General features: G+C 27.4%; 48 protein-coding genes. 39 read left to right on the forward strand and 9 right to left on the reverse strand.

The window, feature by feature from the left end:
* The 6 genes from ACRCYC_RS06020 to ACRCYC_RS06045 all read left to right on the forward strand — a co-directional run.
* The coding region (locus tag ACRCYC_RS06020) for a hypothetical protein (protein WP_438618200.1) at nucleotides 1–219 on the forward strand (219 nt) is incomplete at its 5' end.
* Between the two features lie 118 nt (nucleotides 220–337).
* Nucleotides 338–2044, forward strand: a complete 1707-nt coding sequence (locus ACRCYC_RS06025) for a [Fe-Fe] hydrogenase large subunit C-terminal domain-containing protein (protein ID WP_438618201.1) — start codon at nucleotides 338–340, stop codon at nucleotides 2042–2044.
* A complete protein-coding gene (locus ACRCYC_RS06030; protein WP_438618202.1) occupies nucleotides 2044–3204 on the forward strand; it encodes a SpoIIE family protein phosphatase in 1161 nt (386 codons plus the stop codon). Before ACRCYC_RS06025 ends, ACRCYC_RS06030 begins: the two co-directional genes overlap by 1 nt.
* A 36-nt stretch (nucleotides 3205–3240) precedes the next feature.
* The gene (locus tag ACRCYC_RS06035; RefSeq protein WP_438618203.1) at nucleotides 3241–3879 is read left to right on the forward strand and encodes a nitroreductase family protein; all 639 of its coding nucleotides are present in this window, start codon (nucleotides 3241–3243) and stop codon (nucleotides 3877–3879) included.
* Nucleotides 3880–3911: 32 nt separating this feature from the next.
* Nucleotides 3912–4829 (forward strand): hypothetical protein, encoded by a 918-nt coding sequence (locus tag ACRCYC_RS06040; protein WP_438618204.1) that lies wholly within the window; start codon nucleotides 3912–3914, stop codon nucleotides 4827–4829.
* Nucleotides 4830–4950: 121 nt separating this feature from the next.
* A complete protein-coding gene (locus ACRCYC_RS06045) occupies nucleotides 4951–6228 on the forward strand; it encodes an aminotransferase class I/II-fold pyridoxal phosphate-dependent enzyme (protein ID WP_438618205.1) in 1278 nt (425 codons plus the stop codon).
* Between the two features lie 35 nt (nucleotides 6229–6263).
* Here the strand turns inward: ACRCYC_RS06045 and ACRCYC_RS06050 are convergent, their stop codons facing one another.
* The gene (locus ACRCYC_RS06050) at nucleotides 6264–7406 is read right to left on the reverse strand and encodes a DEAD/DEAH box helicase (protein WP_438618206.1); all 1143 of its coding nucleotides are present in this window, start codon (nucleotides 7404–7406) and stop codon (nucleotides 6264–6266) included.
* A 160-nt stretch (nucleotides 7407–7566) separates the two neighbouring features.
* Here ACRCYC_RS06050 and ACRCYC_RS06055 point away from each other — a divergent pair, with 160 nt between their 5' ends.
* The gene (locus tag ACRCYC_RS06055) at nucleotides 7567–7965 is read left to right on the forward strand and encodes a hypothetical protein (protein WP_438618207.1); all 399 of its coding nucleotides are present in this window, start codon (nucleotides 7567–7569) and stop codon (nucleotides 7963–7965) included.
* Between the two features lie 54 nt (nucleotides 7966–8019).
* Nucleotides 8020–8421, forward strand: a complete 402-nt coding sequence (locus ACRCYC_RS06060; protein WP_438618208.1) for a hypothetical protein — start codon at nucleotides 8020–8022, stop codon at nucleotides 8419–8421.
* A 31-nt stretch (nucleotides 8422–8452) separates the two neighbouring features.
* On the opposite strand, the gene ACRCYC_RS06065 is transcribed toward ACRCYC_RS06060, so the two are convergent.
* Complete coding sequence (locus tag ACRCYC_RS06065) at nucleotides 8453–9160, reverse strand: N-acetylmuramoyl-L-alanine amidase (protein ID WP_438618210.1); 708 nt, start codon at nucleotides 9158–9160, stop codon at nucleotides 8453–8455.
* 204 nt (nucleotides 9161–9364) lie between these two features.
* Between ACRCYC_RS06065 and ACRCYC_RS06070 the strand changes: the two genes are divergently transcribed.
* Together ACRCYC_RS06070 and ACRCYC_RS06075 are read left to right on the forward strand one after the other, a co-directional pair.
* A complete protein-coding gene (locus tag ACRCYC_RS06070; RefSeq protein WP_438618211.1) occupies nucleotides 9365–9553 on the forward strand; it encodes a ferredoxin in 189 nt (62 codons plus the stop codon).
* Between the two features lie 198 nt (nucleotides 9554–9751).
* Nucleotides 9752–12985 carry a ligand-binding sensor domain-containing protein gene (locus tag ACRCYC_RS06075; protein WP_438618212.1) on the forward strand — a complete coding sequence of 1078 codons (3234 nt, stop codon included), beginning with the start codon at nucleotides 9752–9754 and terminating at the stop codon, nucleotides 12983–12985.
* Nucleotides 12986–13011: 26 nt separating this feature from the next.
* On the opposite strand, the gene ACRCYC_RS06080 is transcribed toward ACRCYC_RS06075, so the two are convergent.
* Nucleotides 13012–13455 carry a MarR family winged helix-turn-helix transcriptional regulator gene (locus tag ACRCYC_RS06080; RefSeq protein ID WP_438618213.1) on the reverse strand — a complete coding sequence of 148 codons (444 nt, stop codon included), beginning with the start codon at nucleotides 13453–13455 and terminating at the stop codon, nucleotides 13012–13014.
* A 152-nt stretch (nucleotides 13456–13607) separates the two neighbouring features.
* On the opposite strand from ACRCYC_RS06080, the gene ACRCYC_RS06085 reads away from it, so the two are divergent.
* From ACRCYC_RS06085 to ACRCYC_RS06140, 12 genes are all read left to right on the forward strand, one after another.
* Nucleotides 13608–15812 (forward strand): ABC transporter ATP-binding protein, encoded by a 2205-nt coding sequence (locus tag ACRCYC_RS06085; protein ID WP_438618214.1) that lies wholly within the window; start codon nucleotides 13608–13610, stop codon nucleotides 15810–15812.
* Nucleotides 15805–17670: an ABC transporter ATP-binding protein gene (locus ACRCYC_RS06090; protein WP_438618215.1), complete on the forward strand. Its 1866-nt coding sequence runs from the start codon at nucleotides 15805–15807 to the stop codon at nucleotides 17668–17670. Before ACRCYC_RS06085 ends, ACRCYC_RS06090 begins: the two co-directional genes overlap by 8 nt.
* 106 nt (nucleotides 17671–17776) lie before the next feature.
* Nucleotides 17777–17980 (forward strand): cold-shock protein CspD, encoded by a 204-nt coding sequence (gene cspD / locus ACRCYC_RS06095; protein WP_332479754.1) that lies wholly within the window; start codon nucleotides 17777–17779, stop codon nucleotides 17978–17980.
* Nucleotides 17981–18177: 197 nt separating this feature from the next.
* A complete protein-coding gene (gene asnB, locus ACRCYC_RS06100; RefSeq protein WP_438618216.1) occupies nucleotides 18178–20016 on the forward strand; it encodes an asparagine synthase (glutamine-hydrolyzing) in 1839 nt (612 codons plus the stop codon).
* Nucleotides 20017–20035: 19 nt separating this feature from the next.
* Complete coding sequence (locus ACRCYC_RS06105) at nucleotides 20036–20731, forward strand: response regulator transcription factor (protein WP_438618217.1); 696 nt, start codon at nucleotides 20036–20038, stop codon at nucleotides 20729–20731.
* Nucleotides 20728–22182, forward strand: a complete 1455-nt coding sequence (locus ACRCYC_RS06110; RefSeq protein WP_438618219.1) for a HAMP domain-containing sensor histidine kinase — start codon at nucleotides 20728–20730, stop codon at nucleotides 22180–22182. Before ACRCYC_RS06105 ends, ACRCYC_RS06110 begins: the two co-directional genes overlap by 4 nt.
* 13 nt (nucleotides 22183–22195) lie before the next feature.
* Nucleotides 22196–23317 (forward strand): hypothetical protein, encoded by a 1122-nt coding sequence (locus tag ACRCYC_RS06115; protein ID WP_438618220.1) that lies wholly within the window; start codon nucleotides 22196–22198, stop codon nucleotides 23315–23317.
* A 200-nt stretch (nucleotides 23318–23517) separates the two neighbouring features.
* Nucleotides 23518–24093, forward strand: coding sequence for a TVP38/TMEM64 family protein (locus tag ACRCYC_RS06120; protein ID WP_438618221.1), 576 nt, complete (start codon nucleotides 23518–23520; stop codon nucleotides 24091–24093).
* Between the two features lie 94 nt (nucleotides 24094–24187).
* Nucleotides 24188–25042, forward strand: coding sequence for a DUF4438 domain-containing protein (locus tag ACRCYC_RS06125; protein ID WP_438618222.1), 855 nt, complete (start codon nucleotides 24188–24190; stop codon nucleotides 25040–25042).
* A 145-nt stretch (nucleotides 25043–25187) separates the two neighbouring features.
* Nucleotides 25188–25673, forward strand: a complete 486-nt coding sequence (gene tpx / locus ACRCYC_RS06130) for a thiol peroxidase (RefSeq protein WP_438618223.1) — start codon at nucleotides 25188–25190, stop codon at nucleotides 25671–25673.
* 189 nt (nucleotides 25674–25862) lie between these two features.
* Complete coding sequence (locus tag ACRCYC_RS06135) at nucleotides 25863–26741, forward strand: kinase (RefSeq protein WP_438618224.1); 879 nt, start codon at nucleotides 25863–25865, stop codon at nucleotides 26739–26741.
* A 120-nt stretch (nucleotides 26742–26861) separates the two neighbouring features.
* Nucleotides 26862–27836: a DUF2804 domain-containing protein gene (locus tag ACRCYC_RS06140; RefSeq protein WP_438618225.1), complete on the forward strand. Its 975-nt coding sequence runs from the start codon at nucleotides 26862–26864 to the stop codon at nucleotides 27834–27836.
* 67 nt (nucleotides 27837–27903) lie between these two features.
* Here the strand turns inward: ACRCYC_RS06140 and ACRCYC_RS06145 are convergent, their stop codons facing one another.
* Both ACRCYC_RS06145 and ACRCYC_RS06150 read right to left on the reverse strand, forming a co-directional pair.
* Nucleotides 27904–28968, reverse strand: a complete 1065-nt coding sequence (locus ACRCYC_RS06145) for a 4Fe-4S dicluster domain-containing protein (protein ID WP_438618227.1) — start codon at nucleotides 28966–28968, stop codon at nucleotides 27904–27906.
* Between the two features lie 222 nt (nucleotides 28969–29190).
* Nucleotides 29191–30237 (reverse strand): ABC transporter substrate-binding protein, encoded by a 1047-nt coding sequence (locus ACRCYC_RS06150; protein WP_438618228.1) that lies wholly within the window; start codon nucleotides 30235–30237, stop codon nucleotides 29191–29193.
* 181 nt (nucleotides 30238–30418) lie between these two features.
* On the opposite strand from ACRCYC_RS06150, the gene ACRCYC_RS06155 reads away from it, so the two are divergent.
* The 4 genes from ACRCYC_RS06155 to ACRCYC_RS06170 all read left to right on the forward strand — a co-directional run bounded on the left by ACRCYC_RS06155 (nucleotide 30419) and on the right by ACRCYC_RS06170 (nucleotide 34793).
* Entirely contained in the window at nucleotides 30419–31231 is an 813-nt protein-coding gene (locus tag ACRCYC_RS06155) for a nitroreductase family protein (RefSeq protein ID WP_438618230.1), read from the forward strand.
* A gap of 307 nt (nucleotides 31232–31538) precedes the next feature.
* The gene (locus tag ACRCYC_RS06160; protein ID WP_438618252.1) at nucleotides 31539–32453 is read left to right on the forward strand and encodes an ABC transporter substrate-binding protein; all 915 of its coding nucleotides are present in this window, start codon (nucleotides 31539–31541) and stop codon (nucleotides 32451–32453) included.
* A 76-nt stretch (nucleotides 32454–32529) separates the two neighbouring features.
* A complete protein-coding gene (locus tag ACRCYC_RS06165; protein ID WP_438618232.1) occupies nucleotides 32530–33645 on the forward strand; it encodes an amidohydrolase family protein in 1116 nt (371 codons plus the stop codon).
* On the forward strand, nucleotides 33645–34793 hold the full coding sequence (locus tag ACRCYC_RS06170; RefSeq protein WP_438618233.1) for an amidohydrolase family protein: 1149 nt from the start codon (nucleotides 33645–33647) through the stop codon (nucleotides 34791–34793). The genes ACRCYC_RS06165 and ACRCYC_RS06170 overlap by 1 nt, the downstream gene beginning before the upstream one ends.
* A gap of 258 nt (nucleotides 34794–35051) precedes the next feature.
* Here the strand turns inward: ACRCYC_RS06170 and ACRCYC_RS06175 are convergent, their stop codons facing one another.
* From ACRCYC_RS06175 to ACRCYC_RS06185, 3 genes are all read right to left on the reverse strand, one after another.
* Nucleotides 35052–35855, reverse strand: a complete 804-nt coding sequence (locus ACRCYC_RS06175; protein WP_438618235.1) for an ABC transporter permease — start codon at nucleotides 35853–35855, stop codon at nucleotides 35052–35054.
* Nucleotides 35842–36594, reverse strand: a complete 753-nt coding sequence (locus ACRCYC_RS06180; RefSeq protein WP_438618237.1) for an ABC transporter ATP-binding protein — start codon at nucleotides 36592–36594, stop codon at nucleotides 35842–35844. Before ACRCYC_RS06180 ends, ACRCYC_RS06175 begins: the two co-directional genes overlap by 14 nt.
* 197 nt (nucleotides 36595–36791) lie before the next feature.
* Nucleotides 36792–36923, reverse strand: a complete 132-nt coding sequence (locus ACRCYC_RS06185; RefSeq protein WP_438618254.1) for an ISAzo13-like element transposase-related protein — start codon at nucleotides 36921–36923, stop codon at nucleotides 36792–36794.
* A 323-nt stretch (nucleotides 36924–37246) separates the two neighbouring features.
* Between ACRCYC_RS06185 and ACRCYC_RS06190 the strand changes: the two genes are divergently transcribed.
* The 5 genes from ACRCYC_RS06190 to grdF all read left to right on the forward strand — a co-directional run bounded on the left by ACRCYC_RS06190 (nucleotide 37247) and on the right by grdF (nucleotide 43901).
* Nucleotides 37247–38626: a sigma-54 interaction domain-containing protein gene (locus ACRCYC_RS06190; protein ID WP_438618238.1), complete on the forward strand. Its 1380-nt coding sequence runs from the start codon at nucleotides 37247–37249 to the stop codon at nucleotides 38624–38626.
* A gap of 302 nt (nucleotides 38627–38928) precedes the next feature.
* On the forward strand, nucleotides 38929–39666 hold the full coding sequence (locus ACRCYC_RS06195; RefSeq protein ID WP_438618239.1) for an isochorismatase family protein: 738 nt from the start codon (nucleotides 38929–38931) through the stop codon (nucleotides 39664–39666).
* A 160-nt stretch (nucleotides 39667–39826) separates the two neighbouring features.
* Complete coding sequence (gene hydA, locus ACRCYC_RS06200; protein WP_438618240.1) at nucleotides 39827–41236, forward strand: dihydropyrimidinase; 1410 nt, start codon at nucleotides 39827–39829, stop codon at nucleotides 41234–41236.
* 40 nt (nucleotides 41237–41276) lie between these two features.
* Complete coding sequence (gene grdG / locus ACRCYC_RS06205) at nucleotides 41277–42563, forward strand: sarcosine reductase complex component B subunit alpha (RefSeq protein ID WP_438618241.1); 1287 nt, start codon at nucleotides 41277–41279, stop codon at nucleotides 42561–42563.
* Nucleotides 42564–42587: 24 nt separating this feature from the next.
* Nucleotides 42588–43901 carry a sarcosine reductase complex component B subunit beta gene (grdF, locus tag ACRCYC_RS06210; RefSeq protein WP_438618242.1) on the forward strand — a complete coding sequence of 438 codons (1314 nt, stop codon included), beginning with the start codon at nucleotides 42588–42590 and terminating at the stop codon, nucleotides 43899–43901.
* Between the two features lie 410 nt (nucleotides 43902–44311).
* On the opposite strand, the gene ACRCYC_RS06215 is transcribed toward grdF, so the two are convergent.
* Nucleotides 44312–45910 carry a peptide chain release factor 3 gene (locus ACRCYC_RS06215; protein ID WP_438618243.1) on the reverse strand — a complete coding sequence of 533 codons (1599 nt, stop codon included), beginning with the start codon at nucleotides 45908–45910 and terminating at the stop codon, nucleotides 44312–44314.
* Nucleotides 45911–46221: 311 nt separating this feature from the next.
* Here ACRCYC_RS06215 and ACRCYC_RS06220 point away from each other — a divergent pair, with 311 nt between their 5' ends.
* The 8 genes from ACRCYC_RS06220 to ACRCYC_RS06255 all read left to right on the forward strand — a co-directional run bounded on the left by ACRCYC_RS06220 (nucleotide 46222) and on the right by ACRCYC_RS06255 (nucleotide 54928).
* Nucleotides 46222–47160 carry a hypothetical protein gene (locus ACRCYC_RS06220; RefSeq protein WP_438618244.1) on the forward strand — a complete coding sequence of 313 codons (939 nt, stop codon included), beginning with the start codon at nucleotides 46222–46224 and terminating at the stop codon, nucleotides 47158–47160.
* A gap of 236 nt (nucleotides 47161–47396) precedes the next feature.
* Nucleotides 47397–47816 carry a MarR family winged helix-turn-helix transcriptional regulator gene (locus ACRCYC_RS06225; RefSeq protein WP_438618245.1) on the forward strand — a complete coding sequence of 140 codons (420 nt, stop codon included), beginning with the start codon at nucleotides 47397–47399 and terminating at the stop codon, nucleotides 47814–47816.
* Nucleotides 47817–47899: 83 nt separating this feature from the next.
* Entirely contained in the window at nucleotides 47900–48295 is a 396-nt protein-coding gene (locus ACRCYC_RS06230; protein WP_438618246.1) for an HsmA family protein, read from the forward strand.
* A gap of 139 nt (nucleotides 48296–48434) precedes the next feature.
* On the forward strand, nucleotides 48435–51434 hold the full coding sequence (locus tag ACRCYC_RS06235) for a helicase C-terminal domain-containing protein (protein ID WP_438618247.1): 3000 nt from the start codon (nucleotides 48435–48437) through the stop codon (nucleotides 51432–51434).
* Nucleotides 51435–51593: 159 nt separating this feature from the next.
* Nucleotides 51594–51959, forward strand: coding sequence for an ArsR/SmtB family transcription factor (locus ACRCYC_RS06240; RefSeq protein WP_438618248.1), 366 nt, complete (start codon nucleotides 51594–51596; stop codon nucleotides 51957–51959).
* 2 nt (nucleotides 51960–51961) lie between these two features.
* Nucleotides 51962–52333: a NifB/NifX family molybdenum-iron cluster-binding protein gene (locus tag ACRCYC_RS06245; protein ID WP_438618249.1), complete on the forward strand. Its 372-nt coding sequence runs from the start codon at nucleotides 51962–51964 to the stop codon at nucleotides 52331–52333.
* Nucleotides 52334–52443: 110 nt separating this feature from the next.
* On the forward strand, nucleotides 52444–54153 hold the full coding sequence (locus tag ACRCYC_RS06250) for an ABC transporter ATP-binding protein (protein WP_438618250.1): 1710 nt from the start codon (nucleotides 52444–52446) through the stop codon (nucleotides 54151–54153).
* Nucleotides 54154–54310: 157 nt separating this feature from the next.
* A complete protein-coding gene (locus ACRCYC_RS06255) occupies nucleotides 54311–54928 on the forward strand; it encodes a DUF975 family protein (protein WP_438618251.1) in 618 nt (205 codons plus the stop codon).
* The last annotated feature ends 162 nt before the right edge of the window (nucleotides 54929–55090 follow it).

Here is a 55090-nt window from a genome sequence, read left to right on the forward strand (position 1 = left end):
ATAATTAGTTATGATATAAAACAAACAATAAAACGTAATTTAAATATAGAACTAGCTTTAATTAACAAGAAAATAGATACAAACATAATTAATGTAGCTTGTAGGGTAAATAGTATACTAATGCCAAAATATAAATATATATATGATTTTGATGTAATGATTGCAAACTATATATTAAAGAAAAATTTAAAAAAATGTATTGAATATAGTGAAAGATAAAAAAATAACAAATAGGTTGAAGTTTTAATAACACAACAACTATAATTTAAGTGAAGGGAATGATTACTTCTAAAGAAAAAATATAATACATATAAAAGGGGAAGATTATATGTGGTTTATGAGCTTTTCTAAAGCAAGCTGTAAAAATTGCTATGCTTGTGCTAGAGTTTGTCCAGTTAATGCTATAAAGATAAAAAATGAACATGCACAAGTTATAAAAGAACGATGTATTGTATGTGGCAGTTGTTTTAAAGTTTGCCCTCAATATGCAAAAATAATAAAGTCAGATGTAAGAAAAGTTAAAGAATATATTTTATCCGGGGATAAGGTGGTAGTTTCTATAGCTCCTAGTTTTTCAGCAGTATTTGGAGACAACAGTGATAAATTACAATCTGGATTAAAAAAATTAGGTTTTTACTGTATGGAAGAGGCTATTTATGGAGTAGATTTAATAGAAAAATTATATGAAAATTATGCTAACAAAGAAGATGATTTATGTTATATAACTAGTTTTTGCCCTTCGGTTACAAGTGTTATTCAAAAGCATTATCCAGAACTTATAAAAAATTTAATTCCAGTTGTATCCCCTGTGGTATGTCATGCTAAGATGATTAAAAAGAAATATGGGATAGATACAAAAGTTGTATTTATAGGACCGTGTTTATCAAAGAAGATAGAAGGTAGTGAGTCTGAATCTATAGACACGGTATTGACTTTTATAGAATTAATAGAATGGCTTAATGATGAAAATATAAATCTTAGTAGTTTAGAAAAAATTGATTTTGACTATATTAATGTAAATAAAAGATTATTTCCTATAGTAGGAGAGCCAACTAAAAACATAGAAAGCAATAACCCCAAAAAAACAATTATTCAAGTAGAAGGAAATAAAGATTGCATAAAAATATTAGAAGCTGTCAAAAAAGGAAAGTTTAAAAATAGTTTATTAGAATTAAGTTATTGTAGGCATAGTTGCTTAGGGGGATCGGGTATGCCTAAAGATAATGTAAATTGTTATGAGCGAAGAATAAGAGTAAAAAATTATGCGAAAAGATTAGATGGAGATAAGAAAGTAAAGATAGATGAATTTTATAGTGATATGAAAAATTTTGAAGATATATGCTTAGATAGAAATTATGTATCTCTAAAAAGAGAACTAAAACAGCCAAATGATGTAGAATTAAGAGAAATATTAAAAAGTATGGGTAAATACATAAAAAAAGATGAACTCAATTGTGGTAGTTGTGGGTATTCTACTTGTAGAGAGAAAGCTATAGCGGTATACAATAATATGGCAGAAATAGAAATGTGTTTGCCGTATATGAGAGATAAGGCAGAAACTTTAGCAAATATCATATTTGATGTTACTCCAAATATGATTATAATAGTTGATAAAAATCTAGAAATTGTAAAAATGAATAAATCAAGTGAAAAATTTTTTGATGCAACAATTTCAAGAGATAAAGGACTACCCATAGTAATGTACTTAGAAGAAGAAAAATTTAAATATGTAAGAGACAATAAAAAAAATATAATAAGGCAAAAGGTAATATTAAAAGAAAACTCAAAAACTGTTATTGAAAGTATAATATGGATAGAGCATAATAAGGTCATGCTTTGGATAGCTGATGATATAACAGAAAATGAGGAATTAGAAAAAAGACTTAGAATAAAGCAAATAGAGGCTATGAATATGACCCAAGCAGTAATTGACAAGCAAATGGTTGTAGCTCAAGAAATAGCTAGTCTTTTAGGTGAAACTACTGCAGAAACCAAAGTTACATTAAATAAATTACAACAGCTTATACAAGAAGAGGTGAAATAATGGAGTATTTCATAGATTTTTCAAGTAGAAGTATGAACAAATATAATGAAGAACTTTGTGGAGATAAGGTAGAATTTTTTTATGATGAAAAAAACTTTATAGTTATTTTATCTGATGGACTTGGAAGTGGAGTAAAAGCAAATATATTAGCTACTTTAACATCGAAAATAGCAATAACTATGTTAAAAGAAGGATCAGATATATATGAAGTTGTAGATACAATAGCAAAAACATTGCCAGTATGTTCTCAAAGGAAGTTAGCATACTCCACGTTTACTATAATTAATATTGATAATAAGGGTATGGTTTATATGGCTGAATTTGATAATCCAAGTGTATTTTATTTAAGTGGTGGAACAATATCAGAAATAAATTGGAAAACTGTAAAGATAAATAATAGGTTAATTAAAGAAAGTCGGTTTGAAATTAAGGAAAATGATATAATGGTTATTGCAAGTGATGGAGTTATATATGCTGGAACTGGTAAAATTTTAAATTTAAATTGGAAGTGGAGCGATGTTTCAGATTATATAAAAAAATTCATAAATTGGAAAATGACTTCTAAAGAAATTACGGATACATTAATTGGAGTATGTGACCAATTATATATGCAAAAACCTGGTGATGACACTACAGTAGCTACAATAAAGGTTGTAAAACCTAAATACACAACATTAATTTCAGGACCACCTAAAGATAAGAATAAAGATAAAGAAATTGTTAATATGTTCATTAACAGCAAAGGCAATAAAATTGTATGTGGAGGCACAACTGCTCAAATTGTGGCTAGAGAGTTAGGAGAAAAGATAAATACTAACTTTGATATAATCGATGACAATGTACCACCAATTGCATATATAAAAGGTATTAATCTTGTAACGGAAGGGATATTAACATTAACTGAAACAATAAAAAAAATAGAACGTGTAAAAATAGAAAATAATTTGAATTTTTTAGATAAAGAAGATGGAGCATCTAAACTTGCTAAAATCATTTTTGAAAAATCTACTCATATAAAGATAATCGTAGGTGGCGCGACAAATATAGCAAATAAAAATATATGTTTAAATAAAGACATTAATAAAAGAATAGAACTGTTAGAACAATTAAAAGATATACTTCTAAGTTTAGGAAAAATAGTAGAAATTTGTTATTGTTAAGGAAACTAATTTCAATAAACAAAGGGAGATGTTATAATGAGTAAGTTAGACTTTATATATAATAGAACTAGTATTAGAAAATATACAAAAGATATGATACCGAAGGAACATATAATAGAGATTTTAAAAGCTGGTACATATGCGCCATCAGGTAAAAATATTCAAAATTGGCACTTTGTAGTATTAACGAATGAAAATAAAATAAATTCTATAGACAAGTGTATTTTAGATAAAGGAAATGAACTAAGCAATAAAGTGGTTGATAATGATGATAGACATTCATTTTTAAGCATGTTACCTTATTATACAGCGTTTAAAACTGCTCCAGTTTTAATATTAGTTTATGCTAGCAAATATCCGAATACAGAATATAATATATTAAAATTAGCAGGACAACCTGAAGAATTACTAGATAAAGCTTTATTTTCTAATCCTGGAATACAAAATATAGGTGCAGCAATGGAAAATATATTACTAGCAGCAAGTGCGATGGGATATGGAACTTGTTGGATGACGGGACCTAATTTTGCCAGAAAAGAAATAGTAAAATACACAGAATTTGAAAAAGATGGTTTTGAATTAGTATGTATGACACCTTTAGGTATACCTAGTGATGTAAAAAATATAAGACCAAAGAGAAAACCTATAGAAGAAGTAATTACTTTTATAGATTAATATAATGATAGACATAAGATAGGAGAATGACGATGAGTAAAAATTTAGAAATATCATATTCATTTGGATATGTATACGATAAAAGTAAATTGATAGTAATGTGTCCTGTAGGAGTGAATACTGTTAATGAAGCTGAATATGAAATGGAAGTGGAAGTAGCATTTTTAGAAGATGGAATAGAAAGAGTATTTGAAGAAACAGATATAAATGAAGCAAATGAAACTATAAAGCCTCTTGAAACTTTTTTAATGAAATCAAATAAGGTAATTCCATTTGTAACGAGTATAAAAAACAGCGAAACAAACGAAGAACTAAGTAATTTATTAAGTGATTTTGATAAAGAGTATGAGGTTAAATTAAACTATATAAAAAGAGGGTATGAAATATGTGATATATATGATGTATTTCAGAATGTAGTAAAATATATACCTAAAGAAAATATAGAAAACCTTAATATATTAAAAATAGAAGCTGATAAGTTTGATTTAAAATCATTTATAGAAACAACTAGGAAAAACTTAGATGATGTAATTGACGGTAGTTGGATTCCTTTAATTATGAGAAAAAGTGGACTTACAGATAGACTATTTGTAAAAGAGGAAAACCAGAGTTTAAATACTATTGAATTAAAAGAAGAAGATATTTTAAAAGAACTGGATAAAAATAGTTTATATATTGTATTTGGAGTAGATACGAGTTCGTACTCTGAAGGAATTTTATGCGCAAATAAAGAAGAAGTTAAAGATATTAATGTAGATATGGGAGATTTAGAAATTTCTCAAAATAGAGACTTTGGATACATCATAGAATTAAATAACGAATTACTATGTTTTAAAATAGCTAATTTTAATAACGAAGCAGCTAACAATCAACAAATAGCTCAAGTAGTTGATTATAGTGGGATATTTAAGATAATGATGATAAGTTTTATAAATCAATTTATAAAGTAAAAATAAGGTCTACTTCAGTAGACCTTATTTAATTGCATTAAAATAGGCTAAACTTGCGAGAAGATAACATATATGATAAAATTCAAATGTTAAATTAATATTATAAGAAATAGGTGATAAAATGTTAAATGAAACAAAAGAATTATTAAAAAACTTCTATGATTTAGATGATGAAGTATTTAACTTATCCAATGAAGTGATGGATGATATAAATGGAAGATTTGAAGAAATAAAAGAAGTAAGAGAATATAATCAATATAAAGTTTTAAAAGCTATGCAAGAATCTAAATTAAGTGATAATCATTTTAACTGGACTACAGGATATGGATACAATGATATAGGTCGTGAAAAAATAGAGGAAATATATTCAAAGGTATTTAATACAGAAGATGCTATAGTGAGACCGATAATAGTTAATGGAACTCATGCACTAACACTGTGTTTACAAGGTATAGTAAGACCGGGAGATGAAATATTATCAGTTACAGGGAAGCCATATGATACATTAGAAGGTGTTATAGGTATAAGAGAAGAAAAAGGATGTTTAAAAGAATTTGGAGTTACATATAACCAAGTTGATTTTTTAGAAAATGGAGAAGTTGATTTAGAAGGTATAAAAAGTAAAATAAATGATAAAACAAAGTTAGTTATGATACAAAGATCTAAGGGATATTCTTGGAGAAAATCTTTAACTATAGCAGATATAAAGGAAGTTATAGATACTGTGAAAAGTATAAAACCTGAAGTTATAGTAATGGTAGACAACTGCTATGGAGAATTTATAGAAACTAAAGAGCCAACAGATGTAGGTGCTGACATAATGGCAGGGTCATTAATAAAAAATCCAGGAGGAGGGCTTGCTTTAACAGGGGGATATATAGTTGGTAAAAAAGATTTAGTAGAGCTTATATCATATAGACTTACATCTCCTGGTATAGGAAAAGAATGTGGACTTACATTTGGAACAAGTAGAACTGTTTTACAAGGGTTTTTCTTAGCTCCATATGTGGTTTCTCAAGCTTTAATGGGAGCTATATTCTGTTCTAGAATGTTTGAAAAATTAGGGTATGATGTACTTCCAAAACATGATGATTTAAGAAGTGATATAATCCAATGTGTAAGGTTAAATAGTGCTGAAGAAGTTATAGCATTCTGTCAAGGTGTACAGGCTGCAGCACCAGTAGATTCGTATGTAAAACCAGAGCCATGGGAAATGCCAGGATATGACAGTGAAGTTATAATGGCAGCAGGTGCATTTATACAAGGTTCTTCTATAGAGCTAAGTGCTGATGCTCCAATTAAGCCTCCATACAATGTGTATTTCCAAGGTGGATTAACATTTGACCATTCTAAAATGGGAACTTTAAAAGCATATCAATATATGAAAAAAAATAAATAATAAAAAACCCTCTGAAAATGAGGGTTTTTTATTATTTATTTAAAATCTATTAAGTTACCTTCACATAAATCTTTATGTTGTATATTTATATTAAATTCTTTTGATAAAATTCTTATAGAACCTAGTTCTTGATTAGTAACTATAGATATAGTATCTCCTTTTTTATCTCCTCTAGCAGTTCTGCCTGCTCTATGAACATATTCATTACTATTAACTGGGAAATCTAAGTTGAAAACATGCGTTATATCATCTATATCAAGGCCTCTAGCAGATAAATCAGATGAAACTAAAATTTTCGCTTTACCCGTTTTAAACTTAGATAAAGCATTTTTTCTGTCCTCTTTGGTCATTCTGCCATATATACAAACAGAATTTGTTTTATGGAAGTTTAATTTATCATTTATGGTTTCTATACTTTCTTCATCATTCACAAATACAATAGCTTTTTTAGGATTTAAAGTAGCTAAAGACTTTCTAAGAAGTTTAAATTTATCTCGTTTATCGCCTAATAAATACATATGACTTATGTTTTTATTAATACTTACTTTAGGTGTAGTTTTTAGAACTATAGGTTCTTTCATTAAGCCTGTTAATATATCAACACATTTATCATTAGCACTAGCAGAAAATGCTAATAGTTGTCTATCTCTTAAAGTACACTTTATAATATCTTTTACAGTGTTTAGATTTTTACCACTAATTAAATTATCAGCTTCATCTAAAACAATAGTTTTTATATTGTGAACCTTTAATTTTCTTTGTTTAATTAAATCTAGTATTCTACCAGTAGTGCCGACTACTATATGTGGTTTTGTATCTTTTATATTTTTAATTTGTTTTTGGATATTAACTTCACCCATTAAAGGCAGGGTAGTAACATTCATACCTGAGTTTTCAGAAAGTAACTTTATTTGAGACACAATTTGCATTACAAGTTCATGAGTTGGAGCTAAAACCATAACTTGACTTTCTCTTTTGTTAGTATCTATCTTTTCAAATAAAGGAAGCAAGTAAGCTAGTGTTTTACCACTTCCTGTCTGTGCTTGTACTATTAAATCTTTATTTTCTTTTATATCGTCAAAAACAAGAGATTGAACTTTATTTAAGTTATTAATACCTTGTTTATTTAAGGCTTTAATTAAGTTTGAATCTAAGATGATGTCTTTAGGTTTGTTCATTTTTTACTCCTTTTTTTATATATTATTTCTAAATTAGATTTATAGTATAACACTAATTTAAATATAATTCAAAAGTATTAAGATAGGTAAATAAATTTGAAATATATTATAGAGTTATACTATAATATATTTTATGAAATTCAAAAAGGAGTACAAGCGTATGGGCAATAAAGCTAATGAAATTTTATTGAGATTTATTTTATGGAGAGAGGTTTTATATATACCTACATATACAATATTATATGATTATTTTGGACAGATATTTTGGATAGTTGTTATAATAGATAGATTTATAAATTTATTAATAATAGCTAATAATATAGATGTAGATGCATTATTTGATAAACTTTTAAAACCATTTAAAGATAAAGATGAAAAATCTGAAAGGTTAGCGAAGTTGGGATTATTCACTATAATAACTACGCCAATACTTTATATGCTAACATTATTTAATAATCAAAAATTATTTTTAATACTAATAATTTTAGAAATTGCAGATTTTATTGTATTAAAATTAATAGATAAGAACTTCAAATTATATAAAAAAAATAATAAATAAAAAATAATAAAAATACATACAATAAAGATGAAAAATATCTTTAGGGGTGAAATTATGTTTAAGTTTATTAAGATTTGTTTAATATCTTTAATTATATTCTTTATATCTAGCGTAAATATAAACTCATTTAATTATTATGATTTATATTTTGAAAAAACTAGTGATACTATAGTAAAAGGTGAATTAGAATCTTTACAAAATGGGATTACTTATAAAACTATATACAATTTGAATTTATCAAAAGATGAAATTGATGCTATCAATCATTGTGTAAAAATTAATTTTAGAGAATACAAAAAAATAAATGAAGAAAAAATAAATGAAAATGTTAGAATAAGGCCTGTATATAGAAAGATAGAAGGAAACATAGTAAAAGATTATAAAAGTTGGAATCAAAAAAAGAAAATAATTATAAAAGTTCCTATAGACATAGATTATATAATTAAAAATCATTAAAGGGTATCTATATAGATACCCTTATTTATATTTATTTTTTGTTAAATATATCTATAAATACATCTTTATAACCTTTGTTTTTTAATTCTTCGATCATTTCTTCTGCATAAACTCTATTATTGTAAGAACCACAAATTACTCTATAAAAAGTATTTGAATCTTCAACTGGAGTAGAAGGCGTAACATCTGGTTTAGAAACAGAAGATTTATAGTCAATACCTAAATATATACATATACCATGTGCAATTGCGTCGGCAAATTGATCTTGATTTTCCTTTAGAAGTATAACATCAGACTGATTATCTATAAAAGCAAGTTCTACTAAGCAAGATCTCATTTTACTTTTTCTTAGCACATGAAAATTAGCAGTTTTAACACCTCTATTAGAACTATAGATTTTAGATTTAAGTATTTCATTATGGATACAAGCTGCTAAGTCAGCAGTATTATCAGAAAAACTAAAAGTCTCTAATCCTTTAGCAGATGTATTAAAAGAATTACAATGAATTGAAATGTAGCAATCTGCACTCCAATTATTGGCGTTATTAGTTCTAGAATCAAGAGAAACTGTAGAGTCATCTAATCTACTTAATTTAACATCAATACCCTGTTTCTTTAGTATTTCTGCAACTTTTTTGGAAACAGACAAGTTGATATCCTTTTCTAACAAATTGTTTACTCCAACTGCTCCACTATCTATACCACCATGACCAGGGTCTAAGAAAACTTTTTTAGACATATTAACCTCCTTAAAAACATATTTGTACATTTTGTACTTCTGTATAATATGTTTTTAATATTAAACTTGTTCACCAAAGTAATAGGTATTATTATTTTTAGATAAATATTTGAATATTAAAAAAATATTGTTTTAACTTAAATAATATAGGGTAAATAGTAAATGATAGCAAAATAATATTTACTTAATATGGAGGCAATTAAAATGAAAGCATTTGTAGATAAAGATATATGTATAGGATGTGGAGCGTGTACAAGTATATGCCCAGAAATATTTGATATGGACAATGACGGCTTAGCTATTGCTATAGTAGAAGAAGTTCCTAGTGAATTAAAAGAGAGTGCAATAGAAGCTCAAGAAGGATGTCCAGTAAGTGCTATAACAGTAGAATAATATATATGAAGCACCTATAAGTAAAACTTATAGGTGCTTTTTTATTTTAAAGTTTTGTAACTATAAATTTTTTGCATATTAAGTGATCTTGATTTATAAAAAATATATCAAAATATAATTAATATATATATTTTGATATAGTATAATATTAAATGCAGTAGAGTAATATATTTAAAATAGTTTTGACGGAGGATTTAGATGCAAAAAAATAAATTATTTAAAATATTAACTATATTTTTTATTTTTAATATGGTTTTTATAAATAGTACAGGTGTGGGATATGCATATAGCGATATAAATTTTAGGAATATAACCATTGAAGATGGCCTTTCTCAAGCATCTGTTGAAACATTATATCAAGATAGTGATGGATATATATGGATAGGAACTAATGATGGTTTAAATAGATATAATGGTCATGATTTTAGATTATATTCATATGAAGGAAAAAATAGAGATAGTATAGTTAATAATTATATTATAGATATTAAAGAAGATCATGATAAGAATATTTGGGTAGGTACAGCTAGTGGCATAAGTAAGATAGATATGAAAACTGGAGACATCAAAAATTACACTGATTCAAAGGATCATGGAAATTTATCACATTATAATATAGGAGATATATTAATTACTAAGGAAGGCAATATAATTGTAGGGACATCAGGAGGACTTAATATATACAATAAAAAAGAAGATAAGTTCGAACAAATTTTAGAACAGGATAATCAACTTACAAGTCAAGTTATAAATACATTAACGCAAGATATTAATGGAGATATATGGATAGGAACTAAATATGGAGTAGATAGATATGACTTAAATTTGAAAATTAGAAAAGATATGTATCAAAATGAAGGTAAAAATTCATTAAGTGAAAGTAGTATATATAAAGTTTATTATGATAAATCAGGTTATATATGGGTAGGAACTAGCAATTCTGGGTTGAGTAAAATTAATTTAAAAAACAATGAAATTACAAGATATAAGAATAACTTAAATGATAAAAATTCTTTGCCTGGAAGTTATATTCGAAATATGTTGAAAGATAGTAAAAATAATATGTGGATTTGTACTGAGCAAGGATTAGCAAAATATAACTCTGATGTAGATAATTTTACTGTATATAACAATAAAGTATATGATAAAAATAGTTTAGTGGATAATGAAGTTTTTAGTATTATAGAAGATAAAAGTGGATTGATATGGGTAGGTACATATGCAGGAATAAGTATATTTGATCCAGATAATGAAATCCAACATTATAAAACTGATCCATTTAATAAAAACTCAATAAATGATAATTTAATACAGGGAATATATGAAGATAATGAAGGTCTTTTATGGGTTGGAACAAATTCTAATGGTATTAATGTAATTAATAGAAAAAATGATATTATAACAAGGATAGATAAAGAAAATGAAAATTATAAATTGAGTGATTATTCGATAAATGATATAACAGGAGAAAATAGTAAAATTTATATTGCTACAAATAACGGGCTTAACATAGTGGATAAAAAGTCGAATCAAATTAAATGTTATTTTGAGGAAGATAATATAGCAAATAATAATATTAAAAAACTATATATAGATAAATCAGGAAATTTATGGATAGGAACTATAGATGGAATAAGTATTCTAAATACAAAAGATGGAACGATAAAAGATTATACTAATTTATTAAAAAAATTAAAAATAAATGATACATATGTATCAGCTATAAATGAAGACAAAAATGGATATATATATATAGGATTTTTCTTGGAAGGTGGAGTTTTAAGATTAAATCCTAAGACTTATGAATTTGAAAATTATAAAACAACTTCAAGTAAATCAAATAACATAAGTAGTAATAGCATAAAAGTTATAAATAAAGATAAAAAAGGCGATGTATGGATAGGCACTAGATACGGTTTAAATAAATTTGATTCAAATAGTAAAAAATTCATAAATTACACAACTAAAGATGGACTTTCTAATAATACTATATATGGAATATTATTTGACAAGCAAGGAAATCCATGGGTTAGTACTAATTTGGGAATTTCAAAATTAGATATAAAAAGTAATAAATTTCAGTCATTGGGAATAACGGATGGTTTACAAAGTAATGAATTTAATGGAAATGCTTATTTTCAAAATAAAGAAGGTGAATTTTTCTTTGGAGGAATAAATGGGTTAAACACTTTCTATCCAAGTGATATAAAGCAATCTAGTTTTAATACTAAAGTAGCATTTGATGAATTTAATGTAGATGGGGAACCGTATAAAAATATAGATGGTAAAAAGTTTAAAAGTAATCAAAATACTATAAGCATAAACTTCTTTTTACCATCATACAAGAATACTGGAAAAATAAGGTATTACTATAAGTTAGAAAATGCTAAAAGTGACTGGTATTTACATTTTAAAACTTCTGAATGGAATTCATCTGAGAATAATAGCGTTGTATACAGTAACTTAGATCCTGGAAATTACGAATTTAAAGTAGTTGCAAGAAACAATAATGGAAGTTTTAGTATTCAAAATAATATTAAATTTACTATAGAAAAGCCATTTTGGAAAAGTAATACAGCTTTATTATTGTATTCTTTAATAATGGTGATAGCATTGTATTATTATATTAATAGAATGAAAAGGCTTGATAAACTAGTATATAAAAGAACTAGTCAATTAAGAAATGAAATGGAAAAAAATAATAAATTACTAAATAAGGTTATACAGTTAGAAAAAAATAAATATAATTATTTCGTAAATTTATCTCATGAATTAAGAACTCCTTTAAATGTAATAAATGGTACACAACAACTTATTACGGAATTAAATAAAAAAGAAGAGGGACTAAGTAAATCTAAGATAAATCACTATATGAATGTCATAGATAAAAATTCAAAGCGTCTTTTAAATCTTATAAATAATATAATTGATAGTACTAAATTACAAAATGATCAGTATATAGTTAATTTAGAAAAGCATGATATTATATATATAGTAGAAGAAACAGTATTAGGTTTAAGGGATTATATAGAAAGTAAGGGAATTGAATTAATTCTAGATCCTGAAATAGAAGAAAAGATTATACAATGTGACAATTATGAAATAGAACGATGTATTGTAAACTTGATTGGGAATGCTGTTAAGTTTACTCCTATGGGGGGGAAGATAGAAGTAAAAATAAAAGATTTAGATGATAAAGTTATGATTAGCATAAAAGATAGTGGTATTGGAATAGAAAAGAAGTTTCATAACTCTATATTTGATAGATTTAATCAAGTCATAGATGCTAATGCTGAGGTTAAAGGTGGAAGTGGACTAGGACTTACAATAACCAAGCAAATTATACAATTGCATAAAGGGAGTATACATGTAGAAAGTGAAGTTGGAAAAGGCAGTAATTTTATAATAATATTACCAGAAAAGATAAAATAAAAAAGAACTCTATCGAGTTCTTTTTTTTAATCAAGTTTAACTATTATACTTGCAAGATTAGCAACTGAATCACTCATTAATAGTAAATCTTCATTTGAAAGCGTTGTTAATTTAGATAAAAGTAGTTCCTTGAGTCTCCTTTTATGTTCGATAGCTATATCATGAGCTTTTTGAGTTAAAGCTATTCTAACTATTCTCCTATCATTAGGGTCTTCTTTTCTAAATACCAAATCTTCACGTATAAGCTTGTCTATAATAGGCGTCATATTAGGTTTAGATATTGATAGTCTAGAAGCAATATCTGATATAGAAGATGAACCATTATTAAAAAGATAAAATATAATTTTAACATGAGAAGGTGGCATAGGTGAACATTTAACCATTTTATCTTGATTAAAGACTTTGCTATTTAATTGCATAAGCAAATTAAATAAATCATCGGATATTTTAGTTAAATCTGTATTATTCATGCAAAAACTCCTTTAATATATAATTATATTATTATTATAAACTAAAATAATATTTTATACAATTTAAAAAAGTTATTGACTTATAATTATTATAAAAATATAATTATTATAAAAACATAACTAATTAACATCGGAAAGGGAGAATGAGCATAATGATTAAGCTAATTAAACATTTAAGAAACTCAATAGGTTCTGTATTACTTATTATCGCGCTTCTAGCGATTCAAGCTACATGTGATCTATCTTTACCAGACTACACGTCTGATATAGTAAATGTTGGTATACAACAAAGTGGAATTGAGAATGCAGTTCCAAAAGTTATAAGAGAAAGCGAATTAAACAAGCTTACTATGTTTATGAGCGAAAAAGATAAAGCTGAAGTAATGAAGCATTATACTTTACTTGGCAAAGGTGAATATGAAGATAGTAAAACGGATGAGAAAATCTATGAGCTTAACACTAAAAATAAGGAAGTAATTGATAAATTAAACCCAATAATGGGTAAATCGATGCTTATGGTATCAGGTATCGAAAAGAATAAAGAACAAATATTAAAGAAAAGTTTACCCCCAGGAGTACCAGTAGATCCTAATATGGACATAATGAAAGTTTTAAAATCTATGCCCACTAAAACTTTAAACCAGATGAAAGCTGGATTTGAAGATAAAGTTGAAGATATGCCAGAAACCATGGTAAACCAAAGTGCAGTTGGATATGTAAAAGATGAGTATAAAGCTATCGGGATGGATGTAGATAAAGTACAAACAAATTATATATTTAAAACAGGAGCTATAATGTTAGGTATAGCGCTTATAAGTATGATGGCTACAGTGGTAGTTGGATACTTAGGAGCGAGAGTTGCGGCTAAACTTGGTAGAAACTTAAGAAAAGAAGTATTTGGAAAAGTTGTATCATTCTCAAATAAGGAAATGGATGAATTTTCTACGGCATCTTTAATAACTCGTAGTACTAATGATATTCAACAAGTTCAAATGCTTATGGTAATGTTGTTAAGAATCGTATTTTATGCACCAATACTTGCTATAGGTGGAGTAATAAAAGTATTAAATACAAATACCTCTATGGCTTGGATAATAGGAGTTGCAGTACTCGCTATAGTATCTGTAGTTTTACTTCTATTTGGATTAGTTATGCCTAAGTTTAAATCGGTACAAAAACTTGTAGATAGAGTAAACTTAGTAACTCGTGAAATGCTTACAGGTATGTTAGTAATAAGAGCATTTAGTACAGAAAAGTACGAAGAAAAAAGATTTGATAAAGCAAATACAGATTTGATGAAAACTAATTTATTTGTAAATAGAGCGATGTCTATGATGATGCCTACTATGATGCTTATAATGAATGTTATTACAGTTGTAATTGTTTGGAACGGTGGACATAGTATAGATTCAGGTAATATGCAAGTTGGAGATATGATGGCATTTATACAATATACTATGCAAATAATAATGGCATTTTTAATGATATCAATGGTATCTATGATGTTACCTCGTGCAGTAGTTTCAATGGATCGTATAGATGAAGTTATAACTAAGGATGTAACTATAAAAGATGAAAAAGAAACTAAAGAATTTAATGGAAATAAAAAAGGTATAATTGAGTTTAAAGATGTAAGTTTTAGATATCCAAATGCAGAAGAAGATGTTTTAAGTAATATAACATTTACAGCAAGTCCTGGAAAAACTACAGCATTCATAGGTAGTACTGGATCTGGTAAGTCAACTCTTATAAATTTAATACCACGTTTTTATGATGTAACAGAAGGTGAGATATTAGTAGATGGAGTTAATATAAAAAATGTTAATCAATACAAACTAAGAAATAAAATAGGGTATGTTCCACAAAAAGGAGTATTATTCTCAGGAACAATAAACTCTAACTTAAAGTATGGTAAAAAAGATGCTAGCGCACAAGCAATAGAAAAAGCTGCGAGGATAGCTCAAGCCAGCGAATTTATAGATGTTAAACCTAAAAAATTCGAAAGTGAAATTTCACAAGGTGGAACAAATGTATCTGGAGGTCAAAAGCAAAGACTTTCAATAGCAAGAGCAATAGCTAAAGATCCAGAAATTTATATATTTGATGATAGTTTCTCAGCACTAGATTTAAAAACAGATGCAGTACTTAGAAAAGCGTTAAAAGAAGAAACTGGGAATTCAACTGTACTTATAGTTGCGCAAAGAATAAGTACCATATTAAATGCAGACCAAATCGTAGTTTTAGACCAAGGTAAGGTTGTTGGAATAGGAAAACATGATGAGCTTCTTAAAACGTGTGAAGTATACAATGAGATAGCCCTATCACAACTTTCAAAGGAGGAACTTGCAAATGGGTAATGAAAATAAAAGTATGCCAAGAGGTCGATCTGGTGGAAAAGGGCCTATGGGAGCGATGGCAGGAACAGAAAAAGCAAAAGATTTTAAAGGAACAATGAAAAAACTATTTGATTACTTAAAGCCTTATAGATTATCTATAGCAATAGTTATAGTATTTGCTATAGGAAGTTCGGCATTCTCTATAGTAGGGCCTAAAATATTAGGAAATGCTACGACAGAAATATTTGAAGGATTAATAAGAAAGATTAGTGGAGATGGAAATGGAGGAATTGACTTTACCTATATAGGAAAAGTTCTTACAGGACTTTTAGCTCTTTATGTAGTTAGTGCATTATTCTCTTATGTTCAGTCATTTATAACATCTGGTATATCTCAGAAAGTATCATATAGATTAAGAAAAGAGATATCAGAAAAAATAAACCGTATGCCATTATCATATTTTGATAAAAGAACTCATGGTGAAGTTTTATCTAGAATAACTAATGACATAGATACATTAAGTCAGAACTTAAACCAAACTATGACTCAAATTATAACTTCAGTAACAACTATAATAGGGGTGCTTATAATGATGCTATCTATAAGTTGGCAGATGACAATAGTATCTTTATTAGTACTTCCTTTATCAATGATAATAATATCGTTGATAGTAAAAAAATCTCAAAAACATTTTAAATCTCAACAAGAATATTTAGGTCATGTAAATGGGCAAGTAGAAGAGATTTATGGAGGTCATAATATAGTAAAAGCTTTCAATGGAGAAGCAGATGCAGTAGATGAATTTAATCAATTAAATGATCAATTATATAATTCAGCATGGAAATCACAGTTTTTATCAGGAATGATGATGCCTATGATGACATTTATAGGAAATATAGGATATGTTTTAGTATCTATATTAGGTGGATACTTTACAATCAAAAAAACGATAGAAGTTGGAGATATACTTTCTTTCATACAATATGTGAGAAGTTTTAACCAACCAATAGCACAAACTGCACAAGTTGCAAATATTATGCAATCTATGGCAGCGGCAGCTGAGAGAGCATTTGAATTTTTAGATGAAGATGAAGAAGTTCAAGTAAGTGAACATCCTGTAAGTGTTGAAAATATAGAAGGAAATGTATCTTTTGAAAATGTAAACTTTGGATATAGCGAAGATAAAATAATAATAAATGATTTTACAACAAATATAAAAGCAGGGCAAAAAGTAGCTATAGTAGGGCCAACGGGTGCAGGAAAAACTACAATAGTAAAATTATTAATGAGATTCTATGATGTTAATAAAGGTGCTATATTAATAGATGGTCATAATATAAATGATTTCAATAGAAGTGATTTACGTAGTTTATTTGGTATGGTACTTCAGGATACTTGGTTATTTAACGGAAGTATAATGGAAAATATAAGATATTCAAAGCTTAATGCAAGTGATGAAGAAGTTATAGCAGCAGCAAAAGCCGCACATGTTGATAATTTTGTAAAAACTCTTCCTGATGGATATAACATGCAGTTAAATGAAGAAGCTAGTAATGTATCACAAGGACAAAAGCAACTTTTAACTATAGCTCGTGCTATTTTAGCGGACCCTAAAATACTTATACTTGATGAAGCTACAAGTTCTGTTGATACTCGTACAGAAGTTCTTATACAAAAAGCTATGGAAAATCTTATGAAAGGCAGAACAAGTTTTATAATAGCTCACAGACTTTCTACTATAAAAGATGCAGATTTAATATTAGTAATGAAAGATGGAGATATAGTAGAACAAGGAAGTCATGAGGAGTTACTAAAAGATGGTGGTTTTTATGCATCTTTATATAATAGTCAGTTTGAAGAATGTGAAGAAGTTTGTTAAAATAACCCATAAAAATATTGAAACATAAAAAAAAATATGCTAAAATAAATCTAACATTTAAAAAATGTTAATTTTAGTGTAACAAGGTTTTTAGGAGGGTTTTAAAATGATGAATGGAACAGTTAAATGGTTTAACAATGAAAAAGGATTTGGATTTATATCTGTAGAAGGTGGAGATGATGTATTTGTACATTTCTCAGCTATACAAAGAGATGGATTTAAATCTTTAGAAGAAGGTCAAGTAGTTAACTTTGAAATAGTTGATGGAGCAAGAGGACCTCAAGCTGCTAACGTAACTATAGCAGAATAATTGAGTTTATATATAAAACACAATTAAGCAATAAAAAACTAGAGATTTTTCTCTAGTTTTTTCTTTTTGTGCGTAAAAATTTTAAAATTTGTAACAATGAAGTAACAAATTTGTGACAAAGATATGTTATAATTTGTAATTAGGAATAAAAAAAAGTAGAATAATATATATATAAACATTTAAAAAGGAGAATTACTATGTGTGGACACGTATTTATATACAACAAAATAGGTAATGCAGATAAAAACTTATTAGAGGAATTAACGGAAAAGATAAATCACAGAGGACCAGATGATACTGGATACTTTGTAAAAGATAATGTAGGATTCGGATTTAAAAGATTAAGCATAATAGATTTAGCTCATGGACATCAACCATTTAATAAAAAAGAAAGCACTATAATATTTAACGGGGAAATATACAATCATGAAGAATTAAGAGAAGAACTTATAAAAAAAGGACATGAATTTTCAACAGGATCAGATACTGAAGTATTATTAACTTCATATATGGAAAATGGAAAAGAAGCAGTAAAAGATTTAAGGGGAATGTTTGCTTTTGTAATATATGATGAAGTTACAAAATCTATATTTGGAGCTAGAGATCACTTTGGAATAAAGCCATTATATTACACTGAAAATGAAGAATATATAGCATTTTCATCTGAATATAAATCATTAGTACCATTATTAAAAGAAAAAAATGTAGATAATAAAAGTTTACAAAATTATTTATCTTTCCAATACGTTCCTAACTACAGAACAATGATGGATAGCATAAAAAAAGTACCGAATGGGACTTGCTTTACTATAGAAAATAATGAAATAAAATTTGAAAAATATTTTGAAGCAAACTTTACAAATGAAAAACAAGTTACAAAAGAAGATATATATAATATATTAAATGATTCTGTAAAACATCACATGATATCAAATGTTGAAGTAGGAACATTTTTATCTGGAGGAATAGACTCAACTATAATAGCTGCTTTAGCTTCTAAAATAAATCCTAAAATAAAATCTTTCTCTGTTGGATTTGAAGTAGATGGGTACAATGAATTAACTGTTGCAAAGAAAACAGCAGATGCATTAAATATAGAAAATATACAAATAAGAGTTAATCAAGCTGATTATATAAAAGCTCTACCACAAGTTATGTACAATTTAGACGATCCTTTAGCAGATCCATCATGTGTTGGTATATACTTCTTATCTAAAGAAGCTAGAAAACATGTAACTGTTGTATTATCAGGTGAAGGTGCAGATGAATTTTTTGCAGGATATAATATTTATAAAGAATACAATAGTGTTAAACCATTCTTAGGTTTATCTGATAGTATGAATAGAGCATTAAAGAGTATATTTACTAAAATGCCAAATGTAAGAGGAAAAAATTATTTACTAAGAGCAACAACGCCTTTAGACCAAAGATATATAGGAAATGCTAAAATATTTGAAAACAATGAAGTTAAGGATATAATTAAAAATTATGATAAAAATAACACATATAGCCAATTATTAAAAGGATTATATGCTGAATGTAAAAGTAAAAATTATGATTATGTAACTACTATGCAAGATATTGATATAAATACTTGGTTAGAAGGAGATATTTTATTAAAAGGAGATAAAATGTCAATGGCATCTTCTATAGAACTTAGAGTACCATTCTTAGATAAAGATGTTTTTGAAGTTGCCAAAAACTTAAGATTAGACCAAAAAATAAGTAGTAAAAATACAAAAGTTTTATTAAGAGAAGCTTTCCAAGATGTTGTTCCACCTCATATGGTAGAAAAGAAAAAGTTAGGATTCCCAACACCTATAAGAGTATGGTTAAAAGATGATTTAGGAAAGTATGTAAGAAATGTTATAAATGAGTCAAAAACAGATGATGTTATAAATAAAGAGTATGCAATAAATTTATTAGATGAACATATAAAAGGAAATAAAGATAATTCAAGAAAAGTTTGGACTATATTTGCGTTCTGTTTATGGCATCAAATATTTGTAGAAGGAATTAATATAGATTCTTTATAAATGAAAGTAGGATATAAAAGTGAAAAGAATATTAATAGTTGAAGATGAAGAAAATATTTCGGATATACTTTCATATTCTTTAAAAAAAGAAGGATATGAAGCTAAAATTGCAGATACTGGAAGCAAAGCACTTGAACTAATCTCGAATTTTAAGCCAAATCTAATTATATTAGATTTAATGTTACCGGATATGAATGGACTTGATATATGCAAAACTGTAACTACGACTTATTCTATACCTATAATAATGTTGACTGCAAAATCAGATACAATAGATAAGGTATTAGGATTAGAATTAGGAGCAGATGATTATATAACAAAACCATTTAATATAAGAGAAGTAATAGCTAGGGTTAAGTCAATATTTAGAAGAATAAATTTATTATCTGATAATATTAAAACTGATATTGAGTTAGTTAAGTTAGATAATGGCCTAGAAATAAATAAAAAAGAGATGAAAGTAAGAGGGGAAAATGAAATTATACATTTAACTAGCAAAGAATATGAACTGCTTTTATATTTTGTAGATAACATAAATACAGTACTAACAAGAGCTCAGTTACTTGATAGTATATGGGGTATTGATTTTGAATGTGAAAGTAGAACGGTAGATACTCACATTCAAAGGCTAAGAAAAAAGTTAGGAGATTATAATTGCATAGAAACAGTAATAGGAACAGGATATAAATTATCAGGGGATAAAATTAAAATATGAATAAATCAATAACCAATAAAATAATGATGTTTTTCTTGGTTATAATATTCTTTGTCATATTTTCTATAGTTACATATAGCAATTCTTCTCTTAATAAGATAGTAGAGTATTTGATTGGAAATGAAGTGAAGGAAACAACTAAAAGTATAAATCTTTATTTAGATCAATACTTCAGATTTAATAAGATGGAATTTAATAAAACTGCTTTTACTGCTGAAAGTAGTGATATATCAAGAGATTTAACTTATAGATTGGGTAAAACTGTATATATATACAATAATAAAGGCAGATTAGTATATCCAAATGTTGATATGTACAAAACACCTAAAATGACAACCGATATGGAAAAGGCTAAAAGTGGAGAATTATCTTATACAATAGATTATAAAGATGATAAAGCATTAGTATATGTATCATATCCTATTTTAAAAGATGATAAATTTATTGGCATGATAAGATTTGTAAGTGATTATACTCCTTTATTTGAACAAACTACAGCATTTGTTGATAAAACATTAATATTTTCGCTAATGATATTTGCTATAAGTATGATTATTGCATATATTATATCTAAACAAATTACAATGCCTATAAAAAAATTGGCTACTAAAACAAAAGAAGTTACAGGTGGTAATTTTGATGTCAAAATAGACGTAAAATCTGAAGATGAGTTGGGAATACTCGCTTCAGATTTTACAAATATGATAGAAACTATAAATATGCAGATTAAAACTATAGAAAATGACAGAGATAATTTGAGAGACTTATCAGAAAAACAAAAAAAGTTTTTTGATAATGTAACACATGAATTAAAAACTCCAATGACAACTATAATTGGATATAGTGAAATAATAAAGGATAATCAATTTAGCGATGAAGAGTTTTTTAATAAAGGAATAAATAGAATAATCTGTGAGGCTAATAGATTAAATAGAATGATAGTTCAACTTTTAGAAATATCTAAGAATAGTAACAAAAACTTTGATTATGAACTTAAAAAAATAGATTTATCAAAAATTATTATTAATATGTGTGAAGATATGACTCACAAAGCTAAAAAGTATAATATGAAAATAGATATAAATATAGAATCTGATATAAAAACAATAGCAAATGAAGATAAAATAAAAGAAATTATAATAAATTTATTAGATAATTCTATAAAATATGGACAAGTAAATTCAACTATATATGTTGATGCACACAGAGATGGAAAATATGTTGATATTTCAGTTAGAGACAGTGGAGAAGGAATTGAAGAATCTGAAATAGAAAATATATTATCACCATTTTATAGAGTATCTAAAAGTGATACTAGAGAATTAGGCAGCACAGGGTTAGGACTTGCTATTGTTAAATCTATAGTAGATAGCTATAATGGTCAGATTGATATAAAAAGTGAAATTAACAAAGGAACTAAAGTTTCAATAAAACTGCCTACAATAAGTTAAGGAGATATATATAATGCTAAAAAATATAAAGCAAGATATAAAGAATATAATACTTTTACTTTTTATTGTAGGAATTCTTTCGATTATTATATATATAAGTGTATATTCAAATAAAGAATATACTAAAAATATTAACTTAGACGTAGAGACATATAATTACAAAAAAAGTGAAGAGTTAGATAATAATGAAACTATAGAGTTAGAATCTATGATACCTATAAAAGACTATATTTTGGATATTAAGTTTAAAGGAGATCAATTGATAGCTTTAAGCGATAATATAACAAAAAATAAAACACAACTTAATGTATATGACATAGATGTTGAAAGTAAAAATATAGATAATGTAGAACACTTAACTAGTAGTAATGATGTTGTTTATAGGATGGGAAGTATATCTCCATCTAGAGAAATAATAGTTTATGATAGTATTGATGAAAATAATTTTAAAAGTAATATATATAACTTAGAAGATAAAAGCATTTCAACTTTAGACTATTACTTTGACTTACTAGGATGGTTACCGGATAGTAGTGGATTTTATGGATATAATAAAGGTAATTTATTTGAATACAATATTGATGAAAATAAAATTAATAATAAACATAATTTGAAAAATTATGGTTATATAGATAAAGTTGAATTTTCACAAGATGGGACTAAATTATATGCATTAAATATTTCAAAAAATGAAATAACTATATATGATTTGAAAAAAGATACTGAAAAAAAGATAAATTCAATAAAAAATATTTATAATTTTGAAGTAATTAACGATGAAAATTTAATAATAGAGGCAATAAATTCAACTAAAAATGAGTTATATATTTATAATTTGAAAAATAATAACAAAAATATTGTAAAAGGTATACAGCTAAATGAAATGTATTTAAGTAAAGATAAAAGTAAATTGATAGCTATTTACTATACTGGAAATAATGAAAGCACGATAGATATTTACAATATAAGTTTATATGGTGGAAAAGCAGATTTTCACAAGATGGGTACAATACCTATGATAAAGGGAATTCCACGTGTAGATATAAGCGATAAGAATAAACTAGCATACTCTATACAAGGATCTAGTTATGATGAAAGTAATGTGTATATATATAAAATAACTAGTAAAAAATGACAACTAATTAGAGTTGTCATTTTTTATTTTTAATGAAATTATATATAATATATTAGTATATTTTATTTTTTATAATAGTTATATTACAATTGTGTAATACATATTGATATAAAAAAATAATAGGAGTAAAATAATATTAATTTAAAGACGTAATTAAATGAGTAATATTAATTTGCTTATAATACTGAGGAGAATATAATATGGAACATATAGAGACATTATTTACATTAGCTAGAGATAACTATTTATTGGTATTTATAATAGGTACTTGTGCAAGCTTTTTAGAAAGCTTTATACCAGCACTTCCTTTAATGGGGATTGTTGTTGGAAATAGCATGGTGTTAGGTTGGGGATTTGGTTTGTTAGCATCTACTATAGGTTCTTGTGGAGCAACATATCTACTTTTTTTATTATCAAATAAATTTGGACACCTTAAAATATTTAAAAATATAGAAAATAATAAAGTTGATAAAGTTATAAAATGGGTTAAAGATCAAGGGTTCGCAACTTTATTTATTGCATACTCGTGTCCATTTATACCTGGATGTTTAGTGACGATAGCTTGTGGAATAGCAGAAAAAAATACTGAAAGCTTTGTACCCGCTATGATTAGTGGAAGAATGGTAATGTTTTTAGTTGCAAGTTATATAGGTAATGATTTATCTGGTTTTTTACACAGTCCTATAAAAATAATATTTGTATCTATTTTGATCTTAATTTCATTTTTTATAGGTAGAAAAGTAAATTCAAAGATAGAATCTAAACATAATAGTTAAAATAAATTAAAACTCTTTAATATTATAATATTAAAGGGTTTTTTTACTTTATGATAAATATATTTAATTAAGATATAATTAAGGGGGAATTTAAATGTTAAAAACTAATAAAGATAAAGTTGTAAAATGGTCAGTACAAGGGAAAATTCATCATCCATTAGCACTAAGTTATAGGGTTACCCATGAAGGTAAGCCAGTCATACTTCCTTCTACAGGTGGAATATCATATAATGTAAAAGTTGGAGACAGTGTGTATGGACTAGCAGGAGATCATGTAGAACCGGGAGTTTCTATAAGGAATGAAGAAAATAGAGAAAGCAATGCATTAATGACTTTTTCATGTATAGGAAATGAAGCTAAAGTCGTAAGTGGGGATGCAAAAGGAGCTAAGGGATATGTTACAGGAATGCACGGTGGCATAGAGCATGTACTTATTCATTTTGATGATGAGACATTAGAAAAATTGGCAATAGATGACAAGATAATGGTAAAAGCATATGGTCAAGGATTAAAATTAGAAAATTATGAAGATATATATCTTATGAGTATAGATCCTGAATTATTTGAAAAAATAGGAATAGTAGAAAAGGATGGGAAAATACAAGTTCCAGTTGTTGCAAAAGTTCCGCCATATTTAATGGGATCAGGAATAGGTTCTAGTAATGCATATACTGGTGATTATGACATAATGACTGCTGATTTTGAGGAAATAAAAAGATTAGGATTAGATAAATTAAAGTTTGGAGATATAGTATTACTCGAAGATTGTGATAATACTTATGGAAGGGGGTATTTAAAAGGAGCTGTTAGTATAGGTGTCATAGTACATAGTGACTGTGTTACATTAGGACATGGACCAGGTGTTACAACTATTATGGTTAGCAAAAAGACAGCAATAGAGGGTATAATTGATAAAAATGCTAATATAGTTAACTACATTAATAAATAAAGTTTTCATAATAAATATATATAAAGGTTTACTAAATGAATATGAGGGTATAAAAAGAGTATAATATTTTATACTCTTTTTTATTATGAATAAAATATTAATTAAAGATAAAAATAAATTTGAAAATAAATAGGAGGATATAGATATGAAAGTTACATTCAATGGAGCACCATTAACATTAGAAGGGAATCAAGTAAATATAGGAGATATAGCCCCAGATTTTACGGTTGTAGGAAATGATTTACAACCTATAAAATTTAGTGAAACTAATGGTAAAAGAATTTTAGTTGCAGTTCCATCATTAGATACAGCAGTATGTGATATGGAAGTTAGAAGGTTTAATCAAGAAGCATCTAAATTGGGTGATGTTAAAATATACACTATATCAATGGATTTGCCATTTGCGCAAGCCAGATGGTGTGGTAACTCAGGTATTGAAAATGTAGTGACAGTATCAGATTATAAAGATAGAGAATTTTCTAAGGCATATGGATTATATATAAAAGAATTAGGTCTTATATCTAGAGCTGTAATAGTTGTAGATGAAAATAATAAAGTTACATATGTAGAGTATTTAGAAGAAATAACTAATGAACCTAATTATGAAAAAGCTTTAGAATATGTAAAATAATAAAATGAGATATTTCAATTAAATTTAATTGAGATATCTTTTTTTTATTGTGAAAATATTTATTAAAGTGTAATATTAATATATTTTATTAAAAAAAAGAATAAGTTAAAAGATTAAGAAGGAAAAAGAGTGCAGGTTATCAAAGTATATATAATATTGAGTTTAAGTAATGTATTAGGGGGGATATAATTGGTTGAAGAATTTGATATAAATGGATCTATAATAAAGTTTGAAGAAGAAAAAATTAGGTACAATAAAATTAGGAAGGAATTTTTAAGTCAAGCAAGTAAATATAAAATACAATTTAAAAAAGAGTTTACAACAAATTATAAATTTAAAGATATAGATGAAGTCGGGTTAAAATTATTTGAAAGCTATGTAGGCGAATGTGTAAAAAAAGGTGTAGAAATAGTAGTTAATTATGGAATTATAACACTTGATATTAATCTTTTTACTCAAAATTATTGTTTAAAGTATTTGAAAAATTCTAATGTATTTAAAAATATATTGAAAGATTATACATTACAAAATAAAAATAAAAAAATAAGTTTGGCACAAAAATCAATACAGAACAAGAAAGTTGTAAATGAATTAGCGGAATGTATTTATAAAGATTGTTTTAAAATACACTATGCAGTTATAGATGCTCTTTTAGACCATGGGGTAGATATAGTTTCAAACTATATAGATTCAGATAGCATAATTAAAGCAAATGCACTATTTAATAATTATAAAGATGGATTTATAGATAAAACAAATGAATGTTATGTTATAAAGCAAATAGTAACTTTAAATCCATATAGAAAAGATATATACGAATTTTTTATAAAAGAAGATGGCGATTTTAACAAAGAGATAGAAAGACTAACTAAATTTTTAGGATATGAAATAAAAGAATATAAAAAATATTTAATGGATAGATATGTTGAAGCTATAAATGAAAATTTTAGTTATGACATAGAACTTGAAAAGGAAAAAGTAGAAAAATATGCAAAGTACATAGGGTATGATAAAAAAGATATATATACGGCTAGGGTAGAAGCTTTATATATGTATAAAAATGCATAAAATTTTAAGGCCTATTACATTTATAGGTCTTTTTGAATTTAAATTAAAAAATCTGTAACAATTTAGACTTAATAACAATATATTAATTTAATAACTGTATTCATAGACAGGGGGAGTTGAATGAGGCAAATAAAAGGTAATAAATTTTTATGTGATAGTCATGGACTTTTAAATGAATATTCTATAGGTTGGAGTAAAATACCATTTAAAAATTGTACAATAAATCAATATTTTTTCATGAAAAAGTCATGGAATAAGTATATGTGGATAAGTGAAAATTTTGTATTTAGATTTGAAGTTATTGATATTGGATATGCATCAATAGTGCATGCAGATTTTTATGAAATAAAAAATAATAAAAGTGTAAATAAAAGTTGTAGTTACTTATTAAATAAACATATTATTTTAGACGATAAAATAAATTCATATGCACATTATAAAAGTAAAAATAAATTTATAAATATACTTAGGAGTTCTAATCATTTAAATTTAGATTTTAAGTGGGATGAATTAGATATAACATCTATAGTTTACTTAGACTTGGAGTCTTTAAACTTAACTATCCCATGGGATTACAATCATTTTCATTATACTTCAAAACATATGAATTTAAAAACAGAAGGAATATTAAGGGTAGGGAGTATTAAATATGAATTGAGCAGTGCTAGCTGTTTTATTGATTATGGGAGAGGAGTTTGGAATCGAAAGAGGGAATGGGACTGGCTAACAAGTGGATTTATTGATAAAGATAATAGATATATATCGATAAACTTAGGAGCTAAATACACTGACAATACAGGAGTAAATGAAAATTTTATGAAAATAAATGATAAGGTATATAAAATTGATAAAGATGTAGTATTTAATTATAATAAAGAAAATGAGACTATAAATATAAAATCATTAAAAAATGATGAAGTTAATTTAGAATTTAAATTGATAAAATATCATATTAAAGTAAATAATGCTATAATTTTCAAATTAAAATGCAAGCAAATGATAGGGAATATAAATGGATATATTCAGTATAAAGATAAGAAATTTGAGTTTGAAAATGTTATAGGGTGGTGTGAAAATTATTTTGCAAAATGGTGAAATTATTAAAAAATTATATTTTATAGCCGTCAAATAATAAAGAAGCATATTATTTAGACGGCTAATATTATCTCATCCAGTTAGGATTTCCTGGAGTAAAGGGGCGTTTACCGAATTTTTTAGTATACTCTTTAAGAACTTCTCCAATTAAATGGAAATTATCTTTAAAAGTATCTATATTTTTTATAGTATCTAATTTTTGAGAAAATGGGCAAACTGCTACACATATTCCGCAATCTGTGCCTAAATATCTCCACTTAATATAGCAAGATTCAGCATCTATAATCCAATTATAACTAGTATCATTTTCCTTTTCTTTATCAAAAGACAAAGAAGAAGAAGGGCAATTATAAGCACATTTTTTGCAAACTGAGCAAAAATCATCTAATCCAAAATCTATAGGTTTATCTATATCCATTTCTAAGGTAGTAGTTACAACGCCTAATCTAACACATGAACCATATTCTTTAGTTGTAATTATTGTATTTCTGCCAATACTTCCAATTCCTGCATCTCTTGCAACTAAGGCTGGGATAACCAGATAGTTAGAGTCCATATGGTTTCTTGCATCATAGCCGATGCTTCTAATATAATAGCTAAGCATCATTCCAATAATAGAAACATCTACATAAGCTTTGCTAGTTTCAACTACTTCTGCAATCATAGGCCCCCTATTAATCATATCTGTGTTCATAGGAACTGCAAATACTATAGCATATTTATGGTTACATTTAATTTTTTCGCCATAATTTTGTTCACGCCTACCTATATGTGTATAAAAATGATAATCTTCTAATTTTGTAATTCCAACTAATTTTGCACCATAATGGTGAGCAAATCCCTTTATACGTTTAGTTATAATATTTTTATTAACAATTACTTTATTTTCACTAATAGGGCCTTCACATAAATGTTTGATATCAGATAAAAATTCAAAAGCAGAAGATGCCATGGGCGAATTAACTTCATTATAGGTCATTGAGCCTTCACTACAAATATTAGGTCTAGAACGTATACTATCATCTATAGATTTTTTATCTGGATTTTTTTTGTAATAATCGTTATATATTTTAGTTCCTTTTTTATAATTTGTTCTTGAAAATATAATGTCTCTTTCATCTATCCTTTTCATAAGTATCCCCCTTTTTACTCTTATAATAAAATTATACTAGAATAAAATGAAAAAGGAAAAAGTTTATCTTAATTAGATAAACTTTTTCCTTGAAAGGTATTCGCCTTTAATAAATAGGAGTAGAATTATTAATAGTAAGGTCGAATCCAAAGTATATACTATTAATAGTATATACTAAATTATATTAAACTATTGTATATTATGTTACTAAAACTATAAAATTTATTTTATAGTTTTAATACTATCATTAGCAAATTCAGTATTAACTATTTTATTGTAAGGAGCTTTTTTATCTAGTTCATTAGCTTCTTCCATAACATTCATTAAAAGATTTAAGCTATCTTTTTTAAGTAAAGGTGTATGAGACCAAGCATCTATAGATTTATATCTTTCTATAACAGATATTAAATCCTCTTTATTAAAATCAGTAAAAAATGGTTCTATAGCATTAGCTATATCTTCTGATGAATTGTTTTGAACCCATAGCTGACCTTTGTAAACTGCATTAGTAAAACTTTGTATTAAATCTTTATTTTTTTCAATGTATTTTACAGGGGCAGAATATGCAGTATAAGGTATCAAGCCAGATTCTTCTCCTATAGATGCAACAACATATCCTTTACCTTGTTTTTCTAGTTCAAGAGCTGCAGGTTCAAATAAAGCTACGTAATCACCTTCACCACCAACAAAAGCTCCACTTAACACATTAAATTGAATATCTGTTCTTACATTAACATCACCATTTTTTGTATCACTTCCTAAATTTAATTTATTTTGTTTTAATACATATTCAAGAGTCATTTCAGGAACTCCACCTTTACGTCCACCTAACACTTCTTTACCTTTTAAATCTTCAAAAGAAAAGTCGTTAGTATTCTCACGAGATACTAAAAAGCTTCCATCTTTTTGAGTTAGTTGAGCAAAATTTACAGCATAATTATCATTTCCTTTATTATATACATAAATAGAAGCTTCGGGGCCCATAAGACCGATATCTGCTTCCCCAGAAAGTAGAGCTGACATAGTTTTATCAGCACCTTGTGTATTTATAAGATCTATATCGATACCTTCTTCATCAAAGAAACCTTGAGTTATAGCTACATATTGTGGAGCGTAAAAGATTGAATGTGTGACTTCTGCCACTGTTAGTTTAGTTAACATTTTATTTTGTGTATTAGAAGGAGAGTCCTTACTACATCCAACTAAAACTAAAGATAGACTTGTAACTACTGATAGTAATGCCGATAATTTTTTAAACAATAAAATCATCCCCTTAAAATTTAAAGATAGACTATATTATTAAAATCTTAATTAATTCGTGATAAATCTATAATAATTAAATTGAATTTATTATACTCTAATCAATGGTGTGAAAATGTTTACCTATGATAATTGAGGGTATAACATAAATATAATTAAATTCAATTATATTTTATGGAGGGGTAATAATATGAATTATAAAAATCTGATATTAAATAAAAGATCTGTAAGAAAGTTTAAAAATGAAAGAATAAAAGAATCTGATTTTAGAATAATGAAAGAATACATGAACAGTTCTAAAAAGCTTTTGCCAAAATTAGATATTGATTTTAAGGTTTACAATAAACGTGAGGCTTATCAAAAACTTGATAAAATAGCTGGATATAATGGATATATGGTAGAAGCTCCAAATTATATAATTATTTTATCTGATAAAGATGAAGGATACATAGAAAATTCAGGATATATAGGTGAAAAATTAATTTTAAAAGCTAGAAATTTAGGTATCGATTCATGTTGGATTACATTTGAAGATAGTGACCTTATAAAAGATAGACTACAAATTATATCAGATAAAGAGGTTACAGCAATTATAGCTTTAGGGTATGGGGATGTTGTAAAATCTAAAGCATCTAGTTCGGACTCAGATAGATTAGGCGTAGATAAAATAGTATATATTGATGAATGGGGTAAAAGTTCAAGTATAGATATTTTGGAAGAAAGAGGTTTATTAGATGCCTTTAGTTTTGCAAGAATGGCACCATCTACACTAAATAGACAGCCGTGGAGATTTATAATTGATGGAGGTCGTGTAATTCTTGCAGTTAGAAAAGATGAGTTTGCAAGTGAGTATGAAGGAAAAATAGATGTAGGTATAGCTATGTTATATTTTGGGTTAATAATTGAAATGACTATGTTCGATTTAAAATGGATTCTTGGAAAGCTAGATAAAGATTATAATGTACCGAGCGATTATGAAATAGTAGGGTACTGTAATATATAAGATCAGTTTTATAAGAGTAAGAAAATATGATTGTGTATCATTCAGATACAATTTGAATTTTAAAATGATAATTAATAATATTTTGTAAGGTTATGACTATAAAATCATAGCCTTTTTTTTATTATTAATATTAATGACGATATCCTATCTCCCAATAAATACTAAGATGAGTTAATATTATAGTCCATTTTAAGCCATCTCTTTGGTTACAGAAGTGTATACTAGTTTTAAATCTTTTGAAAATTATTTTCTATGCTTATATGATACATAGTTGAGTGTATTTTGAAATAATGCCTTAACTGCATACATAAAGACTGCTGTTCAAGCTTTCATTAATAAAGAGTTAGATATAGTTGGTACAACAGATCCTAACTGGACAAAACAAATTGAGGCAGAAGGAACATCCACTAAGCATGAAGTTCCAGACAATGGACCAGAGTTTATAATGGTAAACACTAAAAATGAATACTTACAAAATGCTAAGATTCGTCAAGCATTATCTATATCAATGGACCGTACAGCTGTTAAAGATATGATATGGGAAGGAAAAGCAGTAGAGCTTGTATCTGCAATACCAGATACTATGAAGATTGAGGATAAAACTTATACTGAGTTAGTTAATGGTGAAAACTACATTGTAGATCAAATGAAAAAAGATAATCCAGACCCTAAAGCATTATTAGTAGAAGGTTTAAAAGAATTAGGTAAATCAGAAGATCCATCACAAGTTACTATACGTTATGCAAGTCGTGGAACAAATGAAAAGTCTAAAAAGCTAGCTGAATTATTAAAGCAAAAATGGGAAGAAGCTTTAGGAATTAATGTTGAAATTGACATGATGGAATGGAATATAATGTGGGATAAAATAGATGAAGGTGACTATGACTTAGCAATGGGTGGTTGGGGACCATACTACAATGAGCCAAGTGGTATATTATCATTATTTGATCCAGAACAAGGATACTTTAGTTCTAAGAAAACAGGATGGAAAGATGAGGATTCAAAGAAATATAAGGAATTATTAGAAAAAGCAAAAGTTACAACTGACCAACAAGAATTAGCAAATATTTATTTAGAAGCAGAAAAATTATTAATAGGAACAGGAATAATCATGCCACAATACTTAGCAGAAAGTAATACTTACATTAATAAAAAAGTAAGTGGATATCATGTAAGTACTAATGGAAATATTGACTGGTCTCAAGTATCTATAAAAGAGTAGTAAGTTATAGCTTAAAATAAGTTAGTGAGAGGCGATTATATAATCGCCTCTTGCTTTTATATAGGGAGATGAAAAAATGTATTTGATAAAAAATGGTACTGTACATATAGGTGATGGAAGTATATTACAAGGCACAGATATTTTAATAGAAGGTAGTAAAATTATTGAAATTGGAGTTGGAATTCAAAGTACAAATGCAGAAGTTATAGATGCGATAAATATGCATGTATTTCCAGGATTTATAGACCCACATTCGTCTATAGGGTCTCTGGGTATGCCAACAAGATATATGGATAATAGTGAGGCTACTAGTCCAGTTACAGCAGAAATGAATGTACGCTATAGCATAGATCCAGATGAAGTAAATAATCAGGAATTTTATAAAAGTGGAATAACGTCTCTTGGAATTGCACCTGACAATACTAATATGGTAGGTGGTCAGATTACTGTATTTAAGACAGCTCCTATGAAAATGAAGGAACGTATTGTAAAAGATAAAGCAGCTCTAAAATGTAGTGTAACACAGCAAGTCAAGGAGGAATACGGAGGAAGAAAACAACTACCTATGACTCGTATGGGAATTTTTTACCTTCTTAAAGAAACGATACGAAAAGCTGGATCTAGCAAACAGGAGAAATTAAGTGGGAGTGATGAAATTATATTATCAGCTTTTGATAAAGGGGAATTACCAGTATTTTGTGCTGCCTGCACGAAGGGTGAAATTACGGGGTTATTACATGTACTAGAGGATAATAATGTATCATTAAATATAGTAGATGCCTTTGGATTTTCTGACTGTATCGAAGAAATCAAACAAATATCAGCTAATATAATTCTAGGAAATATAAACTATATGTCTCAACTTGCAAAACATAGTATAAATTTATCAAAAGTGAAGGAATTAATTCAAAATGGAAGCCTTATAGCTTTTTCCAATACAAATGGTGGAAGCTCAGAGGGACGAGAAGTATTTCTATGGAATGGGATTGAAGTATACCGAGCAGGTGTAGAAGCAGAAGAAGTAGTAAAGATGATGTGCATAAATCCAGCAAAAATATTGGGAGTAGATGATCGTATTGGAACTATTGAAGTAGGAAAAGATGCAGATATATCTATTTTTACCGATCATCCGGTTACTTCTTATGCAGCTAAGGTTGTTAAAAGTATTGTAAATGGGGAGGTAGTTATATAATGAAAGAGACTTTAATTATAAATGGGACCTTGTGTACAATGGTAGGTGATACACCAAATTTTGAAGGAGATATATTACTTAGAGACGGTAAAATAGTGGAGATTGGAAAATCATTAACATGTGAAGGTGCAGAAGTTATTGATGCAAAAGGACTATATGTAATGCCAGGATTAATTGATGCTCATACTCATATTGGATTATTTGATTTTAATGGAAATATGGGTGTAGATGATGCTAATGAAATGACAGATCCTAATACTGCTTTTGTTGATGCAAGGTATGGAGTAAATCCACTAGCTAGAGAATTTAAGGTATGTTATGAACATGGAATCACAACAATACTTATTACACCAGGAAGTGGAAATGTTTTTTGTGGTCAAGCTATTGCTGCTAAGTCATATGGTACTAATATTTTTGATATGACAATAAAAGCTCCGTGTGCATTAAAGATTGCATTAGGTGGAAATCCCAAAAATAGATATGGGAGTTTGTCTCGCTTACCAATGACACGAATGGGAATAGCACATGTGCTATGGGACACATTTGATAAAGCAAAGACTTATATGGAAAATAAAGAGGGCAAAGTAGAACAAGAATATGATGCGAATTTAGAGGCCATAGTACCTGCACTTAAGGGAGATATTCCATGTAAAATACATTGTACTCAATATGATATGCTCACAGCTATAGAGGTTGCAAATGCGTATGGACTAAGATTCTCATTAGAACATGCGTGGGGTGCAACAGACTATCTAGACGAAATTGTTGAAAGTAGATGTGATATCTGTTATGGTCCAATTGCTACCTATCGAGCACCGGGGGAGAGACGTAAAGTTGATATTGAAGCAGTAAAATTGTTGGATGATCGAGGGGTCAATGTAGCCATTGTTACAGACTCACCTATTCTTAGTGAAGAATCACTTTATCATCATATGGGCGAAGCAGTTAGAGCAGGATTGGATTATGAAAGAGCATGGAAAATGGTTACAATAAATCCAGCAAAAATGATGGGAGTTGATGATAGTATAGGAAGTTTAGAAGTAGGAAAGGATGCTGACGTAATTTTAGTAAAAGATAGACTTGGATTGGATACAGATGCTAAGGTATTGTATACATTTATCGATGGAAACTTAGTATATAAATCATAAGCGTAATGAAATAAGTCGAAGAGTCGAGATTGGAAATATGATTGTGTATTCTTCAGACTAAATAAATGATAATTAATAATATTGAATAAGGTTTAGCTCATTTAAAGACATCTCTTGGTATATTTAATTTCAATTTTCAAAATTAAAATTTCACGTTTGTTTAACATAAAAAGTGTGTACCTTCCGTTTATTAATGAAGATTAATATCTTAATTATCAACATTTTTGGAAAATACACACTTTGTTTTACAAATCCAACTTATATTTTATTTTTATAGATTTTTTCAACTATATTTAATATCTGATACATAATTAAAGCACATAAAGCTAAAACAATTACACCCATCATTACCAAATCGAGCTTAAATACTTGACCACCGTAAACTATTAGATATCCAAGTCCATATCTAGATACTAAAAACTCACCAACTATAACTCCAACCCAAGCCATACCTATATTTATTTTAGTTAAGTTTATTAAGTTACCTATATTTGAAGGAAATATCAATTTAGTTAATATTTGAAATTTAGTAGCACCAAAACTTTTAAGCATTTTAACTTTATCTTCATCTACAGTTATAAAGTAGTTATATGCAGATAAGATAGTTACAACAACCGATATAGTGATAGCTATAACTATTATTCCATTTACTCCTGCACCAGCCCAGACGATCAATATAGGAGCTAGAGCAGTTTTTGGAAGTGCATTTAAAACTACTAAGAATGGATCCAAAACTTTAGATAGAGTTTCAGACCACCAAAGTGCAATAGCTACTATTATTCCTAGTACAGTACCTACTATTAAACCAACTATAGTTTCATAACTAGATATTAATACATGCTTAAAAAGTTCTCCATTTTGGATATATTTTATAAATAAGTTATAGATATCGCTTGGTTTACTAAATAAAAACACATCGATAATATCTAATCTAGCAAGCACTTCCCAAAGAGCTATGAATCCGAAAAGTAAAAATATCTGAGAAAAAAATATAAGTTGTTTTTGTTTTTTTATGGATTTCAAGTATTCACTATGGCCTTTGGAAATATTATTTTGTTTCACTTGAATCAATCTCCTTCCATAATATGTTAAAATAATCTTTAAAATTTTCAGCATTTCTGGAAATTATAGGAGTTCGTTTTTCCGTTGTTTTTAAATTTATATCATAGATGTTTTTGATAGTGGCAGGGCGTTTTGAAAGTATAGCTACTTTATCAGACATTGATATAGCTTCAGATATATCATGGGTTACTAATATTGCAGATTTACCTTCATTTCTAATGATTTTGTAAACATCGTCATTAACTAATATTCTAGTTTGGTAATCAAGGGCTGAAAATGGCTCGTCAAGTAAAAGAATATCAGGGTTTACGGCAAGTGTACGAATTAAAGCAACTCTTTGTCTCATACCACCGGATAGTTCTTTTGGATACATATTCCTAAAGTCCCATAACCCATAGGTTTTTAATAATCTTTCAATTCTAGAAATAGCTTCAGTAGTTTTCTTTTTTTGAATTTCAAGGCCTATTAAAATATTATCCATTGTAGTTCTCCACTCTAAAAGATGATCCTTTTGAAACATATAACCTATATTGCCAGTTATATTAACTTCTCCGGATGTTGGTTTTAGAAGTTGTGTTAAAATGTTTAAAATAGTAGATTTACCACTTCCAGAAGGGCCAAGTAGGGTTAAGATTTCTCCTTCATTTAAAGAAAAGTTAATATCATTTAAAACTTGGATTTCGCCATCTTTATTATAAAAGTTTTTGGTAAGATTTTTTACATCTACTATTGATGTCATAAGATGTCACCTCCATAGATTTTGCTAGTATACTTTATAGTATTAAGAATAAATGAGTTTTGTACCATTTAAATATGTATATCTATTGTAACGATTATCAATACTTTTTCCAATCTTGAAAAAATACGAAACTATTAGAGTGTTATTTAAAAAAGTTTTTAGAGTATATTTTAAGGAATATAAAAGAAATAGAAACTTCAATGATTTTCAAGTATACCCCAAACTCGTTCAACTAGATTATATTTGCTATGATAAGGTGGATAACATGCAAATATCAATTTGATATTATAATCAACTGAGAAGTCATATATTCGCTTTAAAAATTGGATTCACCTACTATTATTTTCTGGACTAGTATCTAAATTTATAATAATTATATCTTTGTCTGTATTATAGCGCTTATCTAACCAGTATTTTTCAATACAATCAACTATAAAATCAGCTGTTACCTTTTAATTGAGTAAGTATTAGATGGGGATTTAAGTATCATACAATATATACGATGTAGTAGTAAGCTCTGTATACTGGAATATGGGTCCTTAAAATAATCTTGATTTAGACAATACATTCTATAACTAAAGGGGATGATAATTATTAATCGAATAAATTATAAAGTAGAAAATTAGTTATCATAAATAGAGGGGGAGTAATTTTGAATAGTAGCTTTTATAAGTATGCAATTGACTCATCTTATGATGGAATATTAATAACAGATGGAGAAGGAAATATAATATATGTAAATTCACAGTATGAAGATATAACAGGATTAAATAGAGAAGATATAATAAACAAAAATCTTAAAACACTTTTAAAAGATGGAACTATAAATAGAGCAATATCTCTAGAAGTATTAAACAATGGCAAAGCTATCTCTACAAAACATAAATACATAACAGGAAAGTCAGCAATAAGCTCTGCAAAACCTATATTTGACAATGATAAAAATATAATAGGTGTCATAAATAATACTAGAAATATAGAAAAACTTATAAAGTTAAGAGAAGAAATTAAAGAGCATAAAGCTAAAAAAGAAAAAGTCACTCAAGAGATTAATCACTTAAAAAACTTAATAAGTAAGAATGAAGAGTATATATTTGTAAGCAAAGCAATGAAAAATACTGAAAGTCTTGCATCTAGGGTAGCTATGTTTGACTCAACAGTTATGATATATGGTGAATCTGGTACAGGAAAAGAAGTATTAAGTAAATATATCCACAATCTAAGCTCAAGAAAAGATAATATATTTATAAAAGTAAACTGTGCAGCAATACCAAAAGAGCTATTTGAATCTGAGCTTTTCGGATATGAAAAGGGAGCTTTCACAGGTGCTTCTTCTAATGGGAAAATAGGATTTTTTGAACTTGCAAATGGAGGTACACTATTTCTTGATGAGATAGGGGAATTAGAACTATCAGTACAATCAAAGCTTCTTCGTGCTATTCAAGAAAAAGAGATCACTAGAGTAGGAGGTAAAAATCGTATAAAACTTGATATAAGAGTCATTGCAGCTACTAATAGAGATTTAGAACAAGAAGTAGCAAATAAAAAATTTAGACAAGACCTTTTTTTCAGACTAAATGTTTTTCCAGTAACAATACCTCCACTTAGAGAAAGGTATGAAGATATAGAAGTATTTATAAATTATTTTATCAAAAAACTTAACAACAAGTACAAAACAAATAAAGACATATCTAATGAAGCTATAGACTATCTTTTAAGATACGAATATCCTGGAAATGTTAGAGAACTAGAAAACTTAGTGGAATATCTATTTGTTTTAAGTGAGAAAACAATAGAAGTAGAAATGATACCAGGAAAAATTTTATCACAAATAATGATTTCTGATTATAAAAGTGATAGTAATCTTATTCAAAAAGAAAAGCTAAACTATCTTATCAACATATATGAAAAAACAATAATTGAAGATACAATAACAAAATACAATACCCTAGAAGAAGCTTCTAAGGTTTTAGGAATACACTATTCTACCTTATCACGCAAAATGAACAAGTATAAACTAAAATTTAAATAATATAAAAAATATTTAATAAAACTTACTATACATATTAAGAAATGAAGGATGATTCTACAAACTCTTTGCAAAAATGCAAGAAAAATTTTCTCTTTGCAGAAATGATAAAACCATTATTTTAACGGATTGAACATGTTACAATGTTATCTCTTTGCAAAAATGCAAAAGAAAAATTACTTTATAATATAAAAATGGCTATATAGCTTATTTTAAACTGTAAGTATACTTTGGCACGGACCTTGCTATATATTAAGGCAAAGGAAAAAATCCTTAAATAAAATAAATAGGGGGAAGATTATATTATGAAGAATAAAGACTTTAAATTTGTGGATAACTATATATTTGATGAGGCGTTATTAAAAAAGGCTTTTGATGAAGCTAGAGAAGTATATAAAGAAAGAGGATTCATGAGAAAAATGGGATATGGTAAAGCACCAGCTATAACAACTGTTGATATGGCTAAAGCTTGGATGAGTGAAGGTCACCCATTCACTTGTGACAAATCTGGTGAAGTTTGTGCAGAGGCACTTAAAGTATTAGAAGCAGGAAGAAAAGCTGGAGTACCAATATTCCACACGACTACTGGATACGTAGGAGATGCACAATGGGATTTACCAAGATGGGATGAAAAAATACCTATGAGTGCTCTTGATATAAATTCTGAGTGGATGGATATAGATCCTAAATTAAACCCACAGCCAGAGGAGCCAGTTATACATAAAAAATATGCATCTAACTTCTTTGGAACTCACTTAGCTCAAACTCTTAACTACCTAGGAGTTGACACACTAATAGTAATGGGAGCTACATCTTGTGCTTGTGTTAGACATACAGTAATGGACTCTACAGGATATGGATTCAAAACAATAGTACCAAGAGGAACAGTAGGAGATAGAGTTCCTGGTGTTGTTGAGTGGAACTTATTTGATATGGAAGCTAAATTCTGTGATGTAGTTTCAGTTGAAGAAGTTGTTGAGTACTTAGAAGGAATAGACTCAAGTGTATACACAAAACCATCTAGAAAAATGGATAACAAATAATCTATTTAATGTAAATGACATACAATTTACCAACTTAGGAGGCACAAAATAAAAAGTGCCTCCTTCTTTTGAAGTAAGTGAATTTAAAGCAACGGGATGAGAGCTTGCCGAATGGACGTTGGCGATATGAATGAAGTAAATTTTATAAGGAGGTATGTGAATGGGGATAATTATAAAAAATGGTACGATTATATCTGCTACTGATGAATATGTTTCAGACATACTTATAGAAGGTGAAAAGATAAAACAAATTGGTCCAAACTTATGTGTAGAGGGACATGAGGTAATTGATGCCTCTAATAAATATGTAATGCCAGGTGGAGTAGATGAACACGTTCATATGGGTTCTTTTAATACCCTTTCTTTCGAAACATCTCATGCTGCACTTGTTGGGGGAACAACTACTATAGTTGACTTTGCACCACAAATCAAGGGAAAAGGAATAATCGAATCTATAAAAATACAAGATAGTGAATTTGCAAAGGGAAAATCATCATCAGATTATTCATTCCATGGAATGGTTATGGATACAAGTGATAGTTTACTTGAAGAGATTCCTAAAATGGTAGATGAAGGAATTACAACACTTAAGTTTTTTATGGCGTATAAATACACTCCATTTATGGTACCAGATGATTTGATATTTAGAGGAATGCAAATAGCAAAAGATTACGGAATAACTATTATGGTTCATGCTGAAAATGGAGACATGGTTTATACTCTTCAAAATCAGTTATTAGCGCAGGGTAAAACAGAGCCAGTTTATCATGCATATTCAAGACCTCCTATTGTTGAAGATGAAGCTACTCAAAGGGCTATTTATCTTTCAGAACTTGCAGAATGTCCGTTATTTGTAGTTCATGTTTCATCAAAAGGTGCAATGGAACATATTAAAGTAGCTCATGAAAAAGGATTACCAGTATATGGTGAAACATGCACTCATTATCTTACATTAAATCAATCCTTCTTAGAAAAGCCTAACTTTGAAGGCGCTAAATACGTTTGCTCACCAGCTCTTAGAAAAGATGAACATCTTGATGCTATGTGGGACGCAATAAAAAATAATTATCTTGTTGCTGTAGGTTCAGATCATGCTGCCGTAGCAGGTGGATTTGAAAAGAAAAAAGATGGACTTAATAACTTTGCAAAAATTCCTAATGGTTGTCCTAGTGTTCAAGATAGAATGGTTATGCTTTGGACTCAAGGGGTTGAAAAAGGAAAAATATCTAGACAAAGATTTGTAGATATATTCTCAACTACACCTGCAAAAGTAGTGGGATTATATCCTCAAAAAGGAGCTATATTACCAGGATCGGATGCAGATATTGTAATATATGACCATAATTATAGAGGTGTTATTACACATAAAGATAGCTATGAAGGAACAGATTATGCTGCATTTGAAGGATTTGAGAGATACGGTATAGCTGATAAGGTATTTTTACGTGGTAGCCTTGTAGCTGAAAAAGGAAAATTTATAGGAGAATTAGGTAAAGGAAAATATATTAAACCAAAGCCATATGCACTATGTTATGACGGATTTAGAGAAGAATCATTAATGCCTAATTAGTATGAGTAAAGACACTTTATAAATAAAAGGAGGTATTTTAATGAAGTTGGAACTAGGTAAAATTTTCATAAAAGATTTGCAATTTGGAGATGAAACTAAAGTAGTAAAATCAACACTGTACGTAAATAAAGAAGATATAGAGAAAATAGTATTAGAAGATGAAAGATTAAAAGGGGTTAAAGTTGAACTAGCTAGACCGGGAGAATCAATAAGAATAGCTCCAGTAAAAGATGTTATAGAGCCTAGAGTTAAAGTAGATTCAGATAGTCAAATATTCCCAGGTGTTATAGGTAAAGTAAAAACAGTAGGGGAAGGAAGAACTCATGCACTAGTTGGAGCTTGTGTAGTTACTTGTGGGAGTATAGTAGGTTTCCAAGAAGGTGTAATCGATATGAGTGGACCTACTGCAAAGTATACACCATTTTCTCAAACAAACAATATTTGTGTAGTAGTAGAATCTAAGAAAAATTTAGAAACTCATAGCTATGAAGAAGCAGCAAGAATGGCAGGTCTTAAAGTTGCTACATATATAGGCCAGGCGGGTAAAGAAGTAGAGCCGGATGAAGTAGTAACTTACGAAACAAAGCCATTATTAAAACAAGTAAAAGAATATGAAAATCTTCCAAAAGTAGCTTATGTTCATATGTTACAATCTCAAGGGTTATTGCATGATACTTACTACTATGGGGTAGATGCTAAAGAAATGGTTCCTACATTTATGTATCCAACAGAAATAATGGATGGAGCTATAATATCAGGAAACTGTGTTGCGCCGTGCGATAAGGTAACTACTTTCCATCATTTAAATAATCCAGTAATAGAAGACTTATATAAGAGACATGGAAAAGATTTAAACTTTGTAGGAGTAATATTAACTAATGAAAATGTGTTCTTAATTGATAAAGAAAGAAGTTCTGACATGGTTGCAAAATTAACTGAATTCTTAGGGGTAGATGGAATAATTATAACAGAAGAAGGATACGGTAACCCAGATACAGATCTAATGATGAACTGCAAAAAGTGCACTAATGCAGGGGCAGATGTTGTATTAATAACCGATGAGTTCCCTGGAAAAGATGGTAAGAGCCAGTCAGTAGCTGATGCAACTAAAGAAGCTGATGCATTGGTATCTTGTGGCCAAGGTAATTTAGTGGTACATTTCCCAGCTATGGATAAAATAATAGGGACGCTAGAGTATGTAGAGATGATGATAGGTGGATATAAAGGTTGTATAGAGGAAGATGGAAGTATGTATGCAGAGCTACAAATAATAATAGCTTCTACTATAGCAAATGGATACAACCACCTAACAGCTAGATACTATTAATATTAAAAATAGGGGGGGATTTTTATGAGTAAAATAAGAGTAGTTCATTATATAAACAATTTCTTTGCAGGAATTGGAGGAGAAGAAAAAGCAGACATAAAACCTGAAAAAAGAGCTGGAATAGTAGGACCAGGATTAGCCCTTCAAAAATGTGTAGGTGATGAAGCAGAAATAGTATCAACAGTAATCTGTGGAGATTCATATTTTGGAGAAAATATAGATAAAGCTTGTGAAGAATTACTAGAAATGATAAAAGAAGAAAAGCCAGATTTATTTGTAGCAGGACCGGCTTTTAATGCAGGAAGATACGGAGTTGCTTGTGGTACTATTTGTAAAAAAGTTGAAGAAGAATTGAATATACCAGTAGTTACAGGCATGTATATTGAAAATCCAGGGGCTGATATGTTTAAGTTAGACTTATATATAGTATCGACTGGAAACTCAGCAGCAGATTTAAGGAAATCAGTTCCTAAGATGGCAAATATAGGTCTAAAACTAGCAAAATGTGAAGAAGTAGGACCACCTGAAGTTGAAGGATATATGCAAAGAGGAATAAGAATCAACTACTTCCATAAATTAAGAGGATCTGAAAGAGCAGTAGAAATGCTAGTTAAGAAAATGAATAAGAAAGAATACACAACAGAGTATCCAATGCCAGTATTTGACAGAGTAGCGCCTGCTAAAGCAATTGCTGATATATCAAAAGTTAAGGTTGCAGTAGTTACATCAGGAGGAATAGTTCCAGTAGATAATCCAGATAGAATAGAATCTTCAAGTGCTACAAAGTATGGAATATATGACTTAACAGGAATAGACTCTATGTCAAAAGATGATTTCACAACAATACATGGGGGATATGATAGAGCTTATGTCCTAGAAAACCCTAACTTAGTAGTTCCGCTTGATGTTTTAAGAGAGTTAGAAAAAGAAAACGTAATAGGGGAACTAGCTAATTATTTTGTAACAACAACAGGTACAGGAACAAGTGTTGGTAATGCTAAAGGATTTGGAGAAGAGGTTGCTAAAAAATTAGTAGCAGATGGGGTTGAAGCTGTTATACTTACTTCTACATGAGGTACTTGTACACGTTGCGGTGCAACGATTGTAAAAGAAGTAGAAAGAGTAGGTATTGCGGTTGTTCATATATGCACGGTGGTTCCGATATCTTTAACAATAGGCGCAAATAGAATAGTGCCAGCAGTAGGTATACCATATCCTTTAGGAGACCCAACTTTAAATGATGTTGATAGTAAGAAGATAAGACGAAATTTAGTGTTTAGAGGATTAAAAGCACTTCAAACAGAAATTGATAGTCAAACTGTATTTGAGGGTTTGTAAAATAAAGTGTGTATTCTTTCAAAAAATAGTGATAATTAAGATATTAAATATCATTAACAAAAGGAAGGTACACACTTTTCATGTTAAATAAAAGTGAAATTTTAAGAAGGTTAATTGAGGAATATGATGTAAAAACAACAAAAGATTAGAAGTTGTAACCATATACTAGCTTATCTTAGTATTTATTTTGAAGATAGAATATCGGTATTAAGATTCTAGTTATATATTAAATTTTTAAAAAATGTTATTTTTTATTAAGCGAGTATTCTTTTTGCAAAAATGGAAAATTTAACTAAAAAGGCTATGATTTTATAGTCATAGCCTTTTAAAAATATCTTAAATTACATCATTAAATTTAAAATTTATTTGAAGAATACACAATCACATTTCCAGAATCTAAAATTTCTTTTTTATAAAGAAGTTTCTTTTAAGACTATACCTTCGTTTCTTTCAATTATATGTCTGATAGACCATTCATTTTGGAATAACAATACTGGATTTTCATTTTTATCTTCAACTAGTATTGTATCCATTGGCATTGAAAGTTTATCTGATTTAAAAGTATCAGCATCAATCCAACGTATATGGCGATAAGATAGTGTATTCATTAGCATATCAACACCGTATTCTTGTTTTAATCGATATTCTAAAACTTCAAATTGAAGAACTCCAACTACGCCTATAATAAGTTCTTCCATACCAAAATTAGGTTGTTTAAATATCTGTATAGCACCTTCTTCTGATAATTGAGTAAGACCCTTTACGAACTGTTTTCTTTTAAGAGCATTTTTTGTAGATACTCTTGCAAAATATTCAGGAGCAAACTGTGGGATACCAGTATATTGTAAGTTTGATTGTTTTTCACTTAATGTATCACCGATATTAAATATTCCTGGATCATGGATTCCTATAATATCCCCAGGGTAAGCTGAATCAATTATAACACGGTCTTGAGCCACAAACTGTTGAGGTTGAGAAAGTTTAACTTTTTTGTTTCTTTGTACATGAGTTACTGTCATACCTTTTTCAAATTTACCAGAACAAATTCGAAGGAATGCAATTCTATCTCTATGAGATTTATCCATATTAGCTTGAATTTTAAATATAAACCCTGAGAAATTATTAGAATTAGGGTCAATATCACCTAAATTACTGCTACGAGGATTTGGTGGAGGTGTTATTTCTAGGAATGATTCTAAAAATGGCTCTACACCAAAGTTAGTAAGGGCACTTCCGAAAAATACAGGTGTCAATTCGCCATTTAATATTGTATCTAAATCAAAATTATCTCCAGCAATATCTAAAAGTTCAATATCCTCTAGTAGTTTTTCGTGAAGAGCATCACCTAGTAAAGTATTGAATTTTTCATCAGATATATCTCCAGTTGTAGACTTAGCAATAGATTGTCCATGGTTACCATCATCAAATAGTTCAACTTGATTTTTATGACGGTTAAATATACCTTTGAACTCTTTGCCAGAACCAATTGGCCAGTTTACAGGACAAGAGCGAATACCTAAAACATTTTCAATATCTTCAAGTAGTTCAAATGGATCTTTTCCTTGACGGTCCATTTTATTGATAAAAGTAAAAATTGGTATTCCTCTCATTTTACAAACTTGGAATAATTTCTTCGTCTGATCCTCAACACCTTTAGCAGAGTCAATAACCATTACTGCACTGTCTGCAGCCATAAGAGTTCTATAAGTATCCTCACTGAAATCTTGATGGCCTGGAGTATCAAGTATGTTTATGCAAAAGTTATTATATTCAAATTGAAGAACACTTGATGCAACAGATATACCTCTTTGTTTTTCAATTTCCATCCAGTCAGATACTGCATGTTTTTGAGATCTTCTTGATTTAACTGAGCCTGCTTCACGAATAGCACCACCATATAATAGAAACTTTTCAGTTAAAGTAGTTTTTCCTGCATCGGGATGGGAAATGATTGCGAAGGTTCTTCTTCTTTTAACTTCATCAATCAAGTGTAAATTTTGTTCTGTCATATTTTATCATCCTTTATTTTAATTTTATGATTATCCAAATATAAAAAATTATATTTATTAACAGTTTTAAAATGAACATAATTTTCTATATACTATAAAAACTATAATCTTACTGATATTATAACTTTATTCTAAAACTGTCAATATATAAACTAACTAAATTATAGCAAGAAGGTAGATGGTATAGAGGCGAGATATAGTTTTTTGAATAATATAGAGGTATAGGATTTACATTTGTATGAGATGAAAGAATCTACAAAAGAATCTTTTATAGATACGTATATGTGATATAATAAAAAAATTAGAAATATATGAACAATAGTAAAAAGTTTAAAGAATATTTAATAAATAAAAATTTAGAAGGATTAAAAAGTATAAATAAGGGTGAATTACATAATCATGGTGGTTTAGGTATGAAATTTGAAAAAATACATAAATATACTAATGGAAAAATAAAAAAACCCTCTGAGAATATGAATGGTATAAAAGGTTTAGATGATTTTATTTTTAATGAGTATATAACTCATATAAAAACTAAAGATGATTTTTTATGGACTATAGAGGAAACTGTAAAAAGTGCAATTGATGATGGAGTAGGTGTGTTAGAAGCAAGCATAGACTGCCATGATTTTTTAAGGTTTGAAGATAAATCTGAGTTTTTTGATAGTATAGAAAAAATAGTTAAAAAACATAAAAGTCAAATAGAATTTAGGCCTGAGATAGGTATAGCAAAAAGTATAACTAATGAAAATTTGGAAAATATTATACCTATACTTATAGATAGTAATATTTTTAAATCAATTGATTTGTATGGAGATGAAGCCTTAGTAGGATTTGAAAGATATAGAAATTGTTATAAGTACGCAAAGAGTAAAGGATTAAAGTTAAAAGCTCATGCAGGAGAATTTTTAGGAGCAGAAAATATTAGAGATGCTATACAAACTTTAAATATAGATGAGATACAACATGGTTTCAGAGCGATAGAAAATGAATATGTATTAGAAATGATAAAAGATAGAGATATAAGACTTAATCTTTGTCCAAGTAGTAATATTTATTTAAAAGCAATAGATGATATAAAAAATCATCCTATAAAAAGATTATTTGATAAGGACATTAATATAAGTATAAATACTGATGATTTGATTGTTTTCAATTCAAGTGTTAGTGAAGAATATTTAATGCTTTATACTAATGATATTTTTAATGAAGAGGAGTTAGATATTATTAGAGTAAGATCTCTTGAATAAAAAATAGCATGGATATGTATCTATGCTATCTTTTATGTAATAAAATATTTTTTTAAAAAAACCTAAATCTATTATATCTATAAAAGATCTACGTATATCATTTGATAAACTAATTACATCTTTGAAATAAGCTCTAGTATATAGAGTTTTGCTATTAGATATGCTGATTTTGGTTTTAGGCTATGATTATACATGGTAAAATTAATTTATAAGAATATAAAATCTAGGAGGTAATTATGAAAGACTCATTTAAAATACTAATGTTAATAAGAGAGATATATTCAAAATCTATGAACAAAATGGAAAATAGTATAGGAGATTGTGGACTTACGCATCAACAAATAATGGTGCTTAAAGTTGTTGCTCATAAAAAAGAAATTAATATAGGTCAATTATGCGAAAATATGCATTTATCAAAGGGAACTGTATCTGGGATAGTAAATAGACTTGAGCAAGCTGGATATATAAAAAAAATAAAATATGATAATGATAAAAGGAACACCTATATACAATTTTCAGAAAAAGGTATAGAGTTCTCAAAAAATTTTAGAATAAAAAAAGAAGAGATATTTGATGCTGTATTTGAAGATTTAACTGAAGAAGAAATAAATGATATAATAAAAACTCTAAATTTACTAAAAAATAAAATTAAATAATTGTTTGACAAAATATAATTGAGGGTATATGATAATTAAAATAAAATAGTTTGCATGCAAACTAAATAAGGGGAGGAAATTATATGAGTTTTAAATTGATATTAGCTATATTAGCTATAACACTAGCTTTGGTATTTTATACAATTGGAGTATTTAGTGAAAGAAAGGCTAAGGAATTAAAGAAAAAACATGTAATAATATTTTATATAGGATTAATTTGTGATACTACAGGTACTATTCTTATGAGTCAGATAGCAAAAACAGGTACTATAAGTATTTCAACAACTGCTCAGATGATACATGGAATAACAGGTACAGCTGCTATCGTATTAATGCTATTTCATGCGTTATGGGCTACATGGGTACTTTACAAAGATGATAAACAAAAACAAAAAGTATTTCATAAATTTAGTATATTCGTATGGTGTATATGGTTAATACCGTATGTAATCGGAGCTGTAATAGGAATGATGCACTAGTTATTTAACTTTATATATAAAAAATCCACTTTAATTTTCAAAGTGGATTTTTTATGTAAAATATAATAATAAATTTGAAAGTTTTGTTTAATTTATATAAAGTGGTATAATTATTGTACTAAAAAATAGGAGGATAAAAATGCAGAGTATACTAAAAAACGTAATATATTTAAATATAGTAACTAGTGGACTAAATCCAAACTCCTCTGAAATAATAGAAATAGCAGCTATAAAGATAACTGATGAAAAAACATATAAATTTAATACATTAATAAAGCCGTTTGAAGAAATTTCTGCAAGTATATTTGGACATTGTAAAAATTTAAAGCAAAAAGATTTAGATAAATCACTGACAATATATCAAGTTAAAAATAAACTATTAGAGTTTATAGGTGAGATGCCTATTATTTGTCATGACTTAAAATTTCAAAAAAATTTTTTAGATAAATATATATATACTGATAGAAAGTGTACAAATGAATTATTAGACTCAATGCAATTAGCTATGATTCTAGAACCATATCACAAGGATTATGGGTTGAATTATCTATTAGACAATATTACTAACTCGAAAAAAGTCAAACAAAATAGAGCACTCCATGACGTTGTTTTAAATATAAATGTCGTAAATTCATTGCTTATAAGATTATTTAAAAGTGAAGAAACTAGATTAGATAAATTATATTTTAATTTAGATCAGTATTTTCAATTTGCAAATTTACCTAATTGGGAGTGGAGTAAATACTTAAAAGAGGTTGATAATAAATCTGAATATGAAGCATTTGTAGTTTATGATAAAAAAAACACTAAAACTAATAACCAGCATGGTGTTGATTTAGTTAAATATAAAAATTCATATGAAGAGTTATTGAAAATAAGTAGAATATGGTCTACATCTAAAGATTTTAGCTATATATTTAGACCTAAGCAATATGAATTTACACAATTTATAAAAGAAGTTTTTCAAAGTAATAAGGAAATACCTAAAATCGGATGTATAGAGGCTCCGACTGGAATAGGAAAAAGTGTTGGGTATTTAATACCTGCTATTATGGAGTCGTTTTATAATGATAAAAAAATAGTAATATCTACAGATACTAAAAACCTACAAATGCAGCTTATAAATAAAGATATACCAACAGTGTTAAAATCTTTGAATTTAGATGGCAAGATAAACTATGGATGTATGAAGGGAAAAAATAATTACTTATGTAATAGAAGGTTAGAAGAGTATAAGAAAGCTATTATTTTTAAAAGTAAGAATGAATTATTACAATTTTTGTATATAGAAAGATTAATTCAAAATGGAGAGCATGGAGATATAGAAGAAATATGCTGTAGTGTGAAAGACGTTTTTAAAGATATAGATGACTTAATAATAAATATAAGATGTGAATCTGACATATGTTATCCAGAAAAATGTATAGAGCGATGTTTTTATAAAAATAGGATAAAAGAGCTTAAGAAAGAACATATAACAGTAATTAATCATTCTTTACTAGCAAAATGGCCATATAAAGAACAAAAACAATTAGATTATTTAATTGTAGATGAAGGACACAACTTAATGGAAAAAAGTTATGATTTCTTTACATTAGAGAGTAACAGTATTATGATTGAAAGATTACTAGATGATTTATATCCACATAGTGATATAAAACATAAAAATGTGAGTATGATGGATAAATTTTATATAAGTATTGCAGGGAAATTACAGATAGATGCAAATATAAGAAAAAAACTTCAAGAGAAAATAATATTGGCTAAAGAAAGCATACATAATATATTGAATGGATGTTGTAAATCTCTTAAAAAAGACTTATATAATCATTCCTGGGAAATAAATAGACAAGAAGCTCCACTTAGCAATATGGCATATAATAATAAAATTGATATTAAACTATATATAAGAAAAGAACTAAAAAATACAATAATATATTTAAAGGATGTACTAACAAGCTTAAATTATATAATAGATCAATGTGAAAAAGAAGGAGAAGATGATACTTATTTATTCAATAGTATAAATGCAAAAGCTATAGATATAGAAAGTATAATTACTACAATAGAAAATTTTAATGAAGAAAATTTATATAATTATTGTAGAATCATAGATATAGATTTTGAATATAGATATTTTAACATAAGGGTGATACCTATTGATGTATCTGAAATGTTTGAAAGTATGTTTTTAAGTACTGTAAATACTGTAGTATTCTTATCGGCAACACTTAACATAAACAATAGTATGAATAACTTTAAAAATATGTTAGGTCTGAATAAACATGCAACTAAAGATAAAACAATAGAATCTATATATGATTATCAAGGAAAAACTAAAATATTAGCTATGGATAATTTTCCTAAATATAATGCTTTAAATAATGAGTTTATAAATCAAACTGTAGATCTAATAGAGAACGTATGTATCAATAGTAATGGACATGTATTAGCTTTATTTACTAGTAAAAATAGATTGGAAAAAGTATATGAAAAACTTGTTCATAAATTAAATATTCATAATATAGAACTTCATAAAAACAAAAAATCTGTCAACTACCTAAGGGATTTAAGCAAAAAATGTGTTGTGTTAGCATCAAAGAGTTGTTTTGAAGGAGTAGATATACAAGGAGAAGGATTAACATGTGTTATACTAGATAAACTTCCAAATAAAAGTATAGATGATCCACTATATTCGTCTATAAGAAGTTTTAAAAGAATGACTTATGAAGATGTTAATTATCCTCAATTAAGTATAAAAGCTAAACAAGCATATGGAAGATTGATAAGGAGTAAATATGACTATGGGTATTTTATTATACTGGATATAGGTAATAATAATTCTACTATAAATAAACTTAATAAAGATTTACATGATTGTATAATACAAAGAGTAGACAAAAAATATTTAATAGAAAATATGTCTAAAGATTTTAAGCTTTGGAAAATGAGTACTTTTAAAGAAATATTAAGTGACATAAAATGTGATATATATAGTCCAATGAAAATCATGTACAGAGAAAATAAAGAAATAGATAAAATTAATTATATAAATGAAGAAGTAGCAAAAAGGAATATTTCACTATTTATTAAAGACATAGATATTGAAAATAAAAAAATAAAAATTTCATATAAATGATTTTAAAAAGGATCTATGTTTTATTTGAAATAAATTAATTTAAATAAAATATAGATCCTTTTTAGTTGTTAATTATTTTTATTGAAAAATTATAGTTGAAAAAAATAATTAAGAGTATTATAATTTAGTTAAGTGATTACTTAAATAAAAGAGGTGAGCATGAATAAATTAACTAAAATATTTAAAGCATTGAGTGATGAAACTAGATTGAAGGTTTTATTATTAGTTTCAAAAAGAGATATATGTCAAAAAGGTATATCTAAGTATTTAGGGATAACTGACTCGTCAGTTTCACAACATATAAAAGTTTTGAAAGAGGCTGATATAATTACTGGATATAAAGAAGGATATTATGTGTTTTATCATATAAATGAAAATATATTTGATGAATGCATAGCTTTCTTTAATTCAATAGGAAATATTAGCAATAATATTCTAGAAAATTCAAATATTGATTTAAATAGCACTGATTGTACAAAGAATTGTAAATCAATTAAGAAGTGCTGTAAAAGAAGGGAGATTTAATTATGAAAATTTGTGTACCTGTAGAATTAAATGAAGGTTTAGAAAGCAAGCCATTTGGACATTTTGGTTCAGCACCGATGTTTTTAGTTTATGATTTAGAAAATAAAGAATTATCTAAAATAGACAATGGTGATTTAGAACATGAACATGGTAAGTGTCAACCTATAAAAGCATTACTGGGGAATGTAGTAGATGCAGTCATAGTAGGAGGAATAGGGCAAGGAGCAATTGTTAAATTAAATTCTATGGGAATTAAAGTGTATAAAGCTAATGCAGATACAGTAGGTGAAAATATAAATTTATTTAAAGAAAATAAATTAAATGAGTTTCCAAGTAACCATACATGTTCGCATGATGGATGCGGGCATCACTAAAATTTAAATAACAAATTTATTAACATTTAAATAGGAAAAGTGTGCACTTTATAAAGTACACACTTTTCTTATTTAAACTATAATATATGTAATTATTAGGAGAAATAAAAATGAGAATGCTTTTTAAATATGCACTAGAGTATAAAGGACAATTTTTTACTAGAGTAATAACCATATCATTAGTAGCATTAACTAGTATATGCTTTGATTTTATGATGGGTTTTATTGTAGATATATTTGCAGGTGGTCAAGTTGATAAATTTATACCTATTGTTGTATCAACCGTTATTTTAATATTCATAATGTTTTTAACAGAGTATCTAGATGGTATAATTATGTCAAAATATATAAAAAATACAGTTAATTATTTGAGATGTGATATATTTTCAAAACTAATAAATAAAGATATTAAAGATTTTTCATTAGATAATAGTGGCAAATACATATCTATTCTTTATAATGATGTAAAATTGATAGAAGACAGCTTCTTTAACAATATATTTTTAGTTATATCATCGTTATTATCATTTGTGATTTCTTTATGTGCCCTTTTTTATATTAGTCCATATATAGTTATATTTATAGCCGTATTTGGTATTTTAGGATTTATTATACCAAATAAACTTTCAAAAAAATTGGTTTTACAAAAAAATGAATACTCCGAAAGCTTAGAAGATATAACTTCTATAACTAAAGATTTATTCTCAGGATTTGAAGTTATAAAAGGATTTAATATAACTAAAAAGATAAATTCTTTATTTAAAGAAAGTTCATTGAATGTGGAAAATGAAAAAAGACAATGTTCTATATTAGAGGCTATTATAAAAGGTTTTTCATTATCATTTAGTGTAACTATTTATCTTGGAGTACTAATTTTAGGTGGATATTTAATGTATAAAGAAAGTATATCGGTTGGAACTGCAATTATAATTATACAGTTAAGTACACATATAGTAGGGCCTGTAAAAACTAGCATATCTTTAATAAATCAAATTAAATCGGTATCTTTAATTGCAGATAAAATAGAAAACATACTAGATGTATCAAATGAAAATTTAGAAGTGAAAAATTTAGATGATTTTAAAAAATGTATAGAAGTTAAAGGTGTTAAATTTTCATATACAGAAGATAGAAAAGCATTAAATGATATAAACTTAGTATTTGAAAAAAATAAAAAATATGCAATAGTGGGTGAAAGTGGTTGCGGTAAGAGTACTTTAATAAAATTAATAATGAGATATTATAATGACTATGAGGGAACTATAACCATAGATGATAAAGATTTAAAAAGTATATACAGTATGGATTTATATAAAATTATTTCGATGATACAACAAAATGTATTTATGTTTGACGATTCTATAAAAGAAAATATAAGGCTTTTTTCTAATCATAGTGATGAAGATGTCATTAAGAGTTGTGAAAGAGCGGGGATAATAGGCTTAATTAATACACTTGATAAGGGCATTAATTCATTAGTAGGAGAAAATGGAAATAGATTATCTGGAGGAGAAAAGCAAAGAATTGCAATTGCAAGAGCTTTAATAAATAATACTAAAGTACTTATATTAGATGAATCAACATCGGCCCTAGATAATGAAACAGCTTATAATTTAGAAAAATCATTATTACAACTAGAAGATTTAACTATGATAGTGGTTACGCACAAACTTATAAAAAATATACTAATTGATTATGATGAAATTATAGTGATGAAAGATGGCTATGTAATAGAAAAAGGTAGTTTTGATGAACTAATAAATTTAAAAGGGTATTTTTATAGTTTATACTATATACAAAGTGATGAAGTTATTTTATAGAAATTATGAAATAAGTTAACTCATATACAAGTATGTTAAAATATATTGAATTAGCTAAAGAAAAAAATTGCAATTTATATAAAAATTTATTATATTGTTTGAAAATATTCTTTTATTGGTATAGATATAATATAAAAATTAAATATGGAGGCTTTATATGTTTTCAAGATCAGAATTAAAAAGTGGAGCAAAAGACCAATTAAAAGGAAAATGGCTTTTAGCAATTTTAGTATTTATTTGTTATTCAGCGATATTACAGCTAGTAAATGTAGAGTTAACAAACTCTACAGAAGGTTCAATGTTTGGAATGTCTTTAAATATAATCGGGTTTTTAGTTTATGGTTCTATGCAAGTTGGAATGTCTAGATTTACGCTTAAATTAGCTCGTAAAGATCAAACTACACAGTTTAATGATTTGTTTTCAGGATTTGATGTTTTTATAAAAGCATTAGTTATGAATCTTATATTAGGTGTATGTGTTTCTATAGGTATGATATTATTTATAATACCTGGTGTTATTATAGGATTAATGTTCTCGCAAGCAAATTATATATTAGCAGAAAACCCTGAAAAATCAGCTATAGAATGTTTAAAAGAAAGTAGTAGAATGATGAAAGGATACAAATTTAATTTCTTTGTACTTCAATTAAGTTTTATAGGATGGTTAATATTAGCTACATTAACATTTGGGATAGGTTTATTATGGTATGTTCCATATTACCAAATGACAATGACTAATTTCTATTTGAAAATAAAAGAAAACTATTTAGGATAGATAATAAAGTAGGCTATTATAAAAATAGCCTACTTTATTATATTGTAATAATTTTAAATTAATGGTATATTTTAAGTAAAAAACTAAAATAAAAGAGGATTTTGTATGTATTTACCAAATAAAATCACAGGTGTATTTGCTAAAATAGATAAATCTTATGAA

It is taken from the genome of Paraclostridium sp. (genome assembly GCF_051657365.1).
Classification (GTDB): domain Bacteria; phylum Bacillota; class Clostridia; order Peptostreptococcales; family Peptostreptococcaceae; genus Paraclostridium.

Excerpts from the sequence above, each read along its gene's own strand:
- ACRCYC_RS06025 (WP_438618201.1), top strand. The coding sequence starts at position 338 with ATGAGCTTTTCTAAAGCAAGCTGTAAAAATTGCTATGCTTGTGCTAGA.
- ACRCYC_RS06030 (WP_438618202.1), top strand. The coding sequence starts at position 2,044 with ATGGAGTATTTCATAGATTTTTCAAGTAGAAGTATGAACAAATATAAT.
- ACRCYC_RS06035 (WP_438618203.1), top strand. The coding sequence starts at position 3,241 with ATGAGTAAGTTAGACTTTATATATAATAGAACTAGTATTAGAAAATAT.
- ACRCYC_RS06040 (WP_438618204.1), top strand. The coding sequence starts at position 3,912 with ATGAGTAAAAATTTAGAAATATCATATTCATTTGGATATGTATACGAT.
- ACRCYC_RS06045 (WP_438618205.1), top strand. The coding sequence starts at position 4,951 with ATGTTAAATGAAACAAAAGAATTATTAAAAAACTTCTATGATTTAGAT.
- ACRCYC_RS06050 (WP_438618206.1), bottom strand. The coding sequence starts at position 7,406 with ATGAACAAACCTAAAGACATCATCTTAGATTCAAACTTAATTAAAGCC.
- ACRCYC_RS06055 (WP_438618207.1), top strand. The coding sequence starts at position 7,567 with ATGGGCAATAAAGCTAATGAAATTTTATTGAGATTTATTTTATGGAGA.
- ACRCYC_RS06060 (WP_438618208.1), top strand. The coding sequence starts at position 8,020 with ATGTTTAAGTTTATTAAGATTTGTTTAATATCTTTAATTATATTCTTT.
- ACRCYC_RS06065 (WP_438618210.1), bottom strand. The coding sequence starts at position 9,160 with ATGTCTAAAAAAGTTTTCTTAGACCCTGGTCATGGTGGTATAGATAGT.
- ACRCYC_RS06070 (WP_438618211.1), top strand. The coding sequence starts at position 9,365 with ATGAAAGCATTTGTAGATAAAGATATATGTATAGGATGTGGAGCGTGT.
- ACRCYC_RS06075 (WP_438618212.1), top strand. The coding sequence starts at position 9,752 with ATGCAAAAAAATAAATTATTTAAAATATTAACTATATTTTTTATTTTT.
- ACRCYC_RS06080 (WP_438618213.1), bottom strand. The coding sequence starts at position 13,455 with ATGAATAATACAGATTTAACTAAAATATCCGATGATTTATTTAATTTG.
- ACRCYC_RS06085 (WP_438618214.1), top strand. The coding sequence starts at position 13,608 with ATGATTAAGCTAATTAAACATTTAAGAAACTCAATAGGTTCTGTATTA.
- ACRCYC_RS06090 (WP_438618215.1), top strand. The coding sequence starts at position 15,805 with ATGGGTAATGAAAATAAAAGTATGCCAAGAGGTCGATCTGGTGGAAAA.
- cspD (WP_332479754.1), top strand. The coding sequence starts at position 17,777 with ATGATGAATGGAACAGTTAAATGGTTTAACAATGAAAAAGGATTTGGA.
- asnB (WP_438618216.1), top strand. The coding sequence starts at position 18,178 with ATGTGTGGACACGTATTTATATACAACAAAATAGGTAATGCAGATAAA.
- ACRCYC_RS06110 (WP_438618219.1), top strand. The coding sequence starts at position 20,728 with ATGAATAAATCAATAACCAATAAAATAATGATGTTTTTCTTGGTTATA.
- ACRCYC_RS06115 (WP_438618220.1), top strand. The coding sequence starts at position 22,196 with ATGCTAAAAAATATAAAGCAAGATATAAAGAATATAATACTTTTACTT.
- ACRCYC_RS06120 (WP_438618221.1), top strand. The coding sequence starts at position 23,518 with ATGGAACATATAGAGACATTATTTACATTAGCTAGAGATAACTATTTA.
- ACRCYC_RS06125 (WP_438618222.1), top strand. The coding sequence starts at position 24,188 with ATGTTAAAAACTAATAAAGATAAAGTTGTAAAATGGTCAGTACAAGGG.
- tpx (WP_438618223.1), top strand. The coding sequence starts at position 25,188 with ATGAAAGTTACATTCAATGGAGCACCATTAACATTAGAAGGGAATCAA.
- ACRCYC_RS06140 (WP_438618225.1), top strand. The coding sequence starts at position 26,862 with ATGAGGCAAATAAAAGGTAATAAATTTTTATGTGATAGTCATGGACTT.
- ACRCYC_RS06145 (WP_438618227.1), bottom strand. The coding sequence starts at position 28,968 with ATGAAAAGGATAGATGAAAGAGACATTATATTTTCAAGAACAAATTAT.
- ACRCYC_RS06150 (WP_438618228.1), bottom strand. The coding sequence starts at position 30,237 with ATGATTTTATTGTTTAAAAAATTATCGGCATTACTATCAGTAGTTACA.
- ACRCYC_RS06155 (WP_438618230.1), top strand. The coding sequence starts at position 30,419 with ATGAATTATAAAAATCTGATATTAAATAAAAGATCTGTAAGAAAGTTT.
- ACRCYC_RS06165 (WP_438618232.1), top strand. The coding sequence starts at position 32,530 with ATGTATTTGATAAAAAATGGTACTGTACATATAGGTGATGGAAGTATA.
- ACRCYC_RS06170 (WP_438618233.1), top strand. The coding sequence starts at position 33,645 with ATGAAAGAGACTTTAATTATAAATGGGACCTTGTGTACAATGGTAGGT.
- ACRCYC_RS06180 (WP_438618237.1), bottom strand. The coding sequence starts at position 36,594 with ATGACATCAATAGTAGATGTAAAAAATCTTACCAAAAACTTTTATAAT.
- ACRCYC_RS06195 (WP_438618239.1), top strand. The coding sequence starts at position 38,929 with ATGAAGAATAAAGACTTTAAATTTGTGGATAACTATATATTTGATGAG.
- hydA (WP_438618240.1), top strand. The coding sequence starts at position 39,827 with ATGGGGATAATTATAAAAAATGGTACGATTATATCTGCTACTGATGAA.
- grdG (WP_438618241.1), top strand. The coding sequence starts at position 41,277 with ATGAAGTTGGAACTAGGTAAAATTTTCATAAAAGATTTGCAATTTGGA.
- ACRCYC_RS06215 (WP_438618243.1), bottom strand. The coding sequence starts at position 45,910 with ATGACAGAACAAAATTTACACTTGATTGATGAAGTTAAAAGAAGAAGA.
- ACRCYC_RS06220 (WP_438618244.1), top strand. The coding sequence starts at position 46,222 with ATGAACAATAGTAAAAAGTTTAAAGAATATTTAATAAATAAAAATTTA.
- ACRCYC_RS06225 (WP_438618245.1), top strand. The coding sequence starts at position 47,397 with ATGAAAGACTCATTTAAAATACTAATGTTAATAAGAGAGATATATTCA.
- ACRCYC_RS06230 (WP_438618246.1), top strand. The coding sequence starts at position 47,900 with ATGAGTTTTAAATTGATATTAGCTATATTAGCTATAACACTAGCTTTG.
- ACRCYC_RS06235 (WP_438618247.1), top strand. The coding sequence starts at position 48,435 with ATGCAGAGTATACTAAAAAACGTAATATATTTAAATATAGTAACTAGT.
- ACRCYC_RS06240 (WP_438618248.1), top strand. The coding sequence starts at position 51,594 with ATGAATAAATTAACTAAAATATTTAAAGCATTGAGTGATGAAACTAGA.
- ACRCYC_RS06245 (WP_438618249.1), top strand. The coding sequence starts at position 51,962 with ATGAAAATTTGTGTACCTGTAGAATTAAATGAAGGTTTAGAAAGCAAG.
- ACRCYC_RS06250 (WP_438618250.1), top strand. The coding sequence starts at position 52,444 with ATGAGAATGCTTTTTAAATATGCACTAGAGTATAAAGGACAATTTTTT.
- ACRCYC_RS06255 (WP_438618251.1), top strand. The coding sequence starts at position 54,311 with ATGTTTTCAAGATCAGAATTAAAAAGTGGAGCAAAAGACCAATTAAAA.